This window comes from Gimesia alba (assembly GCF_007744675.1).
Taxonomy (GTDB): Bacteria; Planctomycetota; Planctomycetia; order Planctomycetales; family Planctomycetaceae; genus Gimesia; species Gimesia alba.
The window spans coordinates 1,985,766-2,043,436 of the sequence record NZ_CP036269.1 but is presented as its reverse complement, the minus strand read 5'-3'; the positions used below and the strand labels follow the sequence as shown (position 1 = coordinate 2,043,436).

Annotated in this window: 44 protein-coding genes and 1 pseudogene (1 of these 45 only partly in view); 34 read left to right on the top strand and 11 right to left on the bottom strand. The window is 51.1% G+C overall.

Annotated elements, in window-relative coordinates; all coding sequences use genetic code 11:
* A protein-coding gene (locus Pan241w_RS07845; RefSeq protein ID WP_198000390.1) for an EF-hand domain-containing protein crosses the window boundary here: on the top strand, positions 1-276 show its 3' portion. Its footprint begins 717 nt before the window's first position; the window shows 276 of its 993 coding nt (coding positions 718-993); its start codon lies beyond the left edge, outside the window; it ends in the stop codon at positions 274-276.
* Between the two features lie 85 nt (positions 277-361).
* Here the strand turns inward: Pan241w_RS07845 and Pan241w_RS07840 are convergent, their stop codons facing one another.
* Both Pan241w_RS07840 and Pan241w_RS07835 read right to left on the bottom strand, forming a co-directional pair.
* Positions 362-727, bottom strand: a complete 366-nt coding sequence (locus tag Pan241w_RS07840; RefSeq protein WP_145213410.1) for a hypothetical protein — start codon at positions 725-727, stop codon at positions 362-364.
* 94 nt (positions 728-821) lie between these two features.
* Positions 822-1,796, bottom strand: a complete 975-nt coding sequence (locus Pan241w_RS07835; RefSeq protein WP_145213407.1) for a DUF1559 family PulG-like putative transporter — start codon at positions 1,794-1,796, stop codon at positions 822-824.
* 1,515 nt (positions 1,797-3,311) lie between these two features.
* On the opposite strand from Pan241w_RS07835, the gene Pan241w_RS07830 reads away from it, so the two are divergent.
* Both Pan241w_RS07830 and Pan241w_RS07825 read left to right on the top strand, forming a co-directional pair.
* Positions 3,312-4,880, top strand: coding sequence for an ATP-binding protein (locus Pan241w_RS07830; protein WP_145213403.1), 1,569 nt, complete (start codon positions 3,312-3,314; stop codon positions 4,878-4,880).
* 220 nt (positions 4,881-5,100) lie between these two features.
* Complete coding sequence (locus Pan241w_RS07825) at positions 5,101-6,522, top strand: neutral/alkaline non-lysosomal ceramidase N-terminal domain-containing protein (protein ID WP_145213400.1); 1,422 nt, start codon at positions 5,101-5,103, stop codon at positions 6,520-6,522.
* A 28-nt stretch (positions 6,523-6,550) separates the two neighbouring features.
* Here Pan241w_RS07825 and Pan241w_RS07820 read toward each other — a convergent pair whose 3' ends face one another.
* Entirely contained in the window at positions 6,551-7,462 is a 912-nt protein-coding gene (locus Pan241w_RS07820; protein WP_232107385.1) for a dihydrodipicolinate synthase family protein, read from the bottom strand.
* Positions 7,463-7,493: 31 nt separating this feature from the next.
* Entirely contained in the window at positions 7,494-8,546 is a 1,053-nt protein-coding gene (locus Pan241w_RS07815) for a pyridoxal-phosphate dependent enzyme (RefSeq protein ID WP_145213394.1), read from the bottom strand.
* 336 nt (positions 8,547-8,882) lie between these two features.
* On the opposite strand from Pan241w_RS07815, the gene Pan241w_RS07810 reads away from it, so the two are divergent.
* From Pan241w_RS07810 to Pan241w_RS07795, 4 genes are all read left to right on the top strand, one after another.
* Complete coding sequence (locus tag Pan241w_RS07810; RefSeq protein WP_198000389.1) at positions 8,883-9,590, top strand: FadR/GntR family transcriptional regulator; 708 nt, start codon at positions 8,883-8,885, stop codon at positions 9,588-9,590.
* 213 nt (positions 9,591-9,803) lie between these two features.
* A complete protein-coding gene (locus Pan241w_RS07805; RefSeq protein ID WP_145213388.1) occupies positions 9,804-10,715 on the top strand; it encodes a DUF1559 domain-containing protein in 912 nt (303 codons plus the stop codon).
* Between the two features lie 89 nt (positions 10,716-10,804).
* Positions 10,805-11,227 carry a hypothetical protein gene (locus Pan241w_RS07800; RefSeq protein WP_145213384.1) on the top strand — a complete coding sequence of 141 codons (423 nt, stop codon included), beginning with the start codon at positions 10,805-10,807 and terminating at the stop codon, positions 11,225-11,227.
* A 68-nt stretch (positions 11,228-11,295) separates the two neighbouring features.
* Positions 11,296-12,363 (top strand): sialidase family protein, encoded by a 1,068-nt coding sequence (locus Pan241w_RS07795; protein WP_145213381.1) that lies wholly within the window; start codon positions 11,296-11,298, stop codon positions 12,361-12,363.
* A 27-nt stretch (positions 12,364-12,390) separates the two neighbouring features.
* On the opposite strand, the gene Pan241w_RS07790 is transcribed toward Pan241w_RS07795, so the two are convergent.
* A complete protein-coding gene (locus Pan241w_RS07790; RefSeq protein ID WP_145213378.1) occupies positions 12,391-12,867 on the bottom strand; it encodes an MgtC/SapB family protein in 477 nt (158 codons plus the stop codon).
* Between the two features lie 392 nt (positions 12,868-13,259).
* Between Pan241w_RS07790 and Pan241w_RS07785 the strand changes: the two genes are divergently transcribed.
* The 5 genes from Pan241w_RS07785 to Pan241w_RS07765 all read left to right on the top strand — a co-directional run bounded on the left by Pan241w_RS07785 (position 13,260) and on the right by Pan241w_RS07765 (position 20,660).
* Positions 13,260-14,357, top strand: a complete 1,098-nt coding sequence (locus Pan241w_RS07785; protein ID WP_198000388.1) for a LacI family DNA-binding transcriptional regulator — start codon at positions 13,260-13,262, stop codon at positions 14,355-14,357.
* Between the two features lie 35 nt (positions 14,358-14,392).
* On the top strand, positions 14,393-15,331 hold the full coding sequence (locus tag Pan241w_RS07780) for a sugar phosphate isomerase/epimerase family protein (protein WP_145213372.1): 939 nt from the start codon (positions 14,393-14,395) through the stop codon (positions 15,329-15,331).
* Between the two features lie 40 nt (positions 15,332-15,371).
* Complete coding sequence (locus Pan241w_RS07775) at positions 15,372-17,924, top strand: PSD1 and planctomycete cytochrome C domain-containing protein (protein ID WP_198000387.1); 2,553 nt, start codon at positions 15,372-15,374, stop codon at positions 17,922-17,924.
* Between the two features lie 33 nt (positions 17,925-17,957).
* Positions 17,958-19,346 (top strand): DUF1501 domain-containing protein, encoded by a 1,389-nt coding sequence (locus tag Pan241w_RS07770; RefSeq protein WP_145213366.1) that lies wholly within the window; start codon positions 17,958-17,960, stop codon positions 19,344-19,346.
* Positions 19,347-19,541: 195 nt separating this feature from the next.
* Positions 19,542-20,660 carry a prenyltransferase/squalene oxidase repeat-containing protein gene (locus Pan241w_RS07765; protein WP_145213363.1) on the top strand — a complete coding sequence of 373 codons (1,119 nt, stop codon included), beginning with the start codon at positions 19,542-19,544 and terminating at the stop codon, positions 20,658-20,660.
* On the opposite strand, the gene Pan241w_RS07760 is transcribed toward Pan241w_RS07765, so the two are convergent.
* From Pan241w_RS07760 to Pan241w_RS07750, 3 genes are read right to left on the bottom strand one after another with little or no spacing between them, the layout of a single operon-like run.
* A complete protein-coding gene (locus Pan241w_RS07760; RefSeq protein ID WP_145213360.1) occupies positions 20,661-21,593 on the bottom strand; it encodes an alpha/beta hydrolase in 933 nt (310 codons plus the stop codon).
* Positions 21,590-23,047, bottom strand: a complete 1,458-nt coding sequence (locus Pan241w_RS07755; protein ID WP_145213357.1) for a DUF1501 domain-containing protein — start codon at positions 23,045-23,047, stop codon at positions 21,590-21,592. Before Pan241w_RS07755 ends, Pan241w_RS07760 begins: the two co-directional genes overlap by 4 nt.
* Positions 23,040-26,129: a PSD1 and planctomycete cytochrome C domain-containing protein gene (locus tag Pan241w_RS07750; RefSeq protein ID WP_145213354.1), complete on the bottom strand. Its 3,090-nt coding sequence runs from the start codon at positions 26,127-26,129 to the stop codon at positions 23,040-23,042. The genes Pan241w_RS07755 and Pan241w_RS07750 overlap by 8 nt, the downstream gene beginning before the upstream one ends.
* A 395-nt stretch (positions 26,130-26,524) precedes the next feature.
* Here Pan241w_RS07750 and Pan241w_RS07745 point away from each other — a divergent pair, with 395 nt between their 5' ends.
* The 6 genes from Pan241w_RS07745 to Pan241w_RS07720 all read left to right on the top strand — a co-directional run bounded on the left by Pan241w_RS07745 (position 26,525) and on the right by Pan241w_RS07720 (position 34,810).
* Complete coding sequence (locus tag Pan241w_RS07745; RefSeq protein ID WP_145213351.1) at positions 26,525-27,481, top strand: DUF1559 domain-containing protein; 957 nt, start codon at positions 26,525-26,527, stop codon at positions 27,479-27,481.
* A gap of 63 nt (positions 27,482-27,544) precedes the next feature.
* Positions 27,545-28,036, top strand: coding sequence for a hypothetical protein (locus tag Pan241w_RS07740; protein WP_145213348.1), 492 nt, complete (start codon positions 27,545-27,547; stop codon positions 28,034-28,036).
* A gap of 360 nt (positions 28,037-28,396) precedes the next feature.
* Entirely contained in the window at positions 28,397-30,289 is a 1,893-nt protein-coding gene (locus Pan241w_RS07735; protein WP_145213345.1) for an ABC transporter ATP-binding protein, read from the top strand.
* 240 nt (positions 30,290-30,529) lie between these two features.
* Positions 30,530-31,795: a cytochrome-c peroxidase gene (locus tag Pan241w_RS07730; protein WP_145213342.1), complete on the top strand. Its 1,266-nt coding sequence runs from the start codon at positions 30,530-30,532 to the stop codon at positions 31,793-31,795.
* Positions 31,796-31,995: 200 nt separating this feature from the next.
* Complete coding sequence (locus Pan241w_RS07725) at positions 31,996-32,709, top strand: ZIP family metal transporter (protein WP_145213339.1); 714 nt, start codon at positions 31,996-31,998, stop codon at positions 32,707-32,709.
* A 286-nt stretch (positions 32,710-32,995) separates the two neighbouring features.
* Positions 32,996-34,810 carry a heavy metal translocating P-type ATPase gene (locus Pan241w_RS07720; RefSeq protein WP_145223266.1) on the top strand — a complete coding sequence of 605 codons (1,815 nt, stop codon included), beginning with the start codon at positions 32,996-32,998 and terminating at the stop codon, positions 34,808-34,810.
* 23 nt (positions 34,811-34,833) lie between these two features.
* Here the strand turns inward: Pan241w_RS07720 and Pan241w_RS07715 are convergent, their stop codons facing one another.
* Complete coding sequence (locus tag Pan241w_RS07715; protein ID WP_198000385.1) at positions 34,834-35,907, bottom strand: alpha/beta hydrolase family protein; 1,074 nt, start codon at positions 35,905-35,907, stop codon at positions 34,834-34,836.
* Between the two features lie 129 nt (positions 35,908-36,036).
* On the opposite strand from Pan241w_RS07715, the gene Pan241w_RS07710 reads away from it, so the two are divergent.
* From Pan241w_RS07710 to Pan241w_RS07650, 13 genes are all read left to right on the top strand, one after another.
* Positions 36,037-37,164, top strand: coding sequence for a serine hydrolase domain-containing protein (locus Pan241w_RS07710; protein ID WP_145213333.1), 1,128 nt, complete (start codon positions 36,037-36,039; stop codon positions 37,162-37,164).
* A 306-nt stretch (positions 37,165-37,470) separates the two neighbouring features.
* Entirely contained in the window at positions 37,471-38,436 is a 966-nt protein-coding gene (gene coxB, locus Pan241w_RS07705) for a cytochrome c oxidase subunit II (protein ID WP_145213330.1), read from the top strand.
* Positions 38,433-40,661 (top strand): cytochrome c oxidase subunit I, encoded by a 2,229-nt coding sequence (gene ctaD / locus Pan241w_RS07700; RefSeq protein WP_145213327.1) that lies wholly within the window; start codon positions 38,433-38,435, stop codon positions 40,659-40,661. Before coxB ends, ctaD begins: the two co-directional genes overlap by 4 nt.
* The gene (locus Pan241w_RS07695) at positions 40,658-41,497 is read left to right on the top strand and encodes a cytochrome c oxidase assembly protein (RefSeq protein WP_145213324.1); all 840 of its coding nucleotides are present in this window, start codon (positions 40,658-40,660) and stop codon (positions 41,495-41,497) included. The genes ctaD and Pan241w_RS07695 overlap by 4 nt, the downstream gene beginning before the upstream one ends.
* Entirely contained in the window at positions 41,494-41,709 is a 216-nt protein-coding gene (locus Pan241w_RS07690; protein WP_145213322.1) for a hypothetical protein, read from the top strand. The genes Pan241w_RS07695 and Pan241w_RS07690 overlap by 4 nt, the downstream gene beginning before the upstream one ends.
* Positions 41,706-42,236: a QcrA and Rieske domain-containing protein gene (locus Pan241w_RS07685; RefSeq protein WP_145213319.1), complete on the top strand. Its 531-nt coding sequence runs from the start codon at positions 41,706-41,708 to the stop codon at positions 42,234-42,236. Before Pan241w_RS07690 ends, Pan241w_RS07685 begins: the two co-directional genes overlap by 4 nt.
* 34 nt (positions 42,237-42,270) lie before the next feature.
* Positions 42,271-43,707: a cytochrome b N-terminal domain-containing protein gene (locus Pan241w_RS07680; RefSeq protein ID WP_145213316.1), complete on the top strand. Its 1,437-nt coding sequence runs from the start codon at positions 42,271-42,273 to the stop codon at positions 43,705-43,707.
* Between the two features lie 66 nt (positions 43,708-43,773).
* The gene (locus Pan241w_RS07675) at positions 43,774-45,366 is read left to right on the top strand and encodes an FMN-binding glutamate synthase family protein (protein ID WP_145213313.1); all 1,593 of its coding nucleotides are present in this window, start codon (positions 43,774-43,776) and stop codon (positions 45,364-45,366) included.
* Between the two features lie 650 nt (positions 45,367-46,016).
* A complete protein-coding gene (locus tag Pan241w_RS07670) occupies positions 46,017-47,129 on the top strand; it encodes an ATP-binding protein (protein WP_145213310.1) in 1,113 nt (370 codons plus the stop codon).
* A 148-nt stretch (positions 47,130-47,277) separates the two neighbouring features.
* Entirely contained in the window at positions 47,278-48,495 is a 1,218-nt protein-coding gene (locus Pan241w_RS07665) for a DNA polymerase Y family protein (protein WP_145213306.1), read from the top strand.
* Positions 48,495-48,965 (top strand): hypothetical protein, encoded by a 471-nt coding sequence (locus Pan241w_RS07660; RefSeq protein ID WP_145213303.1) that lies wholly within the window; start codon positions 48,495-48,497, stop codon positions 48,963-48,965. The genes Pan241w_RS07665 and Pan241w_RS07660 overlap by 1 nt, the downstream gene beginning before the upstream one ends.
* A gap of 427 nt (positions 48,966-49,392) precedes the next feature.
* A complete protein-coding gene (locus tag Pan241w_RS07655) occupies positions 49,393-50,253 on the top strand; it encodes a substrate-binding periplasmic protein (RefSeq protein WP_145213300.1) in 861 nt (286 codons plus the stop codon).
* Positions 50,250-50,729 (top strand): macro domain-containing protein, encoded by a 480-nt coding sequence (locus Pan241w_RS07650; RefSeq protein WP_145213297.1) that lies wholly within the window; start codon positions 50,250-50,252, stop codon positions 50,727-50,729. Before Pan241w_RS07655 ends, Pan241w_RS07650 begins: the two co-directional genes overlap by 4 nt.
* Before the next feature lie 472 nt (positions 50,730-51,201).
* On the opposite strand, the gene Pan241w_RS07645 is transcribed toward Pan241w_RS07650, so the two are convergent.
* On the bottom strand, positions 51,202-51,663 hold the full coding sequence (locus Pan241w_RS07645) for a hypothetical protein (RefSeq protein ID WP_145213294.1): 462 nt from the start codon (positions 51,661-51,663) through the stop codon (positions 51,202-51,204).
* 535 nt (positions 51,664-52,198) lie between these two features.
* On the opposite strand from Pan241w_RS07645, the gene Pan241w_RS07640 reads away from it, so the two are divergent.
* Complete coding sequence (locus Pan241w_RS07640; RefSeq protein WP_145213291.1) at positions 52,199-53,284, top strand: class I SAM-dependent methyltransferase; 1,086 nt, start codon at positions 52,199-52,201, stop codon at positions 53,282-53,284.
* Positions 53,285-53,316: 32 nt separating this feature from the next.
* Complete coding sequence (locus Pan241w_RS07635; RefSeq protein WP_145213288.1) at positions 53,317-53,733, top strand: methionine-R-sulfoxide reductase; 417 nt, start codon at positions 53,317-53,319, stop codon at positions 53,731-53,733.
* Positions 53,734-54,493: 760 nt separating this feature from the next.
* Here the strand turns inward: Pan241w_RS07635 and Pan241w_RS07630 are convergent.
* The gene (locus tag Pan241w_RS07630) at positions 54,494-56,113 is read right to left on the bottom strand and encodes a protein adenylyltransferase SelO (protein ID WP_145213285.1); all 1,620 of its coding nucleotides are present in this window, start codon (positions 56,111-56,113) and stop codon (positions 54,494-54,496) included.
* Between the two features lie 548 nt (positions 56,114-56,661).
* Between Pan241w_RS07630 and Pan241w_RS07625 the strand changes: the two are divergent.
* Positions 56,662-57,648, top strand: a pseudogene (locus tag Pan241w_RS07625) (phosphatidylglycerol lysyltransferase domain-containing protein); the annotation flags it as partial.
* Positions 57,649-57,671 lie beyond the last annotated feature (23 nt).

Genomic DNA, 57,671 nt, shown 5'->3' with positions numbered 1-57,671 from the left:
GGCATCACCAACGAACGGCTGGATGAAGTCTCGAATTATTACCGCTACCAGCCTGGAAGAGGGAATCTCTGGAAGCACACTCCTGCCAGCGCGACAGCCATCATCAAAGACGGAAAGGTAACCGAAATCAAGATTCTCAATCCAGGTGCTGGATATTTAACTCCGCCCACGGTAACGATCGCCGGTTATCCTGACCTGCGTCTCACAGCCACACTCTCGTTCGGCAAAAATCTCAACACGAACGGCACGATTCGATCTCTTACAATTGAAGACTGAAGCAGAAAATACAGAGACAAAAAAGTGATCGCATGAACGACCTCATGCGATCACTTTTCTATCGTAATTCGGCATTGTCTCTTGTTTATAAAGATTCCGCCTGCTGCTTGAGTGTATCCAGCTGCGCTTCAATTTTGTCCTTCGCAGCTGAACTCTGATAGAGTGACTGCAGTTCTTTGGCCGTGTCTCGTAATTGGATGTAAGGCCCCTGAAACTCGCTGGCATATGCTTCGAGTGACTCCATTAGAACAGAGAGGTTCTGGGCTGCTTCCTTGGGGCTTTTTTTAGCAGATGCCACAAATTCTTCGACTGATTTTTGTGCGACCTCATTTCGAGTATGCTCAGACTGTGGGGGGGCCTCTCGACCACCGCAGGCAGCTAAAACGGCCGTCATCAAAATCACAGTGAAACAGCAAAGCAATTGCTTTCCAAATCCGATTTTACTGTTCATCTCTCTTTGCCTTTAGTATTGAAGTAAAAAAGCAGCTCCAATGGAAATGATTGGAGCTGCAAACCCTTATTGACGATCGAAGATCAGTTGCACCTTAGAACTCGCCAATCACGTTTCCATCACCAATTGCCAGTAGATTCAGATAGGTGGTCTGATCAATATTTTCAGAGATGAATCGGACAGCACCATCACCCAGTAATGCATGCACGCCGCCTACGTGGAAACTACGTGCTGCCTGACCTGATCCTGCATTGGTGTCATCCGGATTGTTGCGTCGATTATAGTTCTTGTCTGAAGTATTATTGGACGCATAAGGAGTCCGGTCGGTCACCAGACTGGTATTGGGAGTCAACACACCGTTTTCGTTGGTTCCGCTAAACAATGCCCCGGTACACCAGCCCCAGGCTCCCTTGTCATCGCCGGTATTGGTACCGGTTACGATTTCACTCGCCATAATCACATTCGTCGTTCCGTCGGTGATATCACGAATTTTTGCACCGTTTTGTGCGATCGCACTGAAGATCCCACGACGGGAGTTATCGTTGAAGTCAGCAATATCCAGTGTTGAACCTGAGCCGACAGAACCGGCATAGGTGATTTTTGAAAACCCGGTGAAGTCCTGAGTCAACAAAAATCGGTCCACCCCTGGCTGAGAGGGGCAACGCAAAAGCGTGAGTTTGGTACGCAAGGGACTGTCAGCAGCACTTGCATTGGCACTCCGTGCTTTTAACGACATATTATATTTGTTGTACAACGGGGCCTGGTCCATAAAGGGCAGAATTTGTACAACCCAGGTGGTTCCCCAGTCTGCAGAACGCCCGTTGGCAGGAGCAGAACCAGTTCCATAGAAGACAGCTCCCGGAGGAAACGTGCGGTGCGTATCGTGGTAGTTGTGTAATGCTATCCCCATCTGCTTTAGACTGTTTTTACAGGTGCTGCGACGGGCGGCTTCACGTGCCTGCTGCACGGCCGGCAGTAACAGTGCAATCAGAATCGCAATGATGGCAATCACCACCAGCAATTCGATCAGCGTAAAACCTCTTTTTTTGTGTACGTTCTTCGATCGCATAAATAGATTTCCTGATAAAAGTAAATGACGAACAGCGGCCCAAACAAAGTTTGTCAGAATCTGACAAAATCAGCTCATATGTTTCTTAAATTGAACTTCAGGCCCTGAGAATTAAGAACAGCGGTGGGGGGAAGGATAACCGACACTATCACGTTGTTGGCAAGATAAGAAACACTCTTATTACGTTAATGTTCTGTAAATTTTAGGTTATTTATGAGAACTGACAATATTTAGAATATTTTTTTCATCCGGTTAGACAGAAAAATGACACGTTTTGTGGGTAGTAACCGAAGTATGATCAGCAAAAACAAAGACAAACAGTCAGACCCGCCAAAACATATGCACATAAAAAAACTGCACAGAATACTATACAATCAGATGCAAGAAACCTCTTTAATTATTGAGCCCTGTGATGATACAGAAAGCAAAGCGCGTTTCGTCTGACAACCTCTGGTTGCGTGCATGTCTGCCCTAGGTAGCGTTTATTTAATAGTTCTGATCCTGATTTTGAGGTCTACAGAGTTCGCGATGTAAGAATTCACTGTAGCCGACCGTGTGTTGTTGCCCCTGTTTACTGGACGATGACCGCAGAAAAGGCCCATTAGCCGCAGAGCGTTAGCCCCGGTTATACGTCATGGGTAAGGACCAATCAAATTAATAAACGCTACTCAGGAAAATGATGAGTGCCCTTCCACATGAATTTGATCAAATACGGCAACCGATCTGGATCCCTCTCGTGATTCTTTAAACAGACTGGCTCAAGAAAAATCAAAGAATCTGCAGGCCTATTTGAAGCGCTCGTTTCAAAGTATGAATGGAAAGTGAAGTCAGAGTTCAAGGAACTTGACAATCCTCATTTCAAATTTGTTTCATTAGCAGAGGAAAACCTCTTCTCTCAACTTGCACTCCCAATTCGGTCTTGCATCTTCCATTCTGAAGTAATTTACCGCGCCTCTCAAATAGCAAAATCCCTCCACACTGGAATCAAACTTACAGAAATGATCCAAACCAGATAACCCCTTACAATCACTGGAGAAAGGAATGCTCATAATTCTTTAAAAGGAGGTTTTTATCTCTTTCCTGAAAAGTTTGCACTATGCTAAAGATCTGATTCAGGCACATCAACTCAGACATTATCAACTTCCAAATCCTTTGAATGCTGTCCCCTCGAAACAAAGAATGAAATCTACCTCAGATTTCGATTCAACACCGTTTTTACAAAGTGTCTCTTAGACCAAACGAAACTACCAGCTTCGTTCTCACCTCAAAGAAAATCGACAAAATTAATCATATTTCCACTCACAAATTCGTATTCCATGAGGTGAAACTCAAGATACAACAATGCAGCTTCCGACTGCCTGCATTTTTGAGTCTACTCTCAATTCTCCAAAACCGTTCGTGTCACAATTCGGGTGAAATCAAGGATATCCCGGAAACTCAATCAAATTCAGTTCGAAATTCCAGTAAGTCGATCGTATCGATGAAATACCACAAAGATGCAGGAGCATCATCAGCATGACCAAATCAAATCACGCGCTTCTCAAGCTGGAAAAACTGACCGAACAACTTGAGCAGTCAGTTGTCTCAAAATTACATCAGGCGCTCTCTGAGGTCAGTGCGCAAATCATCGAAACATACCGAAGAGAAGACGAATCGCTCCCGCCCATTGAAGCAATTTCCAATGCCACACTGGCAATAAGTGATCTGCAAACGACAATCGCTGATATCAAACAGACACTGGTCAATCTTCGCAATAGATTTGACGAAAACCGGCAAAAAAGCCGGGAGTTTACTGATACTCAGGCGAATGCACTTGTCAACTCGGCGCAAATCATTAATGAACTGGAGGAAACCCGGGAGCGCTTGAAGAATGCCCATAGAGCTGCAGAGGCTGCCACACATGCCAAGAGTATTTTCCTGGCAAATATGAGCCACGAAATTCGCACGCCGATGACGGCCATTCTGGGCTTCAGCGAGATTCTGCAGAATGAAGAGATTTCCGAAACAGACCGGTCAAAAGCGGCTCAGACAATACAGCGCAACGGGCACTATTTACTGGATATCATCAACGATATCCTGGATCTTTCCAAAATTGAATCCGGAAGAATCGACCTGGAAAAACGAAAACTCAATCCAGTCCATATATTACTTGATGTCCAAACGCTGCTGGAGGACCGCGCCAAAGAAAATCAGAACGAACTACACCTGGAACTCCACGGTGAAGTACCTGCTGTGATCCAGACTGATCCAACGCGTCTGAAACAGGCACTCGTTAATCTTACTGGAAACGCGATCAAATTCACCAGCAATGGTACAATTCGAATCAGAATCGAATATCATCCCCAGAGTCAATTGCTCTGTTTTCAAATCAGCGATACAGGCATGGGTATTTCTGATGCTGAAATGCACCACATTTTTCAACCCTTTGGTCAGGCAGATTCTTCGACCTCACGCAAGCACGGTGGAACAGGGTTGGGATTAACCATCACCAAACGGATTGCGGAACTGCTCGGGGGTAACGTAAGCCTCAAAAGTGAATATGGCAAAGGCAGTGAGTTCACGCTGAGCATTGCAGCCTCAATCCCCCCCGACACCCCCATGCTGACTTCCATCGATGACTCATCGGCCCCCCGATCAACGCCACTGGAATATTCCGTCAATAGTCCGGTTAAAGGTCGAATTCTGCTGGTGGAAGATGGGCCAGACAATCAGCGTTTGATCAGATTTATTTTAAATAAAGCGGGTGCCGAAGTCACCATTGCCAAAAATGGTGTCGAAGGTATTAAACTCGCGCTGGCCGCGAAGGAATCGGATGACCCGTTCGATCTGATTTTGATGGATATGCAAATGCCCGTCATGGATGGTTATGAAGCAACCCAGACACTTCGTGAACTCGGATACACAGGACAAATCGTCGCATTAACCGCGCATGCAATGAAAGGTGATGACCAACGCTGCCTGACGGCAGGCTGTGATGCCTACTTATCCAAACCCATCGACCGCAATGTTTTCATTCCTGAAATCGCCGCCCGGATCGGACAAGCCTCAAACAACCACAATGATAGTAGCAAACAGACTGCTTAACCGGCGGTTCTGCCATCATTCATGATGAGTTACTCTTTCTCCAAGGTCGATTCAAACGATCCGACCCCAGCTTCAGGCACTCGTTCTCGAAAGACAAATCGAATTCCGGTTCCGAGACTCCCAGAAATTGAATCATGCTTGCTATTTCACTTTTGTAAACTTACATTAGAAAATAGCACTCACCGATCAAATCCTGCCCAGGCAAAAGGAGCGCAGCATCATGAACCGGGTCTCGAAACCAAAATCTACTCCTGTTTTTTCTCGCTGTTTTTTAGCCGCTTTCAGTCTGCTTGTAATTGGCCTGTGTGGATTGACGGACAGAACAGTCGATGCCGCTGAGACCTGGAAAGCGGGGCTTGCCAAAGCAGTGATCACCCCGGAAACCGGAGTCTGGCTGGCCGGCTACGGATCGAAACGGGCACCCGACGCGAAGCTGCACGACATCTGGATGAAAGCACTCGCGCTGGAAGACAACAACGGAAATCGCGCCGTGCTGATCTCCAGCGATTTTCAAGGCGTTCCCAAAAGTATGAGCGACCGGGTCTTCGCACAGATCAAAAACAAATATGGACTCGAACGGAAACAGATCATGTTTACGTTCTCGCACAACCACTGTGGTCCCCGGCTGGGTGACGATCTCTACGACTACTATCCCACCACTCCCCAGCAAGACCAACTCGTCGCAGAATATACCGACCTCATGGTTGTCAAAACCGTGGAGATGATTGGCCAGTCTCTCGCAAGCCTGTCCCCTGCTCGTCTGCAGAGGGGAACCGGCCATACCACGTTCGCCGTCAATCGTCGCAATAACCGGGAAGCGGATATCCCTAATCTCCTCAAATCAGGAAAAGCACTGGTCGGCCCCGTAGATCACGCGGTTCCCGTCATGACCGTCACGCGTCCTGACGGAAAACTCGACGCCGTCCTGTTTGGTTATGCCTGCCACCCGACGACCCTCAGTTTTACCAAGATCTGCGGCGATTATCCCGGCTTCGCCCAGTTGGAACTCGAAAAGAATCATCCCGGTGTCACCGCCATGTTCGTTAACACCTGCGGCGGAGATCAGAATCCGCTCCCGCGCAGAAAAGTCGAACTCTGTGAAAAATATGGTCACATGCTGGCGGTCGCCGTCGAAAAAGTTCTGAAGAAACCACTTGAGCCGATCTCTCCCGGTTTGAAAACTGCATTTGAGTATGTCGAACTCCCTTATCTGAAAGTCGTCACCCGCGCTGATCTGGAAGCCGACACCAAAAGCGGCAGTGCCATCAAAAAACGCTGGGCAGCGCGCTTACTGAAAAAACTGGACCAGGGCGAAACCTTTCCCGCCGCTTATCCTTATCCGATCCATGCCTGGCGGCTCGGCACGGAAATGCTGATGATTGGGATGGGCGCAGAAACCGTGGTCGATTACTCGCTCCGCTTCAAACGCGAATTCGGACCGGGCACCTGGGTCTGCGGCTACGCAGACGACATGATCTCCTACATCCCTTCCAAACGCGTCTGGCTGGAAGGAGGCTACGAAGGGGGTTCGAATCTGTATGAATACGGACGCCCCGCCTATCGCTGGGGACCTGATACGGAAGATCTGATCTCCGCCTCCGTTCATAAGCTGGTCAAACAGGTTGATCCACAAGCAGATTAAAGGTCTCATCTGAGAGCAAGATTCTGGTTTAAACATCGACAGAAGAAATGGTTTTCCCGGCGAAGACCTTCTGAATGAGAGGATGTTCGGCAAGCTGAGTCTGCTCACCCGCGGTCAAAGGACGCATCGGACGAGGCGCAAAATTACCGGGAATGCCCCGCATGTTTAAAATCGCCGTGACTGTCGAAAACAGCGGTGCGGGAGGGGTGACCAGAAGTCGCAACAGTGCCGACAGGTCCTGTTGAATCAACGCCAACTCGGTCCAGTTCTCTGTCTCAGTCGCCGCGACCATCTTTTCAATCCATTCTGGCACCAGACCATAAATCCCGTCCAGATGTTCGCGGACACCGGACCGCAACAGAACATCCATTAAATTCGGTTGTGCCACAATCACGCGAAACTCATCTCCCATCATATCCAGCACGGGCCGAATCGTGACAAAATGATCCGAACATTTGATGCCATGAATATTCGGATGCTCTGCCAACTTCAACACCGTTTCCACTTCCAGCTTCGTCCCCGTTGTCTGAGGCAGGTCATACAGATACAGCGGTTTGGAACTCAATTCGGCCAGTGACAGATAATAATCAACCAGATCTTCCTGACTGTATTTGAGGAAAAAAGGAGCCAATGCGACCACGCCATCAATATCAAATTGCTCGACCATACGAATGCGATCGCGAGTCCGCACGAAACTCGTATCGCCGACCCCCACCAGTAATTCCGCTTTGCCGGCATTGAAGTGCACACTCTGTTCGACCAGTTGCCGATACGTCGATTCCGTGAGCAACTGCATCAACCCCATTGTCCCGGCGACTAAGAATCCATTGATGCCATGTGCCAACTGATCATGAATATGCGCTTCCAGCCCCGGAATATGCAATTCTTCCTCGGGCGTCAATGGTGTTCCCAGTGCAGTAATCATCTTGATTGAACTCATGATAGAAATCGACTTTCTTTTGAATGGGAATTTAAGTAGTCAGATCAATAAATTCAGGCAGTGTGACGACCGGACAAACTGTCGAAGCCAACATACGATCGAGGGCAGCCTGGTCTTTAAACCCGGTCCCTGTTACGACACAGACCACTGTCTCCTCGCGTTGAATTTTGCCTGCTTTGGCCGCCTGCAGAACGCCTGCCAGGGAAACCGCAGCCGCCGGTTCACAGAAGATGCCTTCCTGACGTGCCAGTTGGGACTGCACCTCAAAAACCGTTTCATCGTCGACGAGATAACCGGTGCCCCCCGTCTGCCGGCAGGCGGCTATCACAGCGTCTCCGTCAAGTACACTGGCCACCTGCAGTCCACCGATTGCCGTTGTACTGTGACAGGGCTGCGCCTGATCTAATCCCTCGCGTAACGGACCAGCGATCGTATTGTTTCCCGCCGGCTGAACACAGTGCATGGCAGGCAGACACTCGATTTTTTTCTCCCGCAGCGCAGATTCAAAGCCCCGCACAATCGCCAGCAGTAGTCCCCCGCCCCCAGCGCAACAGAAGACATGATCGATCGACCGCGACATCGACTCCGATTGACTTACCAGTTCTGAACCAATGGCTTCCACTCCCATCATACTGACGGGACTATATTGATAACTGCTGATCTGAAGCTGCGCATCCGCCGCCGAACCTACGTGCCTGAGATACTCAAAGGCCTCTCGGGTAATTTCCGGGTCGGCTCCAAAATCCTGAATCTTCCAGATTTGAGCACCGTAGGCCAGCATCTGTTTCAACTTATTTTCTGGAGCGCCAATAAACACAGCCACCTGGCACGCCATACCGGCGGCAGCACTGTAAGCCGCCAGCGCGGAACCGGCATTCCCGCTGGACGAAGTCACCATGCGTGTTTTGCCCTGCGCCTGCATATCGGTAATCGCGGCAGCAGCAAAACGATCTTTATAAGACCCCGTCGGATTGATTGTTTCCAGTTTGAAATACAAATGATCGAGGCCCGCGCTTGGCCCCATATGACGAGAACGCAAGAGAGGCGTTTGCCCTTCACCTAATGTGAAACGATTCGTATCCATCTACCAGTCCCTGATCAGAAATGAGTCATTCGTTGATGCCAGCAACAAAACATCAAACACACATGATTTCTATCAGAGCCTTATTCAAAACATCAGTAAACTTGTGCAAAACGTCACTAATTTTCTTGACGTCCACGCTTACAGTTATATGATAATACTCCAGATTGTAATACAATCTCACATCTTATAATACAAAATCAGTTTGCTGGCAACGAATTGATCCCACTCTTTGGGAAGCCGATTCAAGAAACTGGTGTTCTGTGGTTTGTCCACGCGAGCCCTGTTTGCCATTTTAAATGACGCTCACACGAAAGCAGTTTTACAATGAAAACATCGATGGATGCTCGTCCCCAGGAATCAGCAAAAACCTTAAGTGCTGAACTGGCCGATCACCTTTGCGAACGAATTCGGAACGACCGCCTCGCCCCCGGCGACCGTCTGGGAACGGAAGCCGATCTGGCAGATCAGTTTGGCGTCTCGCGCACTGTGGTTCGGGAAGCCATCGGGTCACTCAGAGGCTTGGGCGTGGTGACAGGACGCCAGGGACTTGGACTCTGTGTTGCAGAAGCCGATAACTTTTCTTCCGTTTTGAGAAAAGCACTCGTACCTCAAGTCGCCAGTCCCCAGGGATGGAGCGAATTACAACAGCTGCGAGCCGTCATCGAAATCGGTTCGATCTCACTGGCAGTAGAATTGATTACTGCCGAAGAAATTATTCGGCTGCAAACCATCGTCGTCGAGATGCAACGGGTCATGCAGAAGATCAATCAGGATCCCACCGGCACCAGTAAAACTTACAAGGAGCTGGACTGTCTGTTCCACCAGACCATTCTGGCCGCCTCGCACGGCAATTTTGTGAAACAGTTCCATGGCGTTCTACTGGATTACTTCCATGCAGGCGATTTGTACGGCCACCCTCCCACCAGCAAAGGGCTGCGGGATCACGAACTCATCGCCAATGCCATTGCAGACCGGGACAACGACGAAGCAACCAAACTCCTGACAGACCATTTGAAACCACAGTTAAAAGCCCCCTGTGAATAACATAGAGCAACAGTAAGTAACAAAAACGAATTCCGTCAAAATACGATTTCAATCAGCAAGACGCCCCTGTCTCTGATTTTAAAATAAGACTGCTCGACCCGAAAAATAGTTTGAAAGTGATCATCAAAACCCTGCACAGGGTGAACGTTGTATCTTTGTGCCGAGATATTCTTTTCGTATTTGTTTATTGCTAAGTTTGATGGAGACGGTGCTATGTTACAGATCAACTCAGAGAAAAGAGCGCGTGGATTTACACTGATTGAATTGCTGGTGGTGATTGCCATTATTGCCATCCTGATTGCCATTTTACTACCAGCAGTGCAACAGGCGCGCGAAGCGGCACGCCGTTCTTCCTGCAAAAACAATTTCAAACAGGTGGCCCTGGCATTGCATAACTATCACGATACACACAGTGTCTTCCCGATGGGTGCCGCCATCAGTGGAGGCTGCAGCGGCTACTCAGGCAGCCACATGTTTTCCTGGGGTGTGCACATTCTGCCTTATATCGATCAGGCCAATATCTATAACAATCTCAATTTCTCTGGCTCAACTCCCTTCGTTCCCGCAAACTTCACTTCCAGCGGATGCCTTTCCCCCGTGCAGCCTTTTCTGTGTCCCAGTAATCCGCAACCCGATACCATCGTCAATAAAGCAGGCGCATTCGCGGGCGCCCTGCCAGATGGAATGGGAAGAACCGATATTGGAGGCGTTGCTGATTCTGTCAGTTGGAAATGCAACAGTGGCTCAGGCGTGCGTCCAACCTCCGTCGGCAACGGCGTGCTCTATGCCATCTCCAGCGTCAAAATGCGGGACATCATTGATGGCACCAGCAGTACGCTGCTCGTGGGCGAAATCACCGGCTCCCTTTCGCAGACAGGACTGAACGGCAATTCCTATACGGGCTATGATGTCTTTGACACCAGCAGTGGGATTAATAGTATCGACACCGTTCCCGGCGGTGGCACGTTCGCCTTCAGACCCCAGGGCTTTTCCAGCTACCACGTCGGCGGTTGCCATTTCACCTTATGCGATGGCTCCGTCCGCTTTCTCTCGGAAAATATCGATCAGGGTACACTGTCTGCCCTGACCACCCGCTCCGGGAAAGAAGTGGTCGGCGAGTTTTAACTTCACTCTCTTCTTACTGTCATGATTTATCAAGTATCATTTTGCACTGACTCGTTTGAAACGGTCAGTGCTCTCAGAAGGAGGCTGTGATGCCTGGAAAACAATTCATTCTTTGGGGGATGTTATTATTGACTTTCGGCTGCGGAGGCGTCAGTGATGCACCGGACCGCCGCATTGTCAAAGGTAGCGTCACCCTAAATGGAGAACCACTCGAAGGGGCCGTGATTCGGTTTCTTCCTCAACCTGCAGGGCCGGTTGCCGCTGGGAAGATCATCAATGGCATGTATGAAATCTCGAACAAAGGCGGCGTCCCGTTGGGAAATCATCGCGTCGAAATCAAAGGCACACCGATTCTTCCCGCTGACACCGAAGGCAAATCACTGGGAGAAATTGATGCAGCAACGAAACCTGCGATCCCCATTCCGGACAAATATCATTCAAAATCAGAACTGGAAGCAACCATTGAAGCCGGAAGTGAACCCTTCTTTGTCGATTTTGAGCTGAAAGAATAGCATACCCGATCTGACGATGGACAGATACCACTTTAGAATCCACATTTTTGAAAATAAGGCAGAGAGAAATGAAGCCACTTTTACTTTTCATCGGCACTATCACCACAGCGTTACTTGCGACGAATCTGTCTCTCGCAGAATGGAATCATCCGCAGACACAAAAGCTGCCGCATCAACATCTGGGTCCCTTTCTGAAATTATCAAAAGACAGCCTGCTGGCGCCCGATGATAAACAGGTTTTGATCAGCCAGGATGCCGGCAAAACGTGGAACGCAAAACCGCTGTATGCCAACCCCGATCAGTTCCAGACCAGCCGGGAGCGCGCCATCATCAAAACGCGCAACGGAACCATCATCCTGGCCTTCATGAATCTGGCCGAGAAAAAATTCCATTGGGATGACAGCAAAGGAGGGCCGCAATCCGACTGCTACCTTCCCGCTTATATTGTGCGCAGTACCGATGGCGGTCAAACCTGGTTGCCTCCGCAGATTATTCAGGATCATAGCTGGTGCGGCGCCATTCGCAGCATGATTCAAACCAAATCGGGGCGCATCATTGTCGCCGTTTCCAAAGCCATCGCCAACCCGGGACGGCACGTGATGCAGACTTACTATTCAGACGATGAAGGCGCCACCTGGAATCACAGTAATATGATCGATCTGGGCGGTTCCGGCGATCACGACGGTGCAATGGAAGGCACGATTGTCGAATTGAAAGACGGCCGGATTTATGCATTGATCCGCACCCGATTCGGACGCTTCTGGGAAGCCTTCTCTACCGATGAAGGCGCTTCGTGGCGCACGATTCGTCCGTCCCAAATTCCTGCCAGCAGTTCCCCCGCAATTCTGCAACGACTGGAAAGCGGCCGGATCGTGATGCTCTGGAATCGCTTTCGTGATCCCAAGCGAAAGCGCGGACGCCGCGAAGAATTGTCCCTCGCGTTTTCCGATGACGAATGCAAAACCTGGAGCGACCCCGTCATCATCGCCCGCGATTTAACTCCCGCAGGACAGAAACGAGAAAACCGGGTCTCCTATCCCTATGTGACAGAAGTCAAACCAGGAGAGCTCTGGATCACCACTATGCAAGGCCCCGTTCGTTTGTCACTGAAGGAAGCGGATTTCATCGCAAAATAAAGAACCTGCGACCTTAGCAGTAGTCTTTCAACGTTCAATAGAATCATTGTTGTCAAATTCATTGGCGGCTGAGGTACCTTCGACACCTTCTCCTGAGGACTTTTTCCAGCCGCGAACATGATGCGATGCGAGAACGCCAAATATAATCAGGGACGTGAGCGTCGCCAGCAGATACATCCCAAAACCGACGGCAGTCCCCACGGCGGCAGTCGACCAAATGGTCGCCGCAGTCGTCAGTCCCACGGTCCGGCCACGGTCACGCAGGATAATGCCAGCCCCCAAAAAACCGATGCCGGTCACAATGTTTGAAGCGAGTCGTGACGGCTCCGCTCCGGGAATATGCGACGAGACCAAGGCAAAGACGCACGAGCCAAGCGCGACCGCGGCGTAAGTCCGCATACCGGCTTCGCGTCCATGCCATTCGCGTTCCCAACCAATAAAACCACCCAAAACCGCAGCGACGAGAGCACGTACTGCGAACATTAACTCTAATTTCCAATCCATATTTCCTACCTAAGGATTCCTGTTCATGATTCGTAACAGCCTCACTTCCAGCATACTATCACTCAAATTGGAAGACTGATAAAGAGCAATACAGGCTCCCGTTCAATTGAGCCTCAATACGACGACGGCCCCAAAGCAGTCTCCAGAACCTGATCACATCAAAACACGCAAATAACATCTATTTGCGTAAATCGCTTTTAGTTCACTGTGCTCTCGATTTCCATCAATCTTGTTACATATAACCCAATTCCACTTTACATCTATGACTCGATTGTTTATCAACAAGATTGAAGCAAACCAGAAACGTATTTCTATAACACGCAACTTCCTGCTATATGCATTAGTTTGCGTTAAACCCGTCATTGAATGACGAATACACCAACGAGGCCCCTGTGAGCAAAACTGCCGAACTCGTCACAGTCAAAACCGTCGCCAAAGCCGCCGACTGTGCTGTCAGTACTGTGAGCCGTGCCTTGCGAGACGACCCGAGTATCAGTGAAGCGGCCAAACAACGCATTCGACAAGTCGCCGCCTCGCTGGACTACCGCCCGCTTCGTAAGCGGCGTCCCAAAAATGAAATCAGCCAGAGCACAGCCAGTATCCTCAGAGGAAAACAGCTACTCGTTCTCTCTCTTGGGTTAGATCGATCGCTCATCTCACTCCCCGTTGTCAGTTCTGCCATCAGTGGCGTTGAAGACGCCTTTTCCGAACTCGGAGTCCGTTTTCAAGTCGCACATATTCCGGATCTCCAGGCCGTTCCCGCTCATTTGGATTTTGACCAGATCGATGGTCTGTTTCTCATCGGAGCACTCCAGGGAAAAATGCTGATCGAATCAAACAGCACTCTCCTGAACCGTCTCTCGCAGATCCCTTCGGTCTGGCTCTTGGGACGCCCTGAAGGTTGCTGGGGCGATTGTGTCGGTGCGAATGATGTGCTCCTGGGCGCGAAAGCCGCCGACTTCCTGGCCGATCACGGGCACCACAACGTCGCCTTCCTAAGCCCCAAACCCGATCACCTGATTATGCAAAACCGAGAAACGGGCTTCGTTTCCCAAGCCGTACGACGCGGACTCAACGTGCAACGTTTTGTCGATCCTCCCTCGAAAGGCTGGACTCTGCCTGTCAAACCACCCCTCTCAACGGAAGCCGTGCAACATCTGGTCGATCAACTCTTGAAAGCCAAAACACGCCCCACAGCATTGTTCGCCGGTGCCGACAGTGTCGCAGCGGTCGTGTATGGTTCATTGGCCCGACGAGGAATCAAAGTAGGTGAAGAGATCAGCGTGATTTCAGGTAACAACGATCATGCCTTTATTACCGGCCTCTATCCACAACTCACCACGTTTGACATTCACGCCCATAACATCGGTCGCCTGGCTGTGCGTCAACTGGAAACCCGCCTGACCATGGGCAACACCATTGCCAACGTCGACTTAACCCTGGAACCGCACCTGACACCCGGCGAATCGGTTCGCCATCTCAACAGCTAACACCAACCAATGATCCTGACAGAGGAACATCAGATATGAAGCCGCTCACACGTCGCCAGTTTCTTTATTCCACCAGTGCCGCCGCCATCTGTCTGGCGGGCGTCAACAGCGTACAGGCAGGAAAACCAGCCAAGCCCCAATTAACACTCGGCTTCAGCCTGTACGGCATGCCGCATATGAAAACCGAACAGGCGCTGCAGGTTGTCGCAGACGTCGGATACGATTCTGTCGAACTCTGTCTGATGGATGCCTGGGATGCGACGCCGCTCAAGCTCAATCCCCGGCGGCGTACCGAGGTCTCGAAAAAACTGAATGCCACCGGCTTGAAACTGACCTCACTCATGGAACACTGCGACCTGACCGGCTCGAAAGCGAGCCAGCAGAAAGTCCTCGAACGACTGAAGCGGGCTGCCGAACTGGGACACGCCTTGAAACCGGAACAACCACCGTTGATTGAAACCACGGCCGGCAGCGGAAAATGGGATGAGCGTAAAAATGAAATGCGCGATAACCTCAAAGAGTGGGCCAAGGTCGCCGCGAGCACAAAAACGGTGATCGCTGTCAAACCGCATCGGGGCGGCGTCGTTGATCGTCCCGAGCAAGGCGTCTGGCTGGTCGAGCAGATCGACAGTCCCTGGATTCGCCTGAACTATGATTACAGTCACTTTACTCACCGGGACATTTCCCTGGAAGATTCGATGCGAATCATGATGCCCTTCACCAGTTTCATTCAGATCAAAGATACGGTCCTGAAAGACAACAAAGCCCGCTTTGTGCTCCCCGGCGAAAGTGGCGACATCGACTATGTCCAGTTACTCAAACTGGCGGTCAAAGACGGCTACCGAGGCGACATCTGCTGTGAAGTCAGTGGCATGGTTTTCAAACAGAAAGGCTACGATCCCGTCGCAGCCGCCAAAACCTGTTATCAAAATATCGCCCCCGCCTTTCAGCAGGCAGGAATCGCACGCGGCTAATCAGCAATTTTTCTGATCCCCCAATGGTATGAGTTCAACCATGATCGATCATCATCGAAGTCAAATTCAACGTTTCCTCTTGGCATTGGCGGCACTCTTCAGCCTGCCAAGCGCGCTCTCTGCAGCCGAACCAGCGAAGCCCCCCGCCAATCAGATCGAATTTTTTGAGTTGCATATTCGACCTGTGCTGATTGAACAATGCGCCGACTGTCATACCGGCGACGCCGACGCGGAAAACAGTCTCGCCGTCAATTCCCGATCGGCGTTCATCAAAGGGGGCGAATTCGGGCCAGCCATCATCCCCGGTAAACCTCAAGAAAGTCTCTTGTATCAATCCATCCAACGCACGCACAAAGCACTCAAAATGCCCCCTGATGAGGATGATAAACTGAGTGCAAAAACGATCCAGCATTTCAAACAATGGATCGAATGGGGCGCTCCCTGGCCTGCGGAAAAGGTCAAACCATTGACCACATCTCAGGCGAAGAAAACCAAGCCGCTGACCACATCGCACTGGTGTTTTCTGCCGCGTCAGTCGGTTGCGCCGCCAGAAGTCAACAATCAAGAGTGGGCCGATTCGCCCATCGATCGCTTTATTTATCAGCGGCTGGAAAAAGAAATAATCACGCCCGCCCCCCTGGCGTCCCGGCGCACTCTCATCCGGCGGGCTACCTTCGACCTGACCGGCCTGCCCCCGACTCCAGAGGAAGTAACCGATTTTCTTAACGATCCCGACACCGATCTGAATGCATTTTCCAAAGTCGTCGATCGCCTGTTGGCATCCACCCCCTACGGAGAACGCTGGGGCCGTCACTGGCTGGATGTCGCACGCTACGCCGACACCCAGGGCGATGTCGGAGACTTTCCGATACCGGATGCCTATCTCTACCGTAACTGGGTGATCGATGCATTCAACGCCGATCTGCCTTACGACCAGTTTCTGCAGGCACAGTTGGCCGGCGATATTCTGGCGAAACAGGAAGACGATCCAGAGCGTGCCCGGCAGCTCAAAATTGCGACCGGCTTCATCGCCCTCTCCCGCCGGTTCGGGAATACGCGGTATGAAGACCAGCACCTGACCATTGACGACACGATCGACACCATTGGCCGCGGCATCATGGGCGTCACTCTCAAATGTGCCCGCTGTCACGATCATAAATTCGATCCGATGCTCGCCACCGATTATTACGGCTTGTACGGCATCTTTGAAAGCACACTCTACCCGACCATGGGCGCGTCCAACGAGCCCTCCCCCACACAACTCGTCGCCGCGGAAAATGATCCGGATTCACAACAGAAAATTAACGAATACTGGGATCTGCTCAGCTATTATCAACATCAGATTCGAAATCACTTCCGCCCCTGGCTTAAACCGACGCTTGAAGAATACAAACAGGTGGCGGCGAAAATCAAACAGGCAAAGAAAAACGGGCAACCGACCGACAAACTCGAAGCGCGGCGGCAGAAGCTCCTCGCCTCGCATAAAGGGAAATTCCGCGAACTGATGATCCATGGCTTACCCTGGTTGAAAAAAGAAAAAGCCAGACTCGTCAAACAGCCCCCGGCAGAGATGTTGTATGCCGTCATCGACGGGAAACCGCACCATGCGAAACTGCATCGCCGCGGGAATCCGGAGACTCCCGGCGATGTTGTCCCCCGCCAGTTCATCAGCGTGATCTCCAAAACCAAACCCGATTTAGATCAGAAACGATCCGGGCGCGAAGAACTCGCCAACTGGATTACCGCAGCCGAGCATCCGTTAACGGCCCGCGTGATGGTCAACCGACTCTGGTATCACCACTTTGGCCAAGGTCTGGTCAAAACGGTCGATAACTTTGGCGTCTTGGGAGCTGCCCCTTCGCATCCCGAACTACTCGATTATTTGGCCAATCAACTGATCGAACAACAATGGTCGCTCAAGGCGCTGCACCGCCAGATGATGCTCAGCCGCGTGTACCGACTGGACAGCAATGACATCAAAGACAACAGCCAGCGCGATCCGGAAAATGTTTATCTCTGGAAATATGCCCGCCGACGACTCGATGCGGAATCGATCCGCGATGCGATGCTGTTTGTTTCCGGCGAACTCGATCGTGAACCGGGCGGGCCGCATCCTTTCATTCCCTGGCATAAAAAAGGCTACAGTCTGAACGGCCCCTTTCATCAGGTCTACCCGTCCCAAAAACGGAGCGTGTATCTGATGACGCAACGCCTGTTTAAACACCCGTTCCTCGGCCTGTTTAACGGACCGGACACGAACGAAACGACGGGAACACGTAACAGTTCGAATCTTCCGACACAGGCTTTGTACCTAATGAATTCACCCTTTCTCCCCAAGCGCGCAGAGGCATTCGGAGAACGAATTTTACAATCGAACACAACAGAAGAAAAACAGATCCAGACCGCGTTTCAACTTGCCTTGTCTCGCAATCCGACACCGGAAGAACAGGCTGATTTTTTACAAACTCTGCACGCATACCGTGCGCAGATTCTGAAAGAACAATCGCAGAATTCTGCGACAGCAAACCAGGCAGCCTGGACAGGGCTCGCCAAAGTAATGCTGACGAGTAACGAATTCTTTTTCATCGACTGATGCCAACCGCAGTTGCCACTGAGGAATGACAAAATGCACAATTCCAAACACATTCATCGCAGAAGCCTGCTGCAGGCGGGCCTGGGAACGACGGCGGGGCTCTTACTCCCTTCCATGTTGCCCGCAAGCGATAGCGTGCCTCATCATCGGCCCCAGGCCAAGCATGTGATCATGCTCTACATGTCGGGCGGATATTCGCACGTTGACACCTTCGACCCCAAACCCGCATTGACGAAACGACACGATCAGTCAATCGGTGAAGAAGCAAAAGCAGCGGTCTCCGGGCAGCCAACGATCAAACGATATCTAAAAGCCCCGTTATGGAAATTCCAGCCGAACCGAGAATGCGGGACGGAAGTCAGTGATCTGTTCCCCCACATTCGCCAGCAGATGCATGAAGTCGCCTTGATTCGCTCCATGAGCTGTGATCACCGCGATCATGGCGAAGCCACGCTGCAACTGCACACCGGCAGCACCACCACCGCCATGCCGGGCATCGGCGCCTGGATGAGTTACGGCTTGAAATCGTTCAATGAGAATCTGCCCTCACACATCGTCATTTCCGAACATCGTCCGTACAACGGCCCCCAATTGTGGGACGCTAATTTCCTACCTGCTGTGAACGGTGGTGTGCAGGTTGTACCCGGCAATGATCCGATTCCATTTTTGAAGTCGCCAACCTCAAGGGAGCGACAGCAATTGGAACTCTCTCTCTTGTCAAAAATGAATCAACGCCACTTAAAACAACGCCAGCAGGATAGCCAACTCGCCGGACGCGTCGCCTCCTTTACCGCCGCCACAGGTCTGCAACAGCAGGCACCCGAAGCCCTTGATCTTTCCAAAGAAACAAAGGAAACATTGACCGCCTATGGAGTGGATCAGGGAGATCAATCGAGTTACGCCGCCCAGTGTGTGATGGCCCGCCGCCTGGTCGAACGGGGCGTTCGCTTTATTGAAATTATCGACGCCGTCGGAGCCTGCCGCGATAACTGGGATGCCGCCCACCGCGATATCGCCTCGCATGAAAAATACGCCCGTCGCGTCGACCAGCCGATCGCCGCACTGATCACGGATCTGAAACAGCGGGGCCTCCTGGAAGACACGCTGCTCGTATTCTGTACGGAATTCGGCCGTTCTCCCTGGGCACAGGACGGCAAAGGAACCAAATCACGCACGCATCACCCCAACGCGTTTTCCTGCTGGCTTGCCGGCGGCAATGTGCGCGGCGGTGTGATTCACGGCGCAACCGACGACATTGGAAACTATGTCGTAAAAGACATGGTTCACGTGCATGATTTCCATGCCACGATCTTACATATCATGGGGCTGGATCATGAAAAACTGACTTACCGCCACGCCGGTCGCGACTTCCGCCTGACCGACGTTCACGGCCACGTTGTCAAAGAAATCCTCAAAGCATAGGAACAACTAAGCCCATCCGAACGTGACGCTTTTTTCGACAGCACTGGCGGTTTTTTCAACCACTCCTGAAAATTAATTGTCATGCCATGCAAAATCATCCTTTGATTTAGCCATTCCCCACCTGCAACAAATATGGAACATATTTTGCGGCTCCTGAATCGAGAACAATCCCCTCAATTCAAGGAGCGTCCATCGATGTGCTGTTTTCTGCGTCTCATGTTACTCGGTTTCGTTTGCTGGAATTCTTCACTCGTCTTAGCTGCAGGACCGGCACCGGCAAAGCTCAAAGCTTCGCGTGAAAAAGCAATTACGTTTCTGAAAAATTCACAAAACGAAGACGGCACCTGGACCTTTAATGAAGCTGCCGGCATCTCGGCACTGGTCACCTCGGCTCTGATTGAATCGGGTGTTCCCGTCACGGATCCCACAATCGAAAAAGCACTAAAGAAACTGGTGTCCTTCTGTCAGGAAGACGGTCGCATCTGCTCGGCCCGCAGCCAACACTCGGGCTACGAAACCGCAGTCGCGTTGATGGCGCTCCAGGACGCGAACCAATCAGGTAAATACACACCGCAGATCAAAAAAGCGGAAACGTTTCTACGTGGCCTGCAGTTCGATGAATCGAAAGATGTCAAACCGAGCGATCTCGAATATGGCGGCGTCGGTTACGGCCCTGGTAAAAGCCGCCCCGACCTGTCCAATACGGTCTTCATGATAGAAGCCTTGAAAGCCGCGGGTGCGAAATCAGACGATCCCGCGATTCAAAAAGCACTCACGTTCGTCTCCCGCTGCCAAAATCTCGAAAGCGAATATAATACGTCGCCTGCTGCCGCCAAGGTGAACGATGGCGGCTTCTATTACAACGTCTCAGCCGGTGGTGCTTCTCCCGCAGGAAAAACGAAAGAACAAGGGCTCCGTTCTTATGGCAGTATGACGTACGCGGGTCTGAAAAGTATGATCTATGCGGGACTTACTCCGAAAGATCCCCGCGTCAAAGCGGCCATCGACTGGATTCAGAAAAACTACACCGTCGAAAACAACCCCGGCATGGGCGACAACGGTCTATACTACTATTACCAGCTCTTTTCCAAAGCCCTCGCGACGTTGAACGAGGCGCAGGTCAAGGATAGCCAGGGAGAAGAACATGACTGGCGCAAAGAGCTTGCCGACCATCTCTTTTCGCTACAGCAGAAAAACGGCAGCTGGGTCAACTCGAAATCCAACCGCTGGTTTGAAGGCGACCCGAATCTGGTCACCGCCTATACTTTGTTGGCCCTCAAACATTGTGAGCCAACAAAGCCAGCCGCCGATTGATCATTTCTTAGCAGAAGTCAACGACCGCTGACGCAGCCAGTCTTCTGCGCGATCGGTCCAGGTATCGACGTCAGAATTTTCAACGGGGCGCATGCCGTAGCCGTGTCCGCCCGTTTCATAGATGTGCAACTCGCTGCCGACACCAATTTTCTTGAGCGCCGTATAGAACAAAATACTGCTGAGAGGCGTGGCACCGTCATTGTGAGCATGCACCAGAAACGTGGGAGGCGTCAACTTTGAAACCGTGAAGACTTCATTCAGTGCGCCCGTTTTGTCGTCAACCAGTCGCCAGGGATAAACCAGCAGACTGAAATCGGGACGACAGGAAACTTGATCAATCGCATCATTGGGCTTGTAAGACCGCTCATCAAATCGCGTGGTGACCAATGCAGCCGCCTGCCCTCCTGCGGAAAAGCCGATCACGCCAATCCGGTCCGGCTTGACGCCCCACTCAGCGGCCCGCTGGCGAACCAGACTCAAGGCACGCTGACCATCCTGCAGAGGTCGTTCCGACGCAGGAGGTAACTGTGCATTCTTCTGCATAGAAGGAGATTTCTGTTTCGTCCGATAGTGCACGACAAACGCGGTAATCCCCAACTCATTCAACCATTCCGCGGCTTCCGAACCTTCCTTATCTGTCACAACATAATTGTATCCGCCGCCAGGAAAGATCAAAACCGCCACACCATTTCGTTTATCAGCAGGCGGCTGAAACACCTGCAACTGCGGGCGGGTGATGTCTTTCACGCGTGTCGCCGGTGGATTTTCATTGGCACGTCGGGCCAGTTTCGTGCCTGTATGACGCGTTGTTTCCCCCGGTGCTGCACTCGGCCAAATATCAATTACTGCATCCGGCTCACGTGCTTCGGCGCTGCAAAGCAGGCTCGCACACATTCCCACGATCAAAAACGCCATGACTGTAAACCGTCTCATGCTAATATTTCCTTGATGATGTTCGACGGTTCGACTCCCGTCAGTCTGAAATCCAGTCCCTGATGTCGAAATGTAAATCGTTCATGGTCGATCCCCAATAGATGCAGTACCGTCGCATGTAGATCGCGGACATTAACCGGATTTTCGGCCACGTTATAACTGAACTCATCGGTGACACCATACGTCATGCCTGATTTGACGCCGCCCCCTGCCAGCCAAGTGGTGAAGCAGCGCGGATGATGATCGCGGCCCCCTTCGGGACTGTCCCACTTTCCTTGACCGGCGACGCCGCGACCAAACTCGCCGCCCCAGATCACCAGCGTCTCATCCAGTAAGCCCCGTTGTTTGAGATCTTTCACCAGCGCAGCACTCGCCTGATCGGTATCGCGACAGCGCGCGACACACCACGAACCCAGGCGGCTGTGATGATCCCAGTCGGGATGGAATAACTGCACGAACCGCACGCCGCGTTCAATCAAACGTCGCGCTAAAACACAGTTGGCGGCATAACTGCCGGGCCGCCGTGAATCGGGGCCATACAGTTCGAACGTGGATTCCGGCTCATCGCTCAGATCATTCAGCTCGGGAATACTGGATTGCATCCGCCAGGCCATCTCATATTGACGAACGCGTGTTTCAATTTCTGGATCGCCCGTCTGTTCCAGGCGCATCTGATTCAGCTCGGCGATGCCATTCAGCATACCCCGTCTCACATTCCGGGGCAGACCATCCGGGTCGCGCAGATATAACACGGGCTCTTTCGCATTTCGCAACTTCACCCCCTGATAACGCGAGGGCAAAAAACCGCTCCCCCAGTAATGATCATAGAGCGGCTGATCGCTGGGTCTCTTCATTTTGGAAATCAACACCAGATAATCGGGCAGATTCCGATTCTCGCTCCCCAGTCCGTAACTCGACCAGGCACCAATCGACGGTCGCCCGGGCAGTTGATGGCCTGTCAGATATTTGGTCATCGCCGGGGCATGATTGATCTGATCGGTGACCATCGATTTAATAAAACAAAGCTCGTCAGCCACCTCGCCGTGATAAGGCAGCCATTCTCCTAAGGTCGCACCACTTTCGCCGTAACGTTTGAATTTGGTTCGCGACGGCATGATCAACTGCTTCTGATTGGCCGTCATCGTGGTCAATCGTTGTCCCCGCCGCACACTTTCCGGCAGTTCCTTACCGGCCCATTTCATCAAACCGGGTTTATCATCGAAGAGTTCAATCTGTGATGGGCCACCCGACTGTGTCAGAAAAATGACATTCTTGGCGCGAGGCGGTTTATGTGGTAAATCCGGCAAACCGATCGCCTTCGGTTTCTCTGTCTCAGCACGAAGCGTGCTTTCCAACAGTCCCAGCGCCATCGCGCCTAAACCGACGCCGGCACCGCGTCCCAGAAAATAACGGCGGGATATTTCGAATGCACGTTGTTGGATTTGCTCATTCATGGGTGATTGCCTCATCCAGGTTGAAGACCATGCTGGCGATGATCATATAGGCGGCAAGTTCGTCCGGTGGGACGTTGTTTTTGATCGGCGGCTGTCCGACATCAAGCAGGCTTGACGCATCCTCGGGCTGTTTTCGATAATGGGCGTGTACCATCTGTAGCTCCCGCTCCAGTACCACGCGTTCCCGGTCGTCTAACGAACGGGACAAAATGCGGCGTGCCAACAGATCCATGCGATCTGGTACGGTCGTTTTCTGTTGAATCGCCATGCGTGCCAGTTCGCGGGAGGCTTCCAGAACAGTCAAATCATTGAGCAACGTCAGCGCCTGCAGAGGCGTATTCGTGCGTCGTGGTTTGACTTCACACACACGTCGCTGTGCACTATCAAACAAAAATGTCGGCGCACTCGAACGTCGCCAGAATGCATACAGGCTCCGTCGATACTGGGCCGCCCCCTGGCTCGGTTCATAACGAAAACGGCCCATAAACATTTCGGCCCAGACTCCCGCCGGCTGATACGGCATCACCGGAGGACCTCCCAGAGCCGGGTTGAGTAAGCCGCTCGCCTGCAGGGCTGAATCGTGAATCATCCAGCTGGGTAAACGAAATCGAGGGCCGCGCGCCAGTAAGCGGTTTTCCGGATCGCGGGCCAACAATGCTTTCGAAACTTCGCTGCGCTGCTGATACGTCTGGCTGGTCACAATTAAACGTTGTATATGCTGCAGGTCCCAATTGTGTTCCATGAGTTCGACGGCCAGCCAGTCGATAACGTCCGGATGCGTGGGGCGTTCTCCCTGTAGACCAAAGTCGCCCGGCGTGCGAACCAGCCCAACTCCAAAACACATCTGCCACAAATGATTGACGACCACGCGCGCCGTGAGCGGGTTCTTTTCGGACACCAGCCAGCGTGCCAGATCGAGACGATCTTTTGTTTTTTCTTTCGGTAATGGGAATATCGCTTCAGGAACCGAACGGGGGACTTCGGCACCATGCTTATCCCAGACTCCCCGTTCCAAGACAAACGTTTTGCGGGGCTCTTTTCGCTCGGATAAAACCATCACGGATAATTCCCCGGCCGCCTTTTTGACTTGAGCCAGTTGTGTATTCGCGCGATCCAGTTCGGCTTTTCTCTTCTGATATGCGCTGTGATCAATGAGAAATTGCTCCAGCAGATGCTTCCTCAGATTGGGGTTAACCTTCGATGTCTCACTCACTTTGGTTTTTGCGAGCGCTTCCAGAGGCATCGGCGCGAGTGAGCGTACCGCTTGTCCCGGCTGGTCCGTCAGCATCACGCGAAACCGGCCGATGTTCGCGTTCCCCTCGGTCGAACGATGCAACATCACGAAGATCAACTCTTCCAGATCGTCCAGAACCAGGGGTTCCGCTAACGCGAAGACAGCGGTATGTTTTTGCTTCGGATCGTGTGTTTCGGTAGTCCAGCCGTTACGGGGATCATCGTCAAGCGTGTCTTTGATTTTTCCGTAGTTGCGGCCTTTGGCTGTTTTCTCAACATCCGCCACTGCGGTCGCGAACTCAATATCCCGCAACTGGGAACTCCCCTGACGGCGTACCTGCAGTTTGACGTCGGTCAGAATAAATTCCCCATTCGCTCCCCGGCTCAACTTGCCCTCAGTATGCGAAGCGTGAGGGAAGACTTCCAGCCGGATGCCGGTTACACGCGGTAACTTCGTAGCTGCTGTCAGGCGATAATCATCCTGGCGAGGTTTGGGTCCGCTTGTCTGAACGATGCCGTCCGCTTCCTGTTTCAAAATGGTTCCTTCAACAGAATTCAGCGACCTGATCTGTGGCTGATGCCAGGCAGTGAATCCTTTTTGAACAACCTGCAGCTGCTCGGCCAACCACGGCTCAAACTCTTGCTCGGCCTGTTTGCGGGCCTGTGCTTCTAACGGCCGGCGTTCGTCGACCACCTGTTGTGCTTCCTGAATGGCACGCTTCACCAGCGGCGATTTATATTTGAGATACGGCTTCGCACCGCGGCCCGCTTTGCCATCTTCATCAATGCTGTTAAAGAACGCGAACAGACTATAATAGTCGGCCTGTGAGATCGGATCGAATTTATGCGAATGACACTGACAGCAGCCAAGCGTCAATCCCAGCCAGACAGTTCCCGTCGTGTTGACCCGGTCAATCACGTAATCGATACGTGATTCTTCCGGATCGCGGCCCCCTTCTCCATTGGTCATGTGATTGCGATGAAAGCAGGTCGCCAGTTTCTGTTCTGGTGTCGCCTCAGGCAACAAGTCACCGGCGAATTGTTCGATGGTAAACTGATCGAAGGGCTTGTTCTCATTGAACGACTGAACGACCCAGTCCCGCCAGGGCCAGTTCGTACGTGTGGAATCCTGTTGAAATCCGTCCGTGTCAGAATAACGGGCGAGATCCAGCCACCACATCGCCATTCGCTCGCCATAATGTTTTGACTTTAATAATCGGTCAACGACTTTTGCAAAGGCATCGGGAGACGGATCGTTCACAAACGCGTCGACTTCCTCAGGCGTGGGGGGCAGTCCGGTCAGATCAAATGAGACGCGCCGCAGCAGTGTCTGCTTTGTGGTAGCCGGTGAAAGTGACAGGCCTGCTTCCGCCAGCTTGCGTTGAACAAGCACATCAATCGGATTTTGTTGCTTCTCTTGTGGATTGAATTCTGCTTTCGCCGGTGGCTCAAAGGACCAGTGCCTGCCCCACTTGGCACCTTCAGCAATCCATTGCCTGATCAGATCTGTCTGCTTCTTCGTTAATGGCTTGCGATGCGAATCGGCCGGCGGCATTAACAGATCGGCATCACTGGTGGTAATCCGGGTCAGCAATTCACTCGCTTCCGGTTTCCCCGGCACAATGGCAGCGATTCCATCCCGATCCGCGGTCGCGGCCTCTTGTAAATCGAGCCGCAAATCGGCTTCACGATGATCGGGATCAGGGCCGTGGCAGTGAAAGCAGCGATCGGAAAGAATCGGCAGGATCTCGCGACTGAAGTTCACCTCATCTGCCGCGCAGACGCTCCCTCCCAGTAATACCGCGACGTTTATGACAACCAGCTTGTAATAATCAGGCGTGAATTTCAAAACAGGCCTTCATTCGGGGCAGGAATTAAAACGGAAGGAAAATGCATCATCGTATCTAAATTCATAGTACTTTCGACAATACCTCAGGTCCAGACATACCAGAGAAACTAACCCACTCACTCTCAACAGGAATGTCTTAAATTTTGAAATTGAGGGATTTTATCCATAAATAAAGATTACTTGGAAATTAAGTCTTTTTTTAAACAAACAGACTTGGTTTCCTGGTCTTTCAGCATAGCAACAATGTCATTTTGTATAAAAAACATTGACATACAGATTTACACAATTACTATTTATTAATCATCTTAACTTAATAATTCTTCAGTCTAAACTAAATCAAGACGCTCACTAATTCCATATTTCCAAATATTCGTTTTATTTAAGGAAATGAGATCATGAGCAGATATTTTAGACGAAAAGCATTTACCCTGATCGAGCTGTTAGTTGTCATCGCCATCATCGCGATTCTGATTGCCCTGCTCTTACCGGCAGTCCAACAAGCCCGGGAAGCAGCCCGGCGTTCACAATGTAAGAATAATCTCAAGCAATTGGGAATTGCCTTCCACAACTATCACGACACCTTTGGCAGTTTGCCCAACGGCAGTCACCCCACCCCCAGTTATCCTGGCGGTGGTTATCACATGGGATGGGCACCGAAAATATTCCCTTATATCGATGAAGCAACGCGGCTGCATGCCATGGAGGGATTCTCTAAAAACCCGGTCACAGAGTTGGGCCCCTGGAGATTAGATACGTCACCACACAATGGCGCGAACGAAATCTGGGGACCGATCGCTGTGCTTGCCTGCCCTTCATCGGCGTTAGGTAATCGTTCTCCCGATATTGTCAACTCCACTCTTCCCTGGATCGTATCACAAGGTGCACTGCATTATCGCGCTTGTGCCGGACGCGTTGACGACGTTACAAATCCGTCAGACGGTAATAACTGGCGCTGGGCGAACACCGGATTGATGTACCCCCTTAGCAATACAAAATTCCGTGATATCACAGACGGCCAGACAAACACCATTCTTTTGGGGGAATCTTCCTCTTCGAATGGCTGGTCTGCAGCAATGAAAAAAGGCTGGGGAGGTATCCAGCCCTGGACATGGGGAATCTACTGGTACACTGATACGCGTCGGTTGACCCTCGATAGCAAAAATATTCAGTTTCCGATTAATTACCGTGGGGACTTTGGAACGAATCATACGCCCTTTACCAGCTATCACGAAGGGGGCGCCCATTTCATGATGGCCGATGGTTCGGTTCACTTCATCAGCGAAAATATTGATCTAGGGCTGTTCAAAGGGCTGGGAACCCGGGCCAAAGGAGAAATTCTTGGCGAGTGGTAATCACCGTGTTAAGAAATCCGTTTTTAGATTGCCTCTCAAAACCCAGTCTTCTAAGGAAATGTAATGTTTTTTCAACTTTCATCTCTCGTTGAGCGACGACTGAATCGCTCCCCGTTTGTTTCGATCCTGCTCTGTTTTATACTTCTCTCGACCTGGGGATGTGGTGATGGTCACCCCAAACGGTCACTGGTAACCGGGACAGTCTCTTATAATGGAAAACCATTGAGCATCGGTTCGCTGGTTTTCATCCCCGTTGGCGGCGGTCCTCCGGCACAGGGAAAAATCAATCGTGAGGGATTCTATGAAATGGGAACCTTTGATGAAGATGATGGGGTCATTCCTGGTAAATACAAAGTGATGATCACAGCATTGACCAGCCCGGGCGGATCAGGACTTCCCGAAGACGCCGTAGATGGAAATGCAGGGCCCGTCTCCGTGATTCCGGAATGGTATGGTGATATGGAAAAATCCGGACTGCTCGTGATGGTGGAAGAAGACAAAGAGAATACGATCGACTTCCCTCTGACAGATGACAAGCCCAAAGCAACAAATTAAAAGCCCGCCTTGCAGCACCGGGAATTCAACCGGTGCTGCAAGCGCATTTTGTTTTTTTCTCCCTCAGTCTCTCTCCGATCAGGCACTTCTACCAGTCAAATTGTTCTTCACTCTGCCCAACTGTCTGAAACAAGCCAGATGATTTAGAACAAAAACAGCTGAAGACATTAAAGGCCTCTACCGCCGGGCCACCTCTTGTTCGCAATCACGAATGCACACGGATATACTAAAAGTGTGGCTTGCTACTTTGAATGACTCTCTATAATACAGCTAGAAGCAGGTCGCCATTAATCACATTATCCCGTGACTCAACAGAATCGGTATGCACTTCGCGATATCGTTCAAAATTAAAGATCATCCATGAGTACGAATCCGCTCTCCAGTCGCCAGCAATTTGAACAATACAAAGCCGAGTTTCATGAAAAGCACGGCCCGGAACCAGGCAAGAAATCGACAAAGCGGGAGCGTTCTTCCTGGGAACTGGTGCGCAGCTTTCTCGGCTTATTGAAAATTCATCGCCGGTCGATGATTCTGGCACTGTTGACATTAACCATCGCCACTCTACTGGCGTTAATCCCCCCGATTGCGACCAAATTTGTCGTCGATAACGTACTCGATAAAAAACCGCTGCCGGCCTCTTTACCTGAGTGGATTCCACATGAACCCTGGCCACTGCTGGTTTCCATTACCATCGCCGTGATCGTAATTTCGATGATTCGTGTAGCCCTGCAAATCTGGGGCCGCTGGCACGCGACCCGGGTTACAAAAATGATTCAAATGAAAGTCCGTAAGGCTGTCTTCGCCCAGGCCGTGCGCCTGCCTCTGCATCGAGTTCAGGAACTCAAATCCGGGGGAGCGACGAGTATCTTGCGTGAGGATGCCGGCAGTGTGGGCGAACTGGTGTTTGGCATGTTATACAATCCCTGCCGCGCGATTATTCAATTGCTGGGCAGCTTAATTATTCTGGCGTGGGTCGACTGGCGACTGCTGCTGGGGGCGATCTTCCTGGGACCAATGGTTTATCTGACTCATCGCACCTGGATCAGCCGTATTCGACCGCAGCACCGTCGCATTCGTGCACAGCGCGCCGCCGTTGATGCACAGGCAACCGAATCGTTCGGCGGCATGCGCGTGGTACGAGCATTCGGCAGACAGCGTTCTGAAACCAGCCGCGTCTTGCGCAGCAATCATCTGATGGGGCGTCAGGAGCTATATGCCTGGTGGTGGTCACGGCTCATTGAAATCGCCTGGGAAACGTTGATCCCCATCGCTTCTGCCTGTCTGCTTTTATATGGCGGTTGGCAAGTTCTGCAGGGAGAGCTGACGCTGGGTGAACTGGTGATGTTTCTGGCGTATCTGTTAATGTTGTTGGGCCCTTTGGCGGTTCTCGCACAAAGTGCCGCCCAGTTTCAAAACAGCCTGTCAGGCTTTGACCGTGTGCTGGATCTCTTGGATGAACCACGCGAGATGGAATCGTCGACCGCAAAAAACATCAGCAAATCGGAAATCACGGGGCGAATTACGTTCGAAAATGTCGGCTTCCAGTACCCGGGCTCTGAACAGTTTGCTTTAGAGGAAGTCTCACTGGATGTCGACCCTGGCGAAACCATTGCCCTCGTCGGCCCCAGCGGTGCGGGTAAAACCACGTTCTGCAATCTGGTCGCACGTTTTTATGATCCAACATCGGGCCGCGTTTTGCTGGATGGCCGCGATTTGCGCGAGCTGGATGTCGAAAGCTATCGCAATCACATCGGTGTGGTCGAACAGGATGTCTTTCTATTCGATGGCAGTGTGGCTGAGAATATTGGCTATGGAAATCGGCATGCGTCGCTCGCAGAAATTCAACAGGCGGCGGAAATTGCCAATGCCGATGAGTTTATCAAAGTTCTTCCAGACGGCTATCAAACAATCATTGGTGAGCGGGGTGTGAAATTGAGCGGTGGACAACGGCAACGGCTGGCCATTGCCCGGGCCATTCTGGCAGATCCACGCATATTAATTCTTGATGAAGCTACCAGTAATCTGGATACGGAAAGTGAACGACTGATTCAGGACAGCCTGACGACTTTAATGCAGGGGCGCACCTGTTTTGTGATCGCACACCGGTTAAGTACGATTACCCACGCTAACCGGATTGTCGTGTTCGAATCAGGTCGTATCACCGAGACGGGAACTCATGATGCGTTGATGGCAGCGGGGGGCAAATACCACGAAATGGTTCTGCTGCAAACCAGTCCTGCTGAAGTCAGCTAAAAGATCGCGCCTGCCACGTGCACATTCGTTTTTCATTTATGCCTCACGATACTCACATTTCGAAATTGAAAAGCCTCCATCGCATGTTTACAATTTGATATATGAGTCCTTCCTCAAAAAATCACCCAACAGTTCCATATCGCTGGAATCTGTTGAATCACACCTTAGTTCTGACTGCTCAGAACGCATGTTAAATCAAAATTTCGTAATCTCCAAAAGACAAAACCGGGAATTAGTAGTATGAACGTATTGAAACATGGCCGAAGCACACTGCTTCTGAAACTCAGTATCGCGTGTGGAGTTGTGTTCGCGACCGTCCAGACTCAAGCGGTTTCTCACGCTGCCGAGAAGAATGCTTCCGCGAAAAAAACGAACAAAGTACTGTTGGGTACCCCCGAGCTGACTTCCGGTATTCCCGGTAAAGGGCCGCTCACAAAAAAAGAAATCAAGGAATGGCTCAGCCAGCCCGAGAATCATGAGATCCTGGAAGTGACGCTCCCGCTCGGCTTGAGTGCCGGCGCCGCACAGATGGTAGGACTCAAAGAGAATCCCCTCACCCGCGCCAAAGTCGAACTGGGCCGCCAGCTTTATTTTGATACGCGACTCTCCTCTGACAATACCATCAGTTGTGCCAGTTGCCACCATCCCGATGAAGGTTACGGACGACATACACAGTTTGGTATCGGTGTACGAGATCAGGAAGGAGGCCGCAACTCTCCCATCAGCTATAACCGCATTTTAAGTGGCCCTCAGTTCTGGGATGGCCGTGCCGCCACGCTGGAAGAACAGGCAGTCGGCCCAATTGCCAATCCCATCGAAATGGCCAACACACACGAAGCTGCCGTGAAAACGCTCAAAGGGATTCCCGGCTATCAGATGCAGTTCAAGAAAATTTTCAAAGACGGCATCACCATTGATAATGTCGGTAAAGCAATTGCTGCCTTCGAGCGCACGCTCGTCACGGGACCTTCGCCGTTTGACTATCAGGAAAAATTGAAACCATTCCTGAAAATGGACAAAGAAGACCTCGAAGATCTAGAGGACGTTTATCAGCCAATTCTGGCACAGACCAAAAAACATCCGATGTCAAAAAGTGCTCTGCGTGGTATGGATTTATTCTTCAGTGAAAAAGTCAACTGTGCTGCCTGTCACGTAGGTCCGAATATGACGGACGAAAAATACCATAACCTCGGCGTTGGAATGGATGCGAAAAAGCCGGATCTCGGTCGCTATGAAGTCACCAAACAGGAAAAAGATAAAGGTGCATTCAAGACCCCCACGATCCGCAATGTGGAATTCAGCGCCCCTTACATGCACGATGGTTCTCAGAAAACACTTGAAGAAGTCGTCGAACACTACAACAAAGGGGGGACGCCGAACCCTTACCTGAGCGAAAAAGTGAAAAAACTGAATCTTTCCGATCAGGATAAAAAAGATCTGGTGGCATTCATGAAAGCCTGCTCGGGTCCCTTCCCGAAAGTAGAAACCGGACGACTGCCTCAATAGTCTGTCCCGTTTTTAATGATGACTCTCGTAGCCCGGTTTCACGACCGGGCTATTTTTATTTCTGATCAGGAATCAGGTCGTTTCTCTGCTGTGCGTTTTCAGAAATACTGCTATCCTGTGACGTATAAAGCGGTTCAACTCTTCCGCGAAAAGCCTGCTTTTCCATTCCCTACGTTTATATTTTGTTTCAAGGAACAACATTGTCGGGCGTACTCGAAGTCATTGTGCTGACGACTCTGGCAGGAAGCACCATTCCCATCGGTGGGTTCCTTGCGAAAATCGAACGGATTCATCCGCGCTGGCTCGAAGAAGAATTTCGGCACTCCATCATTGCCTTTGGAGGTGGCGTATTGCTGGCCGCGGTCGCCCTGGTACTGGTTCCGGTGGGGATTGAAGAATTAAATCCACTCATTGCATCCGCAGCCATTCTCTGTGGCGGCGTCTGCTTTATGATCATTGATCGGATTCTGGCAACGCACCAGAATTCCGCTTCGCAGTTGATCGCCATGCTGCTGGACTTCGTGCCGGAATCGCTGGCACTGGGAGCCACGTTTGCAAATGGAGGCTCAGTGGGGATGTTGCTCGCTATTTTAATCGGCCTGCAGAATTTGCCGGAAGGTTTTAACGCCTACCGAGAATTAAGAAGCTCGGTCACTATGAAGAAACACATGATCCTGCCGGGGTTTTGCCTGCTGGTCCTGCTGGGTCCGCTCTCTGGTCTCATTGGATATTATTTATTGTCGCGGGTGCCCCAAATGGTCGGGCTAACGATGCTGTTCGCAGCAGGCGGAATTCTTTACCTGACATTTCAGGACATCGCCCCCCAGGCCAAACTGGAACGTCGCTGGGCTCCTGCATTAGGAGCTGTACTCGGATTTGTCTTCGGATTGATTGCGCAGATGGTGGTCGCCTGATTGCCGTTTGTCCAACAGTCTAAATTCCCATCTGCCGATAGAGACAATTAGCACTCCCCTTAATGCATGAAACCGCTATAATAAACTCGTCTCACCCACTATCCTTTAAACTAACTCAAATCCGTTACGGTATCACATTTGCCGAGTGATTCCGGTAACACGCTCCAATCAAACAGTCTCGGCTTCAAACACAAAAGGAATCAGCGTGTCGAACTCCAATCCGTCGAAACCGGGTTCACCTGTCTGGAAATCTCTTGAAACTTTGATCGCCGTGTTCACGATCATTATGATCGCCGCGCATCTGATCTTGCGTTTTGCATTCGTGACCTCAGAAACAGTGCAGAATTTCCCGCTCTGGGCTGTCTTAGCTTTGGGGGGGACGCCGCTGGTCTGGGGGCTGCTGGTCAAAATGTTTCACCGGGAATTCGGCTCGGATCTCTTGGCCGGCATTTCCATCGTCGTCTCGATTCTACTCGATGAATATCTGGCGGGATCGCTGGTCGTGTTAATGCTTTCCGGCGGTGAAGCGCTGGAAGCCTACGCCGTCCGCAGCGCTTCCTCGGTGCTACAGGCATTAAGTAAACGCATGCCTTCAATCGCCCATCGCAAGATCGATTCGCGCATCGAGGATGTTGCCCTGGATCAGATCGCCGTTAACGATACGCTTGTGATATTTCCTCACGAGATCTGTCCCATCGATGGAACTGTGCTGGAAGGTCATGGCGTGATGGATGAATCATATCTGACGGGTGAGCCTTATATGATGTCCAAGACGCCCGGCTCTCAGGTACTTTCGGGAGCGATAAACGGCGAGTCGGCTTTAACAATCCGTGCAGAGAAACTGGCCGTTGATTCGCGCTACGCCAAAATCATGGAGGTCATGCAGACATCGGAACAACATCGCCCCCGCATGCGACGGATGGCAGACAAACTGGGCGCCTGGTACACGCCGCTTGCTGTTTTAATCGGACTCATCGCCTGGATCATCTCGGGAGATCCTGTCCGTTTTCTGGCGGTGATGGTGGTCGCGACCCCCTGCCCGCTCTTAATTGCAATCCCGGTAGCCATCATTGGCTCCATCTCTCTGGCCGCCCGTAGAGCGATCATTGTTCGTGACCCGACCGCACTGGAAACCGCGGACACCTGCCGCACAATCATCTTCGATAAGACAGGTACGCTGACGTATGGAGAGCCGCATCTCACCGAACAAATCTATGCCAACGGCTTCCAGCTGGAAGAAGTTCTCTCGCTCGTCGGCAGTATTGAACGATTTTCCAAACACCCGCTGGCACAGGCCATTCTGAGTGCAGTGCAGGCAGAGAAAACCATCACGCACGAAGCCACCGAAATCAGCGAGCCGCCCGGGCAAGGTCTTCAGGGAATCGTCAATGGACATTCCATTCAGATTACCAGCCGCAAGAAACTTCTCAAACAGCAGCCGGAAGTCGAAAGCCAACTCCCCGAACAGGCGGGTGGCCTGGAATGTCTGATCCTGATTGACGATCAATACGCGGGCACATATCGTTTTCGGGATACGCCACGCACGGATGGTCTCTCTTTCATCACACATCTCTCACCACAACACCAGATTCAACGTACGATGCTGGTCTCCGGCGATCGAGAATCGGAAGTAAGGTACCTCGCCGATCAGGTTGGCATCGAAAATGTGTTCTTCAGCCAGAGTCCCGAACAAAAACTGGAAATCGTCAATGAAGAAACGGCGCAGACCAACACGATCTTTGTCGGTGATGGAATCAACGACGCGCCTGCTCTCATCGCGGCGAGCGTGGGGGTTGCTTTCGGCCAAAACAGCGATGTCACTACGGAAGCAGCCGACGTGATTGTGATGGATAGCTCGCTGCAAAAAATTGACGAATTTCTGCACATCAGCCGTCGCATGCGACACATCGCTCTGCAAAGTGCGATCGGCGGCATGGGCTTGAGCATGCTGGGAATGCTACTCGCTGCCGCGGGATATTTGCCCCCAGTCGCCGGGGCGCTGACTCAGGAAGTGATTGACGTTCTGGCCGTGCTGAATGCGTTACGAGTCGCACTCCCTCCCAAAGCGTTGATTGACTTCACACCGGGTTCAACGGTTTGATTTCACACCGCAGGTAATCAAAATCACTTGGATTCAAAACGGATCGTTGGTACGCCGTCTGCATACGAGATCACATAGCGTCCGTCGGAAGTCGGATAAATCACGTCCTGCTTCAATTCAAAATCGGTGGGAGTCGTACGCAGACGAAATTTTTCACGTCCGGGAATCGCATATTCTCCGCCGTATTTGATCATCATCTTCGTGCGATCGCCGAGTGAATGGCCGGTGTTTGTAAAAACGACATTATCAATGTCCGCGGGCGTAACAAATTTCGCTTCGACATCCAGTTGTGCGGCTTTCATATTTTGAACCATCGCTTTCGCATCGGCATACGGACAAGTGGTATCTCCCGTACCATGAATGACGATGATCTTTGTCGCGTGCCCCTGGTCTTTCATTAATTTTAAATGCTCAGGATTGCCGATATATCGAATCTCCTGTGCGCCCGGGGTGAGATAATTCTTTGCGTTTTTGTCCTGACTATAACGGGCATTCAGGCTACTGCCACCGGGTAAATGAAACGCGATATCATCTGAAAGTCGCGGCATGCCGCAGATATCAATCACACACGTAAAGGTATGCGGTGCGAATTTATTGCACATCAGCGTAACATTCCCGCCCCCCGAACCGCCGGTGGAATAGATGCGTTTTGAATTGAACGGAATCTGCTTCTCCTGTAACCCATGATACACATACGACAGCGCCCGTAACGCATCAATCGACTGCAGATAACCATAATCATAGGGCGCCCCCGTCTTTGCCTGTTCTTTCCAGGAACCGCTTTGCAGATAGTCGACTGAGATGGCAATCACATTCAGTTCTTTCGTGAGCACCGCCGGGTTCCCGGCACCTGATGTATTCGTGCCACCCCAGTTATGCAGATTGAGCATCAAGCCCGTCTCCGCGTTCACATTTTCCAGTTTGTTACCCGGGTAATAGATATAAACTTTAACCGAGCGAGGTCCCGGCTGAAACGGCCATTCCTGAGTTTGAATTGACACGGTTCCATTTCGATCAGGCAACTCTGCAGCGTTTAAACCGGTGATCCCCAGCCCCAGAACAAAGACCGTCAGAATGGCAATCAATTGTTTCAACATAAGTTCGACCTTGTCTGATTGAAAGTTCTTTGCGTCAACGCTCGATCGCTTGACGAACGCCATCATATCGATCATGGTGAATGGGTTCGCCAGAGTCAACACAGACCGTCTTTTCAGAGGATTTCCCCTATGACTTCACTGCCCCTTGTCAAACCACAGGAGATCGACCTTGATGGAGAACGTCTGCAACAGGCAGGAAAACTACTGAAAGAATGGACCGACGCAGGCACCATGCCCGGAGCAGCAATTGTTGTCGGCCGCCACGGAAAAATCGTAGAGCCACAATTCTTCGGTAAACAGGGACCGGAAAAAAATGCCGAACCCGTACGACGCGACGGTATGTTTCTGCTGGCATCCATCACCAAACCGATTGTCTACATGAGCGCCTTAAAACTGGTCGAACGAGGCGAGTTGGTACTCAGTCTGCCGGTGACGCATTATATTCCCGATTTCGCAGCACACCATAAAGAGTCGATACTCGTGCATCACCTGTTTACACATACTTCCGGCATGCCCGACATGCTGGACAATAATGTGGCGCTACGGCAATCACTGGCACCACTCGACAAGTTTATCCACGGCGCCATCTACGACACCGTGCCTCTCTTCCAGCCAGCGGGAACCGGACTCAGCTATCAGAGCATGGGCACACTGATCGTCGCAGAGATCGTCCAGCGCCTCACCAGAAAAACAATCGCCCAACATGTGCGCGACGAAATCATCAAGCCGCTCGGTCTGCAAAGTACCTGGCTGGGGCGTGGCGACTTTCCGCGCGAACGACTGGTACGTGTGGAAACGCCGGAATACCAGATCGGTTCGAATTTCGGTTGGAACAGTGATTACTGGCAGGATCTGGGAGTTCCCTGGGGTGGCATGTTCATCGCACCGGAAGATATGGCTGTGATCTGCCAGTGCATGCTGAATTATGGAAAAGTGCAAGACGAGCGTCTGCTTTCTCGATCCATGATGGAAATGGCGACCACAAATCGGCTCAACGATTATCCTGATCTGCCCGAACCGATCCGCCGTTCACAACCGTGGGGCCTGGGGTGGCGACTGAATCATCCCGGTCAGTCCGGAAGCTGGGGGAATCTGCTCGACCGGAGTGTCTTCGGCCATACAGGAGCGACCGGAACCATGGTCTGGATGGATCGACGCCGTGATGGCTTTGCAATCATCCTGACAACCGCCATTCGCTCAAAAGCCCCCTGGCGCCTGGTACAATTGTCGAATATGATTGCGTCTGCTTTCCAGTAAGCAGCATTCAGAACCAGCGATCAGAAAACCAGTCGATGAACTTCCTGTTAAATTAAAGTCTGTGCGCGCCGCGTTACGATGGAAATGAAGACAGCGCCCCCTTTCCATCTCTACTTAGGTAAAATAGTTTATCTGGGTTCTATCTGTTTGATAGTTTTGTGTTCCTGCCCATTTTTTTCTTAATAGAAATTGATCAATTCACATTCACTAATCAGACTATTGCACTATACTACGTATCCAATCAGACTTAGCTGCTCTCTCAGTGCGAAGTAAACCTCTTTGAATATCAGATTCCAGGCATTGATTATGAACTCTGTGATTCCTGTTCTTGACCCCGCGTCTCCGCAGGCAGAGGCCATTAACAATCTCTTTCTTCAGGTTTTACTTATCAGTGCCATTATCTTTGCTATCGTGGCGGGTTTAATCCTGGTCGCGATTTCACGCGGACGGCGCAAAGAGACTTTACCCGATCAGGACTTTGGTAGTGAAAAAGCCGAAATCTACTGGATGGTCGGTCCTGTGGTCATCGTCATCTGGCTGGTAGCGATCAGCGCCCATCTGGTTATCACACTCAATGCGTTTCCCAAAATCAATCCCGACGGACAGACAGAGAATACAGACGTCGATCTGATTGTGACGGGCCATCAATGGTGGTGGGAAGTCAAATATCCCAAATCAGGTGTGATCTCCGCCAATGAGATTTACATCCCGGCTGACAAAAATAAAAAACTGCGCGTGCAGGTTTCTTCTGCTGACGTGATCCACTGCTTCTGGGTTCCGCAACTGGGCCGAAAGATTGACGCGATTCCCGGTCGCGAAAACTACATCTGGCTCCAAGCCAGCGAACCAGGCTCCTATCAGGGGCGCTGTTCCGAATACTGCGGCGCGCAACATGCCTGGATGAACTTTAAAGTGTATGCCGTCTCGGATGCCGAGTTTGACAAGTGGGTGGCCAGTGAAAAACTCGCCACGAAACAACCCAAACTACTATCCCCTCTGGCCTCTGCCGGGAAAGAGTACTTTTTTAATGCAACCTGTCCGCAGTGCCATACGATTTATGGAACTCCTGCCAAAGCGACCATTGGCCCCGATTTGACCCACTTCGCCCGCCGCAAAGAAATTGGCGCCGGGGTCATCGAGAATTCACCGGAAAACCTGGCATTGTGGCTGAAAGATCCGCAAGCCCTCAAACCAGGATGTAAAATGCCCAACTTCAAGCTGAGTGATGAGCATATCAAACAACTCGTAGCCTACCTGGAGACACTCAAGTGACGACAGGATCCATCGATCAATCTGAACTGACATCACTCGAGCCCCGGGTCACTCCGACCCCGATGCTGGATTGGGTCAGCACGCTCGATCATAAGCGTATCGGCATCATGTATATCCTGACCGCCGTATTTTATCTCGCAGTTGGCGGCTTTGAAGCGCTACTGATGCGAATCCAGCTGGCATTCCCCAATAATACATTTCTCTCACCAGAAATGTTCAATCAGCTGTTTACCATGCATGGTACTACAATGGTCTTCCTGGTGGGGATGCCCGTACTGACCGGCTTTGCCAATTATTTCGTTCCCCTGATGGTCGGCGCCCGCGATGTGGCGTTTCCCCGCCTGAATGCATTCGGGTTCTGGATGCTGTTTTTTGGCGGCTTGCTGCTGCACTTCAGCTTCTTGACCGGATCGGCGCCCAACGCGGGCTGGTTCAGTTATGTCCCACTCTCGACCAAAGCCTACAGCTCACTGCAAGGTGTGGACTACTGGATCATCGGCCTGTTAATCATGGGTATCGGCTCTGTTTCCGGAGCGATCAATATTTTTGCCACGATTGTCAGTTTGCGGGCACCGGGAATGAGTTTACAACGGGTTCCGCTGTTCGTCTGGATGATGCTGATGCAGGCGATTCTGATCATCCTGGCCTTGCCGGCCCTCAACTCGGCACTGGCGATGTTGTTAATCGACCGCTGGCTCGGTTCCGCATTTTTTGATCCGACGCGCGGCGGTTCCGCCGTGCTCTGGCAACACTACTTCTGGATCTTCGGACACCCCGAAGTTTATATTCTGATCTTACCAGGCTTCGGAATGATCTCTGAAGTCATCCCCGTCTTTTCTCGAAAACCAATTTACGGCTACACGTTCGTAGCTGCCTCATCAGTCGCCATCGTCCTCCTGGGATACGGCGTCTGGGCACACCATATGTTTGCTGTGGGCCTGGGAATGTATGCCGACATCTTTTTTGCCGTCGGTTCTCTGCTGATTGCCATTCCGACCGGTATCAAGGTCTTCAACTGGACTGCCACGCTCTGGGGCGGGGAACTTCAATTCAACACGGCAATGCACTTCGCAGTAGGCTTTCTGCTGCAGTTTGTGATCGGTGGCTTAACGGGGATCATGTTCGCCGCCGTCCCCATCGACTGGCAGTTGACCGATACCTATTTCGTCGTCGCTCACTTTCATTATGTGCTGATTGGCGGGCTTGTGTTTGCGTTGTTCTCAGCCACTTATTACTGGTTCCCGAAGATGACTGGCCGCATGCTGAATGAACGTCTGGGAATCATGCAGTTCTGGTTGTGGGTGCTGGGCTTTAATATGACATTCATGGTGCAGCACTTCCTGGGTATGATGGGCATGCCGCGGCGAGTCTATACCTATGCCGACAACCCTGGCTGGGCGCTCTTAAATGGAATCGCTTCACTGGGTGCGGTCTTCATGGCGGTCGGCACACTGGTCTTTCTCTGGAATATCGGAGCCAGCTTACTCCGCGGAAAAATCGCCGGCGATAATCCCTGGGATGCCTTCACGCTGGAATGGGCCACCACGTCACCACCTCCACCGGAAAACTTCACGTCCCTCCCAGAAATCAAAAGCCGTCGCCCCGTCTGGGATATGAACCACCCGGAGCACGCAGACTGGAAAACGGAAAAGACGCCGCAAGATAAAGGACGTCGTCCGAATCTACCGAAACTGGCTGCCTGGTCTTTCATCGCTTCGGAAGCGGTGTTCTTTCTCCTGTTGTTGATCGCATATGTCGTGTTCAACACACGTTCGAAAGAAGTTGTGACGTCTTCCGTACTGGATGTCAATCGGACCGGAATCTTCAGTCTGTTCCTGATCTCCAGCAGTGTGACATTCTGGATTGCCGAACGATTTCTCAAGGCGGGTAAGAAATCAGCATTTGTATTTTCACTCAGTTTGACGATCCTACTCGGAATCACTTTCCTGGCAGGACAGGCCTGGGAATACACGGGCCTGTTGATGAATGACATCACCATTAATACCGACTTGTTCTCGGCCACCTTTTTCACCGTCACCGGATTCCATGGTATTCACGTGACGGCAGGTGTGATCGCGTTATGTGTCATGCTGATCATGGGCATCAAAGGGAGTTTGAATCCCGGTAAGACACACGTCTTCGGTGCCGTCGGCGTCTATTGGCATTTTGTGGATGTGGTCTGGCTGGCCGTATTTGGAATTATTTATCTGGGACTTCTACAATGAGTTCGTATTTCGATCTGACAAGCGAATTATGGAAATGGAATTCACCAGTCTGGTTACTGGTCCTGCCCCTGGCCGGGCTCTATTTCCTGTTTCATCAGGGAACCTCAGGGAAACGCATCGCGGCATTTGTGTTCGCCATGTTTGCTCTGGCGATGGCCTATGTCTCCCCGATCGGCGTCCTGGCTGACGGCTACCTGTTTAGCGCGCACGTCATTCAGCATTTGATCTTACTACTAATCGTGCCCCTGTTTCTTCTGTTAAGCCTCTCTGAAACAGCAATGGAAAAACTCTTTCGCAACCCCTTTATGAACCGCTTAGGTCGTGTGATGGCGGTCCCGTTTCTGGGATGGCTCAGTGGCCTCGGCGTGATGTGGTTCTGGCACGTTCCTTCATTCTGTAATGCTTCCACTGAAAATTATGCGCTCGGTATCTTTCGTGATGCGACATTTCTACTGGCAGGACTGGCCTTCTGGTGGCCCATCTTTTCGCCTGTGAAACGGTTCCATCTACCATCATCGCAGGCAGTGATTTATCTGTTCTCAGCTTGCCTGGGATGCACTCTGCTCGGCATCTATATCACATTTACTGTCATTTCAGTCTGCCCTGCATTTGCGAACCCCGTCGATCGGTTAGGCATCCTGAATATGCTCTACGATCAGGGACTGACTCCTGGAATGGACCAACGACTGGGAGGCCTGTTAATGTGGGTCCCTCCCTGCTCACTCTATGTCAGTGCGATCATGGTCATTCTCAAACGCTGGTATGCTGACATGGAACAGATCGCTTCACCAAACACCGCTGGAACAACGGGCTCTTTACGGGAGGCGCGTCAATGAGTACGGAATCAACAGAGTCTCAAACAGAGCAAACAGAAGAACCGGAAATGCGTCCCACTTATGCTCCCGCCGCGCTCGCCATGGGTATTACGTTCATGAGCTGGGGAATTCTGACGCATTGGAGCATGTCCGTCATCGGCATCATGGTCATTGTGGGTGCCGTCTGGTCCTGGATGCATGAGATTCATAGTTCATGGAGTGAAACAAAGTGAGCGACCAACAGCCCCCCACAGATCAACCCTGCTGCCAGCTTAAGCGCAGAACGTTTCTGACCCGCGTCTCTGTTATCTTAGGCACGATTATCGGCTTCATGATCGCCATCCCCGGCGTCGGATATGTACTGGCACCGATTTTCAGAAAACCAAAACATAAATGGAGAACCGTCGGCAAACTGGACGACTTCAAGGTCGGCGGTTTTGTACTGGTGCAATATGAAGATCCTTCGCCTGTGATCTGGGCCGGTGTTACCGCCAAAGCAGGTGCCTGGATCCGCCGCGTCAGCGAAACCGAATTTATCGCGTTTTCCATTAACTGCCGACACCTGGGTTGTCCCGTCAGATGGGTTGACGATCCCAAACTGTTCATGTGCCCCTGCCATGGTGGTGTGTACTACGAAGATGGAACCGTCGCAGCTGGACCGCCGCCGGAACCTCTCTACAAACTGAATGTGCGCATTAGTGAGGGCCTGGTTGAAATCGAAACCGAACCCACTCCGCTGACATTAACGACGTTGACCTGAAACCACCTTTGATGAAAAGCGAGTATCCGGCTGAATGAGTAATAACTTTGTGACTCGAACCTGGAACTGGATCGACAATCGAATTGGTTTTTCCGATTACATTGTCCCGCTGATGGTGCATCTGGTGCCCGACAATGCGCGTTGGTGGTACATCTTCGGAAGTGCAACGCTCTGTGCCTTCATCGTACAAGTCTTCACCGGAGTCTGCCTGGCCATGTCCTATGTGCCCGGCGGTGAAGAAACCTATCAAAGTTTAAAATACATCACCGATACCGCCCCCCTGGGAAGCATTCTGCGGGGCATGCATTACTACGGCGCCTCGGCAATGGTCATGATGGCCGTGATCCATATGGTGCAGGTTTATATGCATGCCACCTATAAATATCCGCGCGAAATGAACTGGATGAGCGGCGTCGTACTGCTGTTCGTTGTGCTGGGCATGGCCTTTACCGGACAGCTCTTACGCTGGGATGCCAACGGTGTCTGGTCGGTCACCGTCGCTGCAGAAATGGCGGGCAGAACTCCCATCATCGGCCCCACACTGGCACATTTTATTCTCGGCGGCGAGACCGTCGGCGGTTCGACCATCACCCGCTTCTTTGCGATGCACGTCTTCATCATGCCGGCGCTGATCTTTGCCGGGATCGGCCTGCATATGCTGTTGATCATGCGGCACGGCATTTCAGAAATGCCTGATGTCAACGACCCCGTCGACCCGGAAACTTACAAAGAAGCCTACGAAAAACGAATTCATAAAACGGGAGTCCCTTTCTGGCCCGACGCCATGTGGCGAGATATGATTTTTTCCACGCTGATTGTCGGCGTCATTCTCGGCTGTTCGATCTTTCTGGGACCTCCGGCCCTCGATCCGCCTCCCAATCCCAGTAGCATCAATGCTAACCCGCTGCCAGACTGGTATTTCCTCTGGTACTTTGCCGTGCTCTCATTACTCCCGCCTCAACTCGAAACCTGGGTGATTCTGGGAGTACCGACGATCGGGTTCATCGTTTTATTTTTCCTGCCATTGATCTCGAATAAAGGACACCGCGCCCCCTCCAAACGTCCCTGGGCCGGCGGCACTGTGATCTTTGGATTCGTAGCATTTCTTGTACTCACCATTTATGGATACAAAAAACCCTGGTCACCCGATTTTGGCGTGAAAGAATTACCGGCGTCCGTTGTGGGCACCGATCATGGTCCGCTGGCCGAAGGCGCCAAGTTAATGCACATCAAAGGTTGTCTGTACTGCCATGATATCGGCGGCTACGGAGGTCATCGCGGCCCCGAATTGACTGAAATCGGCAAACTGCTGACACGTGATGATCTCATCATCCGAATTAATAACGGTGGTCACAATATGCCGGCGTTTGCCAGTTCGATTTCAGACAGTGAGTTACAGCTCGTCGTCGATTTCCTCTTAACCCGGGGAGTTGAAAAAGAACCGGAGAATCCTAAGAGTACAACTCCCTGAACGACCTGATTTGGTGCTTTTCAATTCTGTTAAACCCATTTTTCATTGCCCCGACTGGTGAATTCAATGAGATATCTGGCTTTCATTCTGACCGTCATCCTGACCTTCCTGAGTTTCATCCTGGGAATCGCGGTAGACCCTCATTTTTTCTGGCCACTACTGGCTCTGATCCCGTTATCATTACTGGGGATCTGGGACATGGTACAAACGAAACACAGTATTACACGTAATTATCCGATTATTGCGCATCTGCGTTTTCTGTTTGAAGAAATTCGCCCCGAAATCCGTCAGTACTTTGTTGAAAGCAATATCGATGGCCGTCCTTTCAATAATGATGAACGATCTTTGATTTATGAGCGTGCCAAAAATATTGATGGATTGAAACCGTTTGGAACAGAACTCGATATCTATGGCGAAGAGTACGAATGGCTCAATCATTCCATGGCGCCCCATCCCAAGTCTGAAGAACTGTTCCGCACCACAGTCGGCGGCCCGGAATGCAAACAGCCCTACTCCTGTTCGATTCTCAATGTCTCGGCGATGAGTTTCGGAGCACTCAGCCCGAATGCACTTCTCGCCCTGAATGCAGGCGCCAAGAGAGGTAATTTTTACCACTGCACAGGTGAAGGAGGCGTGAGCCCTTACCATCTGAAAAATGGCGGCGATCTGGTCTGGCAAATCGGCACGGGTTACTTTGGCTGCCGCAATAATGATGGCACTTTTAATCCAGACCTGTTTCAAGAACAAGCCGCGCATGAAGCAGTGAAAATGATCGAGATTAAAATCTCACAAGGTGCCAAGCCAGGACACGGCGGTGTTTTACCGGCTGCTAAAATCACTGCTGAAATCGCTTCTACCAGAAAAATTCTGATGGGGCAGGATTGCATTTCTCCTCCCGGCCATACCTCTTTCAGCACGCCGATCGAATTATGTAATTACATCGCACAACTACGCGAACTCTCGGGCGGCAAACCAGTTGGTTTCAAACTCTGTATTGGACACCCCAGTGAATTTCTCAGCGTTTGCAAAGCCATGCTGCAAACTGGCATCTTGCCTGACTTCATCACCGTTGATGGCGGTGAAGGCGGAACCGGGGCTGCGCCTCTTGAGTTCTCAGACAACATGGGAATGCCGTTAAAAGGGGGACTGATGTTTGTGCATAACGCGCTGGTCGGCTGTGACCTGAGAGATAAAATCAAAGTCGCCGCTTCAGGTAAAATCAGCTCAGCCTTCACACTGGCCCGCAGTCTGGCAATCGGCGCGGACTGGTGTAATTCTGCCCGAGGCTTCATGATGGCAGTTGGCTGTATTCAGGCTCAGAAATGTCATACCAATACCTGCCCCGTTGGCGTTGCCACACAAGATCCGGGGCGACAACGCGCATTAAATGTGGAAGACAAAAGTACGCGGACCTTCAACTTTCACAAGAACACCATGGAGGCCCTCTCCGAAGTGGTGGCCGCTGCTGGTCTGGATCACCCGGAACAGTTACGCCCCTGGCATATCTTCCTGAGAACCGGACGCACCAAAATGGCATCTTATCATGAAGCCTTTGATTTTCTGGAACCGGGTGAACTTCTCGGAGATTCCCCTTCTCCGGTCTACAAAAAAGTCTGGGATCTGGCGTCGGCTGACACGTTTGAAACACATTACGCGTAAACAAATCGCTCTATCCACAACTAGACTGTGCCCAGTTTTACTATAGCGTCTCCAAGGCTATTTGGACCGAGTATATTAGATTGAGGCACGTTATGGTAAAATCTGATGCGGTCTAGACAAGTATACTAAAAACCAGATTTGTTTCTGATTTTGCTCAGACTGTCTTTCGTCGTTCAGCCACCATCTCTTACCGTCTTACATATCTCTCATAAACTGACACATTTCGTATGGCTCATCCTGGAATCATACATATCAGTTCTATTCCCCCTAAGGCACCAGAAATTGATCAAGACCATCATCCAGCACACGAATTATGGTCACTCTTAATTGACCGTCCACAATGTTTTTTTAGTTACGTTGCGTTATGGACTCAGAACTTTTACCCAGTCTTCTCTTCCCAGATCCTCAACTTCCATCCTCACAGTAAAATAATAAAAAAACAGGTGACAGATGGTGAAGGTGTGCATTTCCCCCATCATCAATAGTACTGTTGAACATAGAATCAAGCTTGTGTTTACCCTAGTCATAGCAACAGTTTCGGCGCAAACCTGATTCACTAAAATAATTGTATATTATTTATGCTATTTATATCACTTTAATAATTACTGAATCGTTCTCCTAGCGCCATCTAACTGGTTCAGGCCTTCTTTATGAATAATGAAAAGCAACTTGAAAAATTTGATGTTTTATTAATTGAAGAAAATCCAACTCATGCCACCTTGATCATTGACCAATGGAATACAGTCAACACTGCTAAAAAATCGAACGTCACACATGTGCGATCCGTTACCGATGCGCTTGACTCTCTCAAAACAAATACGTTCTCAGTTCTGGTCCTTGATTTGGATTCATCAGAGACTCCCGCGATTGAGTCATTATCACAGATCCTTAAAGCTTCTCCTGCTACTCCTGTTATTGCTCTGGCTACCACAGATGAAGACGCTCTCAGTACAGAGGTCATTCAAAAAGGGGCACAGGACTATCTTATTAAAGCAGAACTCACCGGACCAATTCTCTACCGTACGGTTCGACATGCCATCGAACGCAAAAAACAATTAATATCATTAACACTGCATAATGAAAATTTGCAGGCCTTTGCACAGGCTGCATCACATGACTTAAAAGCTCCCCTGGGGAATATCAAAACGATCAGCCAGATTGTGCTCGAAGAAGCAGGAACCTCTCTCGAATATCCGGTTCTGGAAATGCTCCGCAGTCTGCCGGTGATTGCTAATCGTCTCAAAAAATTGATCGATGACCTGCTCCGTTTTTCCCTACTGGGGCATAAAAGTTTGCAGCTGGATCATATTTCCCTACGCAGCTCAATTAAAATCGCGTGTGAATTTTTGGAAGAACAAATTCGAAACCAGGGTGCAACCATAAAAATAGGCCCCCTGGACGATGTTGATGCTGACGCGGCCCTGATGACAACAGTCTTCCAGAATCTGATCGGTAATGCCTGCAAATATGTAAAAGATGTTTCCCCTGTGATTTGCATCAACACGAAAACAGAAGGACGGTTTGTGGTAACGATGGTCCAGGATAATGGAATTGGCATCCCCGAAAAAGAACAGCAACGCATCTTTGAGCCACTCAAGCGCGCGGTTAACGCCAGCGACTATGAAGGAACCGGATTAGGACTCTCGATGGTGAAAAGAATTATCGAAGCCCATCAGGGACAGGTCTGGGTCGAATCTGAACCCGGCGAAGGCTCCACATTTTTCTTTACGATCCCTCAAGCCAATTCCTATACCGCATCATGACTTCAAACGTTTCATTTTGACGCCGCCCGAAATGCTAAAACTTGCCAATCTGAAACCGAACACTGCTCCTGATTTCTCCAACACAATCGCGGTAAAAACCCCGGTACTGTTCAGTAGTATTCCATAATAATTTTGATACGATGCCCGCATGGGCACTAGTTTCATTGGACATATTGACTCGGATTGTTTCTACGTAAGCTGTGAAAGAATCAGATCTTACAGCCTGCGCGGCGTTCCTTGCGGCGTCTTGGGTAACCAGGGAGCGTGTGTCATTGCCAAGAGCTATGAGCTCAAATCCTACGGCGTCAAAACCGGCCACCCAATCTGGGAAGCCAAAAAGCTCTGCCCGCACGCCGTCTTTGTCAAACGGGATTTTCGCTGGTACGAAGTCATCTCGCGAAAGCTGCTGGACCTGCTCAAAACCGTCAGCCCGCTGGTCGAATACTACAGCATTGATGAAATGTTCTTCGACGCTTCCGAACTTTCCCGCTATTTTCAACTCCCCCTGGAAGCAGCTACCCGCGCACTACAGACGCTGGTTCAGGATCAGATCGGCGTCCCCGTTTCGATCGGCATCGCCCCCTCACGCACTCTGGCCAAGCTCGGCAGTGATACCGCCAAACCCTTCGGCGTGCAGGTAATCGAAAAGGACTGTGAATCGTTTCTACGCTCACAACCGGTCGGCGAACTGTGTGGCATCGGCAGCCGCAGCGCCAAAAAACTGCACGACAGAAATATTCGCACCTGCTGGGATTACCGCCAGGCAGATCGGCTGATGATTCGTAACCTGCTCACGATTAAAGGCGAAGCCCTCTGGTGGGAACTCCGCGGCGATGCGACTAATCCGATTCAAACCTCCCGACCGCCCCACAAGGCCATTGCCCGTGGCGGATCCTGTGGCGGAAAAACCCTGGACCCGGATCGCATTCGTGCCTGGGCCGTCAGAAACATCGAACGCCTGATCGAAGCCCTCGATCACCACCGCGTCTATGCCGGTCATATCAGTCTGCAGATCGATGCCAACAAGACGGCGCTCTGGCTCGGCCGGACTCCCCTGGCAGTCCCTTCTGCTTCGTTTCGCACCATCTACGATGCCGTCATGCCCATGCTAGCCGCGGCACCGACGAGCCACCCCGTCAGTCACATGCACATCATCGCTGAAAACCTGACCTGGCGGGACAAGATTCAAAAATCACTTTTCTTCGAAGAGGCACAAAGCCCCCTCGATCAACTCAAACGCGACATCAATCAAAAACTGGGCCGGTTTGTGATCCGCAGTGCCGAGACACTGCCGCTGCATGAAATCTATCATGACGCGACACATAACTACGATATCTGTGATATTTCAGGAAAGATGTGTTTCTGATGTGTACCGGAATTACCCTCACCTGGCGGGATATCCCCACCAGACTGATCCAAAAATATCAACTCGAAGAACGCATCATTCAGCGTTCTGAAACAGCCGACAAAGAAATCCTGTTCCTGCAACGGCATCGGCGCCCGCTGCTCCCCGTCTTTTATCAAGGCGAATTGCAAATCCTTCCCTGGGGCAATCGGCAGCGAAACTGCAACGCCCCCCTCGCCTGGTGGTGTGAAGTTTCCACGCTCGAATCAGGTGCCTGGTCCATGTATGCTCCGGAACCGGTCGAAATCCTGGCGAACTTCGGCCTCGAACGGGGTGTCTGGTTTCAGATCAAAGAAGGCATTCAAGGCACCATCATCCACGACCAGCACGAACAACCCTATGTCTATCTGATCCTGCAACCCGCGTCCCACTACTACCAGGTCATGACTGGCTATCACCGCGAACCCGTTTTTCTGGGCGAGCAGATTTGAGAACCAATCGAACTCCCGCTATCTTAGTAACAGCTCTCTGTTGAAGATCACGAAACCACATCAGGGAAAAAAGTTTTAATCCAAAGAGGCCTCTTATGTTTATCTGGCTCATGTTGATGGTGATAGGAATTCATATCCTGATCAGTACAGCCATAGACCGGAACCCCCTGATGAATGGTCCGACCGCTTCGATCTTGATCATTTTGTATGGACGCAAATTTGTTCGAAATATGCATTATGGTTTAGGGCTATTTTTGATCTTACTCAGCTTTTTTCCACTTATTGTCGTTCTTCTATTTGGGTTCCCTCATATCTAAAACTCAAATACTGAAAACAATTCTGCCCGGACAACGAAAACGAAACTATTGAGCACACGCTCCTCACACGATATACTCCAGCAAATTCCCATTACTCAGGAGAAAAGACGATGAACGGATTTCGTGTCGACGCTGCCATATGCCTGATGTTACTGAGTCTGCTGTTCACCGCGTGTGGACAAGAGAAAACACCGACGCCTCCCCCTCCTGACGCGAACCCCGAAGTCGATATCATCCCGGAACCGATTGAAGGTGCCGACAGGCCGCAGTTGACGGTCGCCATCAGCGTTGATATTGCTCCTTATGTCATGAAAAATGCGAAAACCGGCATCGAAGTCGATATCGCCACCCAGGCACTCCCCAGCTATCAGCTCAATTTCATTCAAATGCCTTATGAAAAACTGCAGTCCGCCGTCGCCGAAAACCGGGCCGACGTCGCTTTAGGAGTACAAAATTTCAAAGACGTTGAAGGCATTTTCTACTCCGATCATTTCATCGATTTCGTGAACTCCGCAATTACGAAAAAATCGGCTGGTCTGAAAATTGAAACCGTCGCCGATCTGGCCGATCACAAAGTCCTCACTTGGCAAGACGCCTACCTCGAACTCGGCCCCGAATTCAAAAAACTGTTCTCTCCCGATTCCCCACAACGCAAGAACTATGTGGAAGTCGCCGATCAGAGTGATCAGGTCAAACAGTTCTGGGAAGCCAAGGACGCTGTGATCGTGATTGACCGTAGTATCTTCAATGCCATCAGCCAGTCAACAGGACATCAACTGGATGGAGTCGAATACCACGCGCTCTTCCCCGAAGCCACGTATTTTAAAGCAAACTTTGAAGAACCCGACGTCCGCGATGCCTTTAACGCCGGCCTGAAAAAACTCTGCCAGAGCGGCGAATATGCCAAACTGCTCAAGAAATACAACATCGACCTGCCCAGCACCATCTGTGATTCCAAGTCCAAACCATGACCGAGATCACCTATTTGAAAGGCGATGCCACCCAGCCGCAAGCCAAAGGAAACAAGATCATTGCCCATATCTGTAATGATCTGGGTGGCTGGGGCAAAGGCTTCGTACTGGCAATCAGCAACCGCTGGCCTGAACCGGAAACAGAATATCGCCAGTGGCATCGCAGCCGGGCCAAAAATAACTTCGGTCTGGGCGAAGTCCAGTTCGTGAATGTTGACCGGTACATCTGGGTCGCCAACATGCTTGGTCAGCGCGGCATGAAAACCGGCAGCAAAGGCCCACCGGTTCGCTACCCGGCCATCGAACAATGTCTGACCTCCGTCGCCGAGAAGGCCGAAGAACTCTGGGCCTCTGTCCACATGCCGCGCATCGGCTGCGGTCTGGCCGGCGGCAAATGGGACAAAATAGAACCGCTGATTCAACAAACCCTCTGCACTGCAAAGATCAACGTATTTGTGTACGACTTTGGAAAGTAAATCGTCCACAACCTGAAGAAAACAGACTTGACAGCAACGCGCCGTTTGCCATGATTTGCGGAATTGTGCGTCGCGCGCGAGAACACTACTGGTTCAGCTGAAGAAATGAAACGACTGGGAAAATCAGCACTTACAAAGTCCCTTGTTTCAGAGCGATTTTCAAAAAACCTGCTCATGCTTTCCCTTATTTTCGACACGCTTCGTCCCGCATTGAACCACACATCAGCCCATGTTCGCCAGTCATTGAGCTGATATCGACGCGTTTCACTTGTCGCTTGGCTTCCCATTATTTTGATTCCCCTCTTGACGCGGCCCTGCCCTTATCGATGATTCCTATCAGAGTACAGCAGCCCGAGTAACATGCCGACTGCTTTACAACCAACCATCGTATCGAAAGGCGCGCAGCGTCAGAGAGGAAAACAGTTCACTGCATAAGCGTCATGAACCAGTAAGAGAAGCGATTCGAAATGAATCAGTCGGCGGCACCAATGTCGCTGTTGAAGGCGTCTTGGATAATACGGCGCTCGTGGCGCTGGTGGGCGATATAGCTGGTGATCCAGTCGCGGAGTTCGTGCCTGAGTTCGCCGGCGATCTGACGCATCTGATGCAGCGGCAGAGAATCCTGCATCCGAACCTGTAACTCATTCAGCTTCTTCAATAAGTCGCAGCGTTCCTGATACAGATTTCGAACCTGCCCCTGCCAGTTCGGTTGTTCTTCGAGGACTTCTTCCAGGTAGCCTCCTTCGTCCTGCAATTCGAATTCGCGAGGCATCATTTTCAAGAGTGTATCCAGTACCTGGGAAATCCATTTCCAGGCGCCCGCATCGCCGTCCGATTCTTCCAGCAAATCCAGCAAGTCGCCTAGCAGGATATATTCCAGTGCGGAAATTTCTTCTAAGGCGCCATTCACAATGCCTGAGTTTTTTCTGGTCATACAGAGCCCTCCTTCAATTCACAACGAGACAACATTGAGAGCCGTCACTTTGTGACTCGACAGACTGAACGCAGATCACTTCTGCTTGAAATTGTCGCGATCAATCGGAAATGAAATCAGAACGCTTTGAATTGCTGTCACTAATTTACCATCTCCGATTCGGCTGGTCAAAAAAACTTTCAGTTTGAGGGGTTTCTTGCAGACACTGTTCATGGATTCGTTATGCAGAAGCCACAACCGTGAGCCATTGAGAAAGTCTTAACTGATCAGAGTTTATGAATCGAACAGACTCAATTTGGTGAAAATGGGAAACAAAATAGTTGTGCAGAGTGAAATCGTCGACCTGCCCCCCATTTGAGAGTCTCTCTTCGTCAAGATTCGCGGAACAAGGCCATTGCATTTGTAGAATCAAAGCCCGGCATGCGATACACTTTAATCAACAGATACAGCGGATTGAAAATTGAAGCTTCACACACATATCCATTAAAACACCGCGACAGCCGCGTGGCTCAATTCAGAAACAGGATCAACAATTATGCCCACAACGACCGGGATGAAGGGGGGCGGATATTACGATGCCAACTCAAAAGAGCAGCGGTCTGCTTCCGAGGCATTTCTCCCCTGGCTCGAAGAAGCGATCACCGCGCTGCCGGAACCAGACTCGCATCAACATTCGTGGAACTTTCTCGATATCGGCTCTTCAGAGGGAGCCAATGCGATCTACACGATGAGTCGGCTGATTGAAATCGTACGTCGCCAGTCAGATTTACCAGTATGGGCGCTGTTCGATGATTTGCCTACGAACGATTTTAATCAGATGTTTTTGAATCTGTTTCCTGAATCGAAGCCCGCTCTTTCAGCAACCGACGTCTATACCGCCGCCATCGGCGGGTCCGCGTTTGGACGACTCGTGCCTCCCCGCAGCCTGCATCTGGCGACGACATTTAACGCCATCGGATTTTTTGAAACCAGACCGAAGGCACAGCTGCCAGGCTTTGTCCTGGCCATGCAACCCAATCCCGGTGCACCACGTGAAGGAGTTGATGTAGCCGCCAGCGAACTGATTCCATTTCAGAAACAGGCCTATCAGGATCTAAGCCACTTTTACGCGGCACGGGCCGAGGAGCTGGTCCCCGGCGGTAAGCTGCTGGTCCAGATCTTTGGAAAAAACGAAACGCAATCGACGGGTCACGGGCTGATGGATGTCCTCAGTGATGCATTATTGGATTTCGTAGAAGCCGATATGCTGCCCCGTAGTTTTTATGAAGACTTTCTCTTTCCCGCTTATTATCGCGATATCGAAGAACTGACGGCCCCCATCCGGAACGAACCGGAACTGTCGGCCGCCTATCGCATCGAACACGCCGAAGCACGCGATGTTCCCGTGCCGTTCAATACAGCGTTTGACGAGACCGGTGACCGGGAAACCTGGGCACACAACTATATCAGTTTTCAGCGGGCCTTTACGGAACCGGTTCTTGCAGCCGCCCTCCCGGAAGACTTACCGCAGGAAAATACGATCGAGAAAATTTACCAACGCATGGAACGACTGCTCATCGACCATCCTGAGCGATACGAGTTTCATTTTATCTCAATTGCCGCGTTACTCACCCGACTTTGATCGACCACATTCCCTATTATTGGAACTCGCTGATGGAATCGGAATCATCCGAAACAAACTATAATGAACTCACTCCCGAAGAAGCCCGTGTGATCCTGCACAAAGGAACCGAGCGGCCTTTTTTCGGCGAATATACGAACCTGAAAGCAGCGGGCACATTTATTTGCCGCCGCTGCAACGCCCCCCTATATCGCAGTGAAGACAAGTTCGAAAGCCATTGTGGCTGGCCCAGTTTTGATGACGAACTGCCGAACGCCGTCGATCGTATTCCCGATGCAGATGGTTTTCGCACGGAAATTGTCTGTCATAACTGTGGAGGTCACCTGGGTCACGTTTTCCTCGGCGAGCGCATGACCGAAAAAAACACACGGCACTGTGTCAATTCCGTTTCCATGAAATTCATTCCCACCGACGAAACCATGCCCGACGTGATCACGGACAACGGGTAACTCACCGTGTGCCACGGCCCGGCTTGCCCGGCCGTGCAAAGTAATTCACGGCGACTTAGTTATCGAAACGTAGGGGTCGCCCCATGTGGCGACCCGCCTGGTGAGATTCGACTCTGAATTGCCGTACCAATGGATCCGGTAAAATCATTCGCACGGTAAAACAAAAACCACCCCGACACTGCGGGCGGCCACATAGAGCCGCCCCTACCGCACGTTGGTCATCTTTTTCTGGAATTGTACCTTCACCGTTGGGCAAGCCAACGGTGCCACCCGGGAGCAAGATACGATATGAACCCTGACATGATACAAGGGACTTTCACATTTTTTTCGTGAGCTTTCGTGTCTTTCGTGGTAGTAAAAAACAGATACCATCCCTTCACTGATAACACTCACCGTGTGCCACGGCCCGGCTGGCCCGGCCGTGCAAAGTAATTCACGGCGACTTAGTTATCGAAACGTAGGGGTCGCCCCATGTGGCGACCCGCATGGAGAGATTCGACTCTGAATTGCCGTACCAATGGATCCGGTAAAATCATTCGCACGGTAAAACAAAAACCACCCCGACACTGCGGGCGGCCACATAGAGCCACCCCTACCGCACGTTGGTCATCTGTTTCTGGAATTGTACCTTCACCGTTGGGCAAGCCAACGGTGCCACCCAGGAGCAAGATACGGTATGAACCCTGCCATGACACAAGAAACGTTCACATTTTTTTCGTGAGGTTTCGTGTCTTTCGTGGTAGAAATAAAGTCTACTGAATCACGAACTGCAGGAGAGCATCGAACAGCCAGCGCGACTCCGAGCCCACTCCGGTCGTTTTCCCGCATACTGTTCCTGATCAGGCTGTTCGTCATATGGACGCCGCAACAATTCGAGCAGATCATTGACCAAAGAAAAGTCACCCTCTTCCGCTTTATCAATGGCCAGCTGTGCCAGATAATTCCGCAGAACGAATTTCGGATTCACGCGATTCATCTTTTCCCGGCGAACGGCATCGGACGACGGCTCTTCGCGGAGCCGGTTCTGGTAACACTGCAGCCAGTCACAAATCCTGATGCGAACCTCACCCACCACTTTTTCCGGTTCATAATACGCGTCTCTCAACGGTGCGAGTAACGCGGCTTCGTCGATGTCAGCCGAGGGCTCCCCGTCGACTTCCAGCAACGCCAGCTTACGGAAGAAGATCGTCATATCGGTTTCGACCAGTTGCAGGACTTCTTGAAGTTCTTCAATCAGTTTTATATCAGTCTCTGGCTGTAACGAACTCAAGCCCAGTTTCTCCGCCATCATTGCCTGCCAGCCCTGCTCATAATGATCCACATAAACATCCAGCGCCTGCTGCAACGGCTCTGCATCTTCAATCAGCGGATACAGGGCATTCGCAAACTGCACGAGATTCCAGAGCGCAATCTGCGGCTGATTCCCAAACCGGTACCGCCGCCCCATCGCATCGGTTGTATTCGGCGTCCAGTTCGGATCATAGTCTTCCAGCCAACCATAGGGACCATAATCAATGGTCAATCCGAGCACTGACATATTATCGGTATTCATCACTCCATGCACAAAACCAACTCGCATCCAGTGCACAATCATGTCGGCAGTGCGACGGCAGACTTCTGCAAACCAGTTTAAATAAACATCACGACTCGGTTCGCCCAGATGCGGAAACTCGGTCCGGATCGTGAAATCAACCAGTGCGCGCAATGTCTCAATGTCGCCCCGGGATGAGAAGATCTGATAATTTCCAAAGCGGAGAAACGAGGGAGCCACGCGACAGACTACGGCTCCCGGTTCCAGTTTGGGATGACCGTCGTAAAACATATCGCGTTCGACCTGTTCGCCGGTCAAAACCAGACTCAAGGCTCGCGTCGTCGGCACTCCCAGATGATACATGGCTTCACTGCAGAGAAATTCCCGAACGGAAGAACGTAACACGGCTAATCCGTCTGCGGTGCGCGAATAGGGAGTCGGGCCGGCCCCTTTGAGTTGCAGCGCCCAGTGTTCCCCCTGACTGTTGAGAACCTCACCCAGATTGATGGCGCGGCCATCTCCGAGTTGACCGGCCCAGTTTCCAAACTGGTGACCGCCATAACACATGGCAAAGGGTTCCATGCCCTCCAGGAGCTGGTTCCCGGCAAAGACGGCAGCGAACGCGTCCGACTCTGAAGCGTTGTTCTCCAAGTCCAACAGGTCTGCGACTTCTTTGGAGTAAGCCACCAACTGCGGACGGGCCACCGGCGTCGGCATCACACGCGAAAAACAGGCACCATTCACCTGACGGCGAAAGTTTTTCGCCTCCCGGTCAGCGGGCAATGCGCATGTAAACTGATTTTCGAATTGAAGTTCATCCAGAGCTCGGGGCGTTTGTTGATATGTCATAGCAGAATTCTAGTTTCCAGGACGTTTACCGAAAAGGGACTCAGCTCGCACATCGTGAGCGCGATGCATCAATTTTACAACTGAATGGTCATACGACATCCACAATGCTTGCGTAGTAAAACGAGCCCTGAATTCAGTTTGAATCGAGTCATCTCGGACATTCTGGCATTGAGCCCTCTGACTGCCCTGCCTCTGTAAAAACGACTCCCAGACTCTCCTCTCACACCAGACACCTCTCACCCAAGACAACAGCACCTATTTTACCTATTCATGCAATTTTCACTTGACCCTTAGCTGTACACCCTCTAGCATAAATTCACGGGCCATAAGAAATATACGCATAATAAATAAAATGGACAGAAGATATTTGCAGCTCATTTCGCATCACACCTACAGTGAACTGGAATAACTGTAATACTCATAACCAATTTTATATTAAGCGTTTACCTACTTTTGACTGAGTTTTCCGTGACGACATTCTTTGTCACGAGAACATTTGCTCTCAATCTTTGCAATGCAATTCAATCAAGTTGCTTCAGGCCTGTACTATGATTTCGACACTCTCTCCGCCGAAGGGTACGAACTATTTTGCATCATACGACTCTATGCGCCCGGAACGGATTGCGAAATTAGAATCGCTGGCTTTCAAATATGGTGAATATCACGATTCCTATCTGGTGACCGAACCCAATCGGCACTATTTCTGGGGCAAAGAAGATTGCGGCGTCATTGGCTTCTGCCGCGATGGTCGTTACCTGCATATTGTGGGTGGATTGATTGCCGCGAAAGCGGATCAGCACAAGCTGTTGGAAAATTTTATTGAATTCGCTCGCCTGAATCAGCTCGTGATCTCGTTCTTTGGAATTTCTGAAGTAGAACTGCCGACCTTTCGGGAACAGGGTTTCCGAATCACAAAATACGGCGAAGAGGCCAGACTGAATTTAGCAGACCATCATTGGTCCGGGAAACCATTCGAGTGGGTCCGCAGACAAGAGAATTATGTGCGCAGACAAAACGTGGTCCTGAAAGAATTGCACGAAGCGGATCACGCTCCCGACGAATGGCAGACCATCCTTACTGAATTACTCACGATCTCTGAGGAACATATCTGCAATAAATCACAAACAGGAGAGATCCCTTTCTTTGAAGGGCAACTGATACCGGGATACCTGCATCGACGCCGGCTGTTTGTGGCGCAGGCCGAAGCGGGTCGAGGCAGGTTCGAAGGTTTTTTACTTTGCACGCCCCTTGCCGGAGGAAACAGCTGGTCTTTTGAAATGTATCGCCAGCGCAACGATGCAGTCCGAGGCACTATCCCGTTCCTGATGAAACAGGCCATTGATGTTCTAGCCGAAGAAGGTTGCAAGTCGGTTTCACTCTGCCCGATTCCAACCTTGCGCTGCAAAGCACGTATTCCCGACGATTGTTTCGTCTCTTGGCTGGGATTACGAATCTGGGGCAACTGTCTGGGAGCGATTTTCGATACCAAAGGCATGTATCATTTTAAAAGCCGCTTTCGACCGCAGTTTGAGAATATCTATATCTGTTCTTATCCGAC

Bases quoted from the DNA above. Each gene is read 5' to 3' on its own strand.
- Pan241w_RS07790 (WP_145213378.1), bottom strand. From the start codon at position 12,867: ATGGATTGGAAATTAGAGTTAATGTTCGCAGTACGTGCTCTCGTCGCT.
- Pan241w_RS07695 (WP_145213324.1), top strand. From the start codon at position 40,658: ATGAGTTCGTATTTCGATCTGACAAGCGAATTATGGAAATGGAATTCA.
- Pan241w_RS07760 (WP_145213360.1), bottom strand. From the start codon at position 21,593: ATGAGACGGTTTACAGTCATGGCGTTTTTGATCGTGGGAATGTGTGCG.
- Pan241w_RS07665 (WP_145213306.1), top strand. From the start codon at position 47,278: ATGGGCACTAGTTTCATTGGACATATTGACTCGGATTGTTTCTACGTA.
- Pan241w_RS07645 (WP_145213294.1), bottom strand. From the start codon at position 51,663: ATGACCAGAAAAAACTCAGGCATTGTGAATGGCGCCTTAGAAGAAATT.
- Pan241w_RS07765 (WP_145213363.1), top strand. From the start codon at position 19,542: ATGTGCTGTTTTCTGCGTCTCATGTTACTCGGTTTCGTTTGCTGGAAT.
- Pan241w_RS07635 (WP_145213288.1), top strand. From the start codon at position 53,317: ATGGAATCGGAATCATCCGAAACAAACTATAATGAACTCACTCCCGAA.
- Pan241w_RS07640 (WP_145213291.1), top strand. From the start codon at position 52,199: ATGCCCACAACGACCGGGATGAAGGGGGGCGGATATTACGATGCCAAC.
- Pan241w_RS07775 (WP_198000387.1), top strand. From the start codon at position 15,372: ATGATCGATCATCATCGAAGTCAAATTCAACGTTTCCTCTTGGCATTG.
- Pan241w_RS07745 (WP_145213351.1), top strand. From the start codon at position 26,525: ATGAGCAGATATTTTAGACGAAAAGCATTTACCCTGATCGAGCTGTTA.
- Pan241w_RS07815 (WP_145213394.1), bottom strand. From the start codon at position 8,546: ATGGATACGAATCGTTTCACATTAGGTGAAGGGCAAACGCCTCTCTTG.
- Pan241w_RS07805 (WP_145213388.1), top strand. From the start codon at position 9,804: ATGTTACAGATCAACTCAGAGAAAAGAGCGCGTGGATTTACACTGATT.
- Pan241w_RS07720 (WP_145223266.1), top strand. From the start codon at position 32,996: ATGATCGCCGCGCATCTGATCTTGCGTTTTGCATTCGTGACCTCAGAA.
- Pan241w_RS07830 (WP_145213403.1), top strand. From the start codon at position 3,312: ATGACCAAATCAAATCACGCGCTTCTCAAGCTGGAAAAACTGACCGAA.
- Pan241w_RS07670 (WP_145213310.1), top strand. From the start codon at position 46,017: ATGAATAATGAAAAGCAACTTGAAAAATTTGATGTTTTATTAATTGAA.
- Pan241w_RS07675 (WP_145213313.1), top strand. From the start codon at position 43,774: ATGAGATATCTGGCTTTCATTCTGACCGTCATCCTGACCTTCCTGAGT.
- Pan241w_RS07630 (WP_145213285.1), bottom strand. From the start codon at position 56,113: ATGACATATCAACAAACGCCCCGAGCTCTGGATGAACTTCAATTCGAA.
- Pan241w_RS07715 (WP_198000385.1), bottom strand. From the start codon at position 35,907: ATGTTGAAACAATTGATTGCCATTCTGACGGTCTTTGTTCTGGGGCTG.
- Pan241w_RS07835 (WP_145213407.1), bottom strand. From the start codon at position 1,796: ATGCGATCGAAGAACGTACACAAAAAAAGAGGTTTTACGCTGATCGAA.
- Pan241w_RS07770 (WP_145213366.1), top strand. From the start codon at position 17,958: ATGCACAATTCCAAACACATTCATCGCAGAAGCCTGCTGCAGGCGGGC.
- Pan241w_RS07680 (WP_145213316.1), top strand. From the start codon at position 42,271: ATGAGTAATAACTTTGTGACTCGAACCTGGAACTGGATCGACAATCGA.
- Pan241w_RS07660 (WP_145213303.1), top strand. From the start codon at position 48,495: ATGTGTACCGGAATTACCCTCACCTGGCGGGATATCCCCACCAGACTG.
- Pan241w_RS07825 (WP_145213400.1), top strand. From the start codon at position 5,101: ATGAACCGGGTCTCGAAACCAAAATCTACTCCTGTTTTTTCTCGCTGT.
- coxB (WP_145213330.1), top strand. From the start codon at position 37,471: ATGAACTCTGTGATTCCTGTTCTTGACCCCGCGTCTCCGCAGGCAGAG.
- Pan241w_RS07730 (WP_145213342.1), top strand. From the start codon at position 30,530: ATGAACGTATTGAAACATGGCCGAAGCACACTGCTTCTGAAACTCAGT.
- Pan241w_RS07710 (WP_145213333.1), top strand. From the start codon at position 36,037: ATGACTTCACTGCCCCTTGTCAAACCACAGGAGATCGACCTTGATGGA.
- Pan241w_RS07820 (WP_232107385.1), bottom strand. From the start codon at position 7,462: ATGAGTTCAATCAAGATGATTACTGCACTGGGAACACCATTGACGCCC.
- Pan241w_RS07755 (WP_145213357.1), bottom strand. From the start codon at position 23,047: ATGAATGAGCAAATCCAACAACGTGCATTCGAAATATCCCGCCGTTAT.
- Pan241w_RS07780 (WP_145213372.1), top strand. From the start codon at position 14,393: ATGAAGCCGCTCACACGTCGCCAGTTTCTTTATTCCACCAGTGCCGCC.
- Pan241w_RS07655 (WP_145213300.1), top strand. From the start codon at position 49,393: ATGAACGGATTTCGTGTCGACGCTGCCATATGCCTGATGTTACTGAGT.
- Pan241w_RS07690 (WP_145213322.1), top strand. From the start codon at position 41,494: ATGAGTACGGAATCAACAGAGTCTCAAACAGAGCAAACAGAAGAACCG.
- Pan241w_RS07740 (WP_145213348.1), top strand. From the start codon at position 27,545: ATGTTTTTTCAACTTTCATCTCTCGTTGAGCGACGACTGAATCGCTCC.
- Pan241w_RS07800 (WP_145213384.1), top strand. From the start codon at position 10,805: ATGCCTGGAAAACAATTCATTCTTTGGGGGATGTTATTATTGACTTTC.
- Pan241w_RS07810 (WP_198000389.1), top strand. From the start codon at position 8,883: ATGGATGCTCGTCCCCAGGAATCAGCAAAAACCTTAAGTGCTGAACTG.
- Pan241w_RS07840 (WP_145213410.1), bottom strand. From the start codon at position 727: ATGAACAGTAAAATCGGATTTGGAAAGCAATTGCTTTGCTGTTTCACT.
- Pan241w_RS07650 (WP_145213297.1), top strand. From the start codon at position 50,250: ATGACCGAGATCACCTATTTGAAAGGCGATGCCACCCAGCCGCAAGCC.
- Pan241w_RS07735 (WP_145213345.1), top strand. From the start codon at position 28,397: ATGAGTACGAATCCGCTCTCCAGTCGCCAGCAATTTGAACAATACAAA.
- Pan241w_RS07795 (WP_145213381.1), top strand. From the start codon at position 11,296: ATGAAGCCACTTTTACTTTTCATCGGCACTATCACCACAGCGTTACTT.